This is a genomic window from Nocardia amikacinitolerans NBRC 108937, from assembly GCF_001612615.1.
Taxonomy (GTDB): Bacteria; Actinomycetota; Actinomycetes; order Mycobacteriales; family Mycobacteriaceae; genus Nocardia; species Nocardia amikacinitolerans.
Window position 1 is genome coordinate 56,143 of the sequence record NZ_BDAU01000025.1, and the last position, 52,481, is coordinate 108,623.

At 68.4% G+C, this 52,481-nt stretch carries 48 protein-coding genes and 2 pseudogenes (1 of these 50 running past the window's edge); 22 read left to right on the forward strand and 28 right to left on the reverse strand.

What is annotated here, in order from left to right:
• Nucleotides 1-31, forward strand: partial view of an SDR family oxidoreductase gene (locus NAM01S_RS19365; protein ID WP_253798986.1) — the end only. 566 nt of this gene lie to the left of the window's left edge; the window shows 31 of its 597 coding nt (coding positions 567-597); its start codon lies off the left edge, out of view; the stop codon is at nucleotides 29-31.
• Nucleotides 32-146: 115 nt separating this feature from the next.
• Here NAM01S_RS19365 and hemW read toward each other — a convergent pair whose 3' ends face one another.
• Both hemW and NAM01S_RS19375 read right to left on the reverse strand, forming a co-directional pair.
• A complete protein-coding gene (gene hemW, locus NAM01S_RS19370) occupies nucleotides 147-1,352 on the reverse strand; it encodes a radical SAM family heme chaperone HemW (protein WP_174554832.1) in 1,206 nt (401 codons plus the stop codon).
• A gap of 137 nt (nucleotides 1,353-1,489) precedes the next feature.
• A complete protein-coding gene (locus tag NAM01S_RS19375) occupies nucleotides 1,490-1,897 on the reverse strand; it encodes an SgcJ/EcaC family oxidoreductase (RefSeq protein WP_067787243.1) in 408 nt (135 codons plus the stop codon).
• Between the two features lie 213 nt (nucleotides 1,898-2,110).
• Between NAM01S_RS19375 and NAM01S_RS37345 the strand changes: the two genes are divergently transcribed.
• From NAM01S_RS37345 to NAM01S_RS34160, 6 genes are all read left to right on the forward strand, one after another.
• Nucleotides 2,111-2,203 (forward strand): Ms4527A family Cys-rich leader peptide, encoded by a 93-nt coding sequence (locus NAM01S_RS37345; RefSeq protein WP_355000761.1) that lies wholly within the window; start codon nucleotides 2,111-2,113, stop codon nucleotides 2,201-2,203.
• Nucleotides 2,204-2,371: 168 nt separating this feature from the next.
• Nucleotides 2,372-4,159 carry a nitrite/sulfite reductase gene (locus NAM01S_RS19380; protein WP_084483082.1) on the forward strand — a complete coding sequence of 596 codons (1,788 nt, stop codon included), beginning with the start codon at nucleotides 2,372-2,374 and terminating at the stop codon, nucleotides 4,157-4,159.
• 34 nt (nucleotides 4,160-4,193) lie between these two features.
• The gene (locus NAM01S_RS19385; protein ID WP_067787245.1) at nucleotides 4,194-4,913 is read left to right on the forward strand and encodes a phosphoadenylyl-sulfate reductase; all 720 of its coding nucleotides are present in this window, start codon (nucleotides 4,194-4,196) and stop codon (nucleotides 4,911-4,913) included.
• Nucleotides 4,892-5,839, forward strand: coding sequence for a sulfate adenylyltransferase subunit CysD (cysD, locus tag NAM01S_RS19390; protein WP_179830894.1), 948 nt, complete (start codon nucleotides 4,892-4,894; stop codon nucleotides 5,837-5,839). Before NAM01S_RS19385 ends, cysD begins: the two co-directional genes overlap by 22 nt.
• A gap of 117 nt (nucleotides 5,840-5,956) precedes the next feature.
• Nucleotides 5,957-7,252 (forward strand): sulfate adenylyltransferase subunit 1, encoded by a 1,296-nt coding sequence (locus tag NAM01S_RS19395; RefSeq protein ID WP_067787249.1) that lies wholly within the window; start codon nucleotides 5,957-5,959, stop codon nucleotides 7,250-7,252.
• A gap of 362 nt (nucleotides 7,253-7,614) precedes the next feature.
• Nucleotides 7,615-8,538 carry a sirohydrochlorin chelatase gene (locus tag NAM01S_RS34160; RefSeq protein ID WP_084483094.1) on the forward strand — a complete coding sequence of 308 codons (924 nt, stop codon included), beginning with the start codon at nucleotides 7,615-7,617 and terminating at the stop codon, nucleotides 8,536-8,538.
• Nucleotides 8,539-8,637: 99 nt separating this feature from the next.
• On the opposite strand, the gene NAM01S_RS19410 is transcribed toward NAM01S_RS34160, so the two are convergent.
• Both NAM01S_RS19410 and NAM01S_RS36665 read right to left on the reverse strand, forming a co-directional pair.
• Entirely contained in the window at nucleotides 8,638-9,237 is a 600-nt protein-coding gene (locus NAM01S_RS19410) for a TetR/AcrR family transcriptional regulator (RefSeq protein WP_067787251.1), read from the reverse strand.
• A 51-nt stretch (nucleotides 9,238-9,288) separates the two neighbouring features.
• Complete coding sequence (locus tag NAM01S_RS36665) at nucleotides 9,289-9,468, reverse strand: hypothetical protein (RefSeq protein ID WP_253798983.1); 180 nt, start codon at nucleotides 9,466-9,468, stop codon at nucleotides 9,289-9,291.
• 140 nt (nucleotides 9,469-9,608) lie between these two features.
• Here NAM01S_RS36665 and NAM01S_RS19415 point away from each other — a divergent pair.
• Both NAM01S_RS19415 and NAM01S_RS19420 read left to right on the forward strand, forming a co-directional pair.
• A pseudogene (locus NAM01S_RS19415) lies at nucleotides 9,609-10,760 on the forward strand (MFS transporter); the annotation flags it as partial.
• A gap of 8 nt (nucleotides 10,761-10,768) precedes the next feature.
• Complete coding sequence (locus tag NAM01S_RS19420; protein ID WP_067787253.1) at nucleotides 10,769-11,461, forward strand: SGNH/GDSL hydrolase family protein; 693 nt, start codon at nucleotides 10,769-10,771, stop codon at nucleotides 11,459-11,461.
• Between the two features lie 98 nt (nucleotides 11,462-11,559).
• Here NAM01S_RS19420 and NAM01S_RS19425 read toward each other — a convergent pair whose 3' ends face one another.
• From NAM01S_RS19425 to NAM01S_RS19440, 3 genes are all read right to left on the reverse strand, one after another.
• Nucleotides 11,560-12,006, reverse strand: a complete 447-nt coding sequence (locus NAM01S_RS19425) for a hypothetical protein (protein WP_067787254.1) — start codon at nucleotides 12,004-12,006, stop codon at nucleotides 11,560-11,562.
• Nucleotides 12,007-12,196: 190 nt separating this feature from the next.
• Nucleotides 12,197-12,898 (reverse strand): MspA family porin, encoded by a 702-nt coding sequence (locus NAM01S_RS19430; protein ID WP_067787256.1) that lies wholly within the window; start codon nucleotides 12,896-12,898, stop codon nucleotides 12,197-12,199.
• 296 nt (nucleotides 12,899-13,194) lie between these two features.
• A complete protein-coding gene (locus NAM01S_RS19440; RefSeq protein WP_067787259.1) occupies nucleotides 13,195-14,142 on the reverse strand; it encodes a helix-turn-helix transcriptional regulator in 948 nt (315 codons plus the stop codon).
• Nucleotides 14,143-14,245: 103 nt separating this feature from the next.
• Here NAM01S_RS19440 and NAM01S_RS19445 point away from each other — a divergent pair, with 103 nt between their 5' ends.
• Entirely contained in the window at nucleotides 14,246-14,659 is a 414-nt protein-coding gene (locus tag NAM01S_RS19445; RefSeq protein ID WP_067787261.1) for a VOC family protein, read from the forward strand.
• Nucleotide 14,660: 1 nt separating this feature from the next.
• Here the strand turns inward: NAM01S_RS19445 and NAM01S_RS19450 are convergent, their stop codons facing one another.
• Both NAM01S_RS19450 and NAM01S_RS19460 read right to left on the reverse strand, forming a co-directional pair.
• Complete coding sequence (locus tag NAM01S_RS19450) at nucleotides 14,661-15,458, reverse strand: HAD family hydrolase (RefSeq protein WP_067787332.1); 798 nt, start codon at nucleotides 15,456-15,458, stop codon at nucleotides 14,661-14,663.
• A gap of 954 nt (nucleotides 15,459-16,412) precedes the next feature.
• Complete coding sequence (locus NAM01S_RS19460) at nucleotides 16,413-18,662, reverse strand: Hsp70 family protein (protein WP_067787265.1); 2,250 nt, start codon at nucleotides 18,660-18,662, stop codon at nucleotides 16,413-16,415.
• A 565-nt stretch (nucleotides 18,663-19,227) separates the two neighbouring features.
• Between NAM01S_RS19460 and NAM01S_RS19465 the strand changes: the two genes are divergently transcribed.
• Nucleotides 19,228-19,989 (forward strand): SDR family NAD(P)-dependent oxidoreductase, encoded by a 762-nt coding sequence (locus tag NAM01S_RS19465; RefSeq protein ID WP_067787267.1) that lies wholly within the window; start codon nucleotides 19,228-19,230, stop codon nucleotides 19,987-19,989.
• A gap of 245 nt (nucleotides 19,990-20,234) precedes the next feature.
• Here NAM01S_RS19465 and NAM01S_RS19470 read toward each other — a convergent pair whose 3' ends face one another.
• From NAM01S_RS19470 to NAM01S_RS37350, 8 genes are all read right to left on the reverse strand, one after another.
• Nucleotides 20,235-21,821: an FAD-dependent oxidoreductase gene (locus NAM01S_RS19470; RefSeq protein WP_067787268.1), complete on the reverse strand. Its 1,587-nt coding sequence runs from the start codon at nucleotides 21,819-21,821 to the stop codon at nucleotides 20,235-20,237.
• A gap of 13 nt (nucleotides 21,822-21,834) precedes the next feature.
• Complete coding sequence (locus tag NAM01S_RS19475) at nucleotides 21,835-22,848, reverse strand: AurF N-oxygenase family protein (RefSeq protein ID WP_372509832.1); 1,014 nt, start codon at nucleotides 22,846-22,848, stop codon at nucleotides 21,835-21,837.
• Between the two features lie 142 nt (nucleotides 22,849-22,990).
• A complete protein-coding gene (locus tag NAM01S_RS19480; protein ID WP_067787271.1) occupies nucleotides 22,991-24,094 on the reverse strand; it encodes an Hsp70 family protein in 1,104 nt (367 codons plus the stop codon).
• 488 nt (nucleotides 24,095-24,582) lie between these two features.
• Nucleotides 24,583-25,578 carry a sulfate/molybdate ABC transporter ATP-binding protein gene (locus tag NAM01S_RS19485; protein WP_067787272.1) on the reverse strand — a complete coding sequence of 332 codons (996 nt, stop codon included), beginning with the start codon at nucleotides 25,576-25,578 and terminating at the stop codon, nucleotides 24,583-24,585.
• Nucleotides 25,575-26,381, reverse strand: coding sequence for a sulfate ABC transporter permease subunit CysW (gene cysW, locus NAM01S_RS19490; protein WP_067787274.1), 807 nt, complete (start codon nucleotides 26,379-26,381; stop codon nucleotides 25,575-25,577). The genes NAM01S_RS19485 and cysW overlap by 4 nt, the downstream gene beginning before the upstream one ends.
• Nucleotides 26,378-27,271, reverse strand: a complete 894-nt coding sequence (cysT, locus tag NAM01S_RS19495; RefSeq protein ID WP_084483086.1) for a sulfate ABC transporter permease subunit CysT — start codon at nucleotides 27,269-27,271, stop codon at nucleotides 26,378-26,380. The genes cysW and cysT overlap by 4 nt, the downstream gene beginning before the upstream one ends.
• Nucleotides 27,272-27,307: 36 nt before the next feature.
• The gene (locus NAM01S_RS19500) at nucleotides 27,308-28,354 is read right to left on the reverse strand and encodes a sulfate ABC transporter substrate-binding protein (protein WP_084483087.1); all 1,047 of its coding nucleotides are present in this window, start codon (nucleotides 28,352-28,354) and stop codon (nucleotides 27,308-27,310) included.
• A 210-nt stretch (nucleotides 28,355-28,564) separates the two neighbouring features.
• Nucleotides 28,565-28,654: an Ms4533A family Cys-rich leader peptide gene (locus NAM01S_RS37350; protein ID WP_309546086.1), complete on the reverse strand. Its 90-nt coding sequence runs from the start codon at nucleotides 28,652-28,654 to the stop codon at nucleotides 28,565-28,567.
• Nucleotides 28,655-28,726: 72 nt separating this feature from the next.
• On the opposite strand from NAM01S_RS37350, the gene NAM01S_RS19505 reads away from it, so the two are divergent.
• Nucleotides 28,727-29,788, forward strand: coding sequence for a M48 family metallopeptidase (locus tag NAM01S_RS19505; RefSeq protein WP_067787276.1), 1,062 nt, complete (start codon nucleotides 28,727-28,729; stop codon nucleotides 29,786-29,788).
• Between the two features lie 149 nt (nucleotides 29,789-29,937).
• On the opposite strand, the gene NAM01S_RS19510 is transcribed toward NAM01S_RS19505, so the two are convergent.
• Nucleotides 29,938-30,213 (reverse strand): hypothetical protein, encoded by a 276-nt coding sequence (locus NAM01S_RS19510; RefSeq protein WP_067787278.1) that lies wholly within the window; start codon nucleotides 30,211-30,213, stop codon nucleotides 29,938-29,940.
• Between the two features lie 83 nt (nucleotides 30,214-30,296).
• Here NAM01S_RS19510 and NAM01S_RS19515 point away from each other — a divergent pair, with 83 nt between their 5' ends.
• On the forward strand, nucleotides 30,297-32,285 hold the full coding sequence (locus NAM01S_RS19515; protein WP_084483088.1) for a glycoside hydrolase family 15 protein: 1,989 nt from the start codon (nucleotides 30,297-30,299) through the stop codon (nucleotides 32,283-32,285).
• A gap of 36 nt (nucleotides 32,286-32,321) precedes the next feature.
• Here the strand turns inward: NAM01S_RS19515 and NAM01S_RS19520 are convergent, their stop codons facing one another.
• The 3 genes from NAM01S_RS19520 to lepA form a co-directional block, all read right to left on the reverse strand.
• Nucleotides 32,322-34,112 carry a dynamin family protein gene (locus tag NAM01S_RS19520; RefSeq protein ID WP_067787280.1) on the reverse strand — a complete coding sequence of 597 codons (1,791 nt, stop codon included), beginning with the start codon at nucleotides 34,110-34,112 and terminating at the stop codon, nucleotides 32,322-32,324.
• A 70-nt stretch (nucleotides 34,113-34,182) separates the two neighbouring features.
• Nucleotides 34,183-36,393, reverse strand: coding sequence for a hypothetical protein (locus NAM01S_RS36030; RefSeq protein ID WP_067787282.1), 2,211 nt, complete (start codon nucleotides 36,391-36,393; stop codon nucleotides 34,183-34,185).
• 228 nt (nucleotides 36,394-36,621) lie between these two features.
• Nucleotides 36,622-38,472: a translation elongation factor 4 gene (lepA, locus tag NAM01S_RS19530; RefSeq protein ID WP_067787284.1), complete on the reverse strand. Its 1,851-nt coding sequence runs from the start codon at nucleotides 38,470-38,472 to the stop codon at nucleotides 36,622-36,624.
• A gap of 111 nt (nucleotides 38,473-38,583) precedes the next feature.
• Here lepA and NAM01S_RS19535 point away from each other — a divergent pair, with 111 nt between their 5' ends.
• Nucleotides 38,584-39,135: a type II toxin-antitoxin system PemK/MazF family toxin gene (locus tag NAM01S_RS19535; RefSeq protein ID WP_067787285.1), complete on the forward strand. Its 552-nt coding sequence runs from the start codon at nucleotides 38,584-38,586 to the stop codon at nucleotides 39,133-39,135.
• A gap of 94 nt (nucleotides 39,136-39,229) precedes the next feature.
• Here NAM01S_RS19535 and NAM01S_RS19540 read toward each other — a convergent pair whose 3' ends face one another.
• Nucleotides 39,230-40,018: an aquaporin gene (locus NAM01S_RS19540; RefSeq protein WP_067787287.1), complete on the reverse strand. Its 789-nt coding sequence runs from the start codon at nucleotides 40,016-40,018 to the stop codon at nucleotides 39,230-39,232.
• A gap of 410 nt (nucleotides 40,019-40,428) precedes the next feature.
• Here NAM01S_RS19540 and rpsT point away from each other — a divergent pair, with 410 nt between their 5' ends.
• On the forward strand, nucleotides 40,429-40,692 hold the full coding sequence (gene rpsT, locus NAM01S_RS19545; protein ID WP_067787340.1) for a 30S ribosomal protein S20: 264 nt from the start codon (nucleotides 40,429-40,431) through the stop codon (nucleotides 40,690-40,692).
• A 161-nt stretch (nucleotides 40,693-40,853) separates the two neighbouring features.
• The gene (locus NAM01S_RS19550) at nucleotides 40,854-41,102 is read left to right on the forward strand and encodes a hypothetical protein (protein WP_067787289.1); all 249 of its coding nucleotides are present in this window, start codon (nucleotides 40,854-40,856) and stop codon (nucleotides 41,100-41,102) included.
• 158 nt (nucleotides 41,103-41,260) lie between these two features.
• On the opposite strand, the gene NAM01S_RS19555 is transcribed toward NAM01S_RS19550, so the two are convergent.
• Nucleotides 41,261-41,653, reverse strand: a complete 393-nt coding sequence (locus tag NAM01S_RS19555) for an MmyB family transcriptional regulator (RefSeq protein ID WP_067787291.1) — start codon at nucleotides 41,651-41,653, stop codon at nucleotides 41,261-41,263.
• Nucleotides 41,654-41,988: 335 nt separating this feature from the next.
• Entirely contained in the window at nucleotides 41,989-42,867 is an 879-nt protein-coding gene (locus NAM01S_RS19560) for a LysR family transcriptional regulator (protein WP_067787293.1), read from the reverse strand.
• Nucleotides 42,868-42,977: 110 nt separating this feature from the next.
• On the opposite strand from NAM01S_RS19560, the gene NAM01S_RS19565 reads away from it, so the two are divergent.
• Nucleotides 42,978-43,439: an allene oxide cyclase barrel-like domain-containing protein gene (locus NAM01S_RS19565; RefSeq protein ID WP_253798980.1), complete on the forward strand. Its 462-nt coding sequence runs from the start codon at nucleotides 42,978-42,980 to the stop codon at nucleotides 43,437-43,439.
• A gap of 553 nt (nucleotides 43,440-43,992) precedes the next feature.
• On the opposite strand, the gene NAM01S_RS19570 is transcribed toward NAM01S_RS19565, so the two are convergent.
• Complete coding sequence (locus tag NAM01S_RS19570; RefSeq protein ID WP_157107801.1) at nucleotides 43,993-44,625, reverse strand: hypothetical protein; 633 nt, start codon at nucleotides 44,623-44,625, stop codon at nucleotides 43,993-43,995.
• Nucleotides 44,626-44,738: 113 nt separating this feature from the next.
• On the opposite strand from NAM01S_RS19570, the pseudogene NAM01S_RS37355 reads away from it, so the two are divergent.
• From NAM01S_RS37355 to NAM01S_RS19585, 4 genes and pseudogenes are all read left to right on the forward strand, one after another.
• Nucleotides 44,739-45,171, forward strand: a pseudogene (locus NAM01S_RS37355) (Tn3 family transposase); the annotation flags it as partial.
• Between the two features lie 401 nt (nucleotides 45,172-45,572).
• Entirely contained in the window at nucleotides 45,573-45,932 is a 360-nt protein-coding gene (locus NAM01S_RS19575) for a hypothetical protein (RefSeq protein WP_067787299.1), read from the forward strand.
• 591 nt (nucleotides 45,933-46,523) lie between these two features.
• Nucleotides 46,524-47,204 (forward strand): hypothetical protein, encoded by a 681-nt coding sequence (locus NAM01S_RS35130; protein WP_157107802.1) that lies wholly within the window; start codon nucleotides 46,524-46,526, stop codon nucleotides 47,202-47,204.
• Between the two features lie 549 nt (nucleotides 47,205-47,753).
• The gene (locus NAM01S_RS19585) at nucleotides 47,754-48,746 is read left to right on the forward strand and encodes a lipase family protein (protein WP_067787303.1); all 993 of its coding nucleotides are present in this window, start codon (nucleotides 47,754-47,756) and stop codon (nucleotides 48,744-48,746) included.
• A 14-nt stretch (nucleotides 48,747-48,760) separates the two neighbouring features.
• Here NAM01S_RS19585 and NAM01S_RS19590 read toward each other — a convergent pair whose 3' ends face one another.
• On the reverse strand, nucleotides 48,761-49,027 hold the full coding sequence (locus NAM01S_RS19590) for a hypothetical protein (RefSeq protein WP_067787305.1): 267 nt from the start codon (nucleotides 49,025-49,027) through the stop codon (nucleotides 48,761-48,763).
• Between the two features lie 426 nt (nucleotides 49,028-49,453).
• Between NAM01S_RS19590 and NAM01S_RS19600 the strand changes: the two genes are divergently transcribed.
• Entirely contained in the window at nucleotides 49,454-49,798 is a 345-nt protein-coding gene (locus NAM01S_RS19600; RefSeq protein WP_067787309.1) for an aldo/keto reductase, read from the forward strand.
• Nucleotides 49,799-49,879: 81 nt separating this feature from the next.
• Here NAM01S_RS19600 and NAM01S_RS19605 read toward each other — a convergent pair whose 3' ends face one another.
• Together NAM01S_RS19605 and holA are read right to left on the reverse strand one after the other, a co-directional pair.
• The gene (locus tag NAM01S_RS19605) at nucleotides 49,880-51,394 is read right to left on the reverse strand and encodes an LCP family protein (protein ID WP_067787341.1); all 1,515 of its coding nucleotides are present in this window, start codon (nucleotides 51,392-51,394) and stop codon (nucleotides 49,880-49,882) included.
• Nucleotides 51,395-51,521: 127 nt separating this feature from the next.
• Nucleotides 51,522-52,481: DNA polymerase III subunit delta (holA, locus tag NAM01S_RS19610; RefSeq protein WP_067787342.1), on the reverse strand; the 960-nt coding region annotated here is incomplete at its 5' end.

The following is a 52,481-nucleotide window of genomic DNA, read 5'->3' on the forward strand; positions in this document are numbered from 1 at the left end:
ATGGCTCGACCGCAAGTACCCGGCGCGTTAGTCGCCGCGAAAAGCACTGCGGCCTTTGATGTTCCGGTCTTCGACAGCCGCCCTTCGGCTCCCGGCTATTTCGTCGGCGCGCCGCGTGCGGCGAAAGATGTTGCGGACGTGTGGATTCAGCCGAGGAGGTCGCGCACCACACCGTCGGCGAGGAGGCGGCCGCGGTCGGTGAGGACCAGGTGGTCGTCGGACCGGAATGCCAGGCCGCCGGCGATGACGCGATCGACCGCGGGGGCGGCGGAGGGAGCGAGGTCGGCGAGAGGGAGGCCGGTGCGCAGGCGCATCGTCAACATGACGCGCTCGAAGTAGCGCTCGTCGTCGGTGAGCGATTCCCAGCCCGCGGCGGGCAGGCCGCCGCGGGCGACGCGCTCGGCGTACCTGGCCGGGTGCTTGATGTTCCACCACCGCACCCCGCCGAGGTGGCTGTGCGCGCCGGGGCCCGCGCCGAGCCAGTCGCCGCCGTCCCAGTAGCCGAGGTTGTGCCTGCACCGAGCGGAATCGTTTGCCGCCCAATTGGATACCTCGTACCAGCCGAGTCCGGCGGCGGTGAGGCGGGAGTCGATGCGTTCGTAGCGGACGGCGAGCACGTCCTCGTCGGGCGCGGGCAGTTCGCCCCTGCGCACCTTGCGCGCCAGCGCGGTGCCGTCCTCGACGATGAGCGAATACGCGGAGACGTGATCGACCCCGGCCTCCAGCACCGCGTCCAGGCTGGCGTCGAGATCGGCATCGCGCTCGCCGGGCGTTCCGTAGATCAGATCCAGGTTGACGTGCTCGAAGCCCGCGGCGCGCGCCTCGCGGGCGGCGGCGACCGCGCGGCCCGGCGTGTGGGTGCGGTCCAGCACGGCGAGCACGTGCCGCGCGGCCGACTGCATCCCCAGCGAGACGCGGGTGTACCCGGCCGCCCTGATGCGCGCGAAGAACTCCGGCGACGTGGATTCCGGATTCGATTCGGTGGTCACCTCGGCGTCGGGCGCGAGGGTGAACGCCGAGCGCACGGCGTCGAGTACCTCGGCGAGACCGTCGCCGCCGAGCAGCGACGGCGTGCCGCCGCCAACGAAGACGGTCGAGACCTCGGGCGTGGCCGATGGCAGCCTGCCGAACTGCTCGGCGGCTTCGGTCAGCTCACCGCGCAGCGCCGCGAGCCACGACTGCGGCGAGGCGGAACTGCCCAGCTCACCGGCGGTGTAGGTGTTGAAGTCGCAGTAGCCGCAGCGCGTCGCGCAGAACGGCACGTGCACGTACACGCCGAACGGGCCGCCGCCGAAGTCGCGCAGCACGGGCGCGTCGGCGTCGATCTCCGAGAAGGGTACGGCGGAACTCACCCATCCAGTGTGCCCGCCGAACCGCGACGCCCTCCGCCCGGGGACCGTCGGGCGCCCTGGACGTGCCGACGATCTCGACCGCCGTGCGGTCACCTCGATCGACGGCCGGATGCCGTCGGCCGCCCGGCCATCCTCGCTCAGTCCGCGACGATCGGCGTGTTTTGGTTCGCGGTGAGCAGCCAGCGGCCGTCCTCCTTGGCCATCACATACATCGGGGTGCCCTCGCTCTCCAGGACGCCCTCGTTGGTGAAGTACCGCTGGCGCACCTTGACCGCGGCCACGTCGGGGCGGATGAACAGCACGTACTCGACCTCGTAGGTCGCCTTGCCGTGCGCGGTCGCGCCGGGCAACACAGCGGCGGTGAACTCGGCGATGGCGTCGCGGCCGAACAGGCGCTTGCCGTGGCCGGTGGTCCAGATGGCGTCCTCACGGAACAGCGCGACGAATTCGTCGACGAGCTCGTGCTGCTGCACGTGCTCCACGGTGGCGACGATCTGGCGGATGGCGGCTACTTCGACTTCTGCGTCGACGGGTGCGGTACTCATGGGATGCACCCTCGTACCTCGAGATAACTCGAGGTCAATGCGGCGTGCCGCGGTTCACATCGGACACTTCGGACGAATCACCGGCCACATTCGCGCCGGGAAATATGACGACCATCACAAATAGACCCCGCGGTCCAGGGAATTTCCCCCTGTTTCGCGGGGAATCCGGAATGACGGTCGGAACGCCCTTTCTGACATGGCACAATAGGCCTCATGCGCGCATCGGGAGTACGACTTGTGGCACGTCGCCACGTCGACTACAAGCGCGTCTGTAGCGCCTGCTGTCTGCCCGGTTCTCACCGGTAGCTCAGCGGCGCCCTTCTTCCGGTCTCCCGGCGATCCCATTCGCATCGGTCCGCTGATACCGCGGACGCGAGTCAGCCAGCCCTCACCCACCCCGCCGGCTCCGCCGGCTGCCAACCCCGGTGCGCGCCCTCAGCACAGATGTACCACCCACCCAGCAGGAGCGACCTAATGACGTCGAGTACCGACGCCGGTCCCAGCGATCAGCCGACACAGCGTCCCGAACGCCCGGCCACCGAGCGCCGCGTACGGCCGGACCGCCCGCGTCCCGAGGCGTCGACGGCGCCGCGCGCCCGCACCGGCAAGCCCGTGCGCCGCAAGTCCGAAGGTCAGTGGGCCCTCGGCTACCGGGAACCGCTCAACCCGAACGAGCAGAGCAAGAAGGACGACAACCCGCTCAACGTCCGCGCCCGCATCGAGAACATCTACGCCAAGGGCGGATTCGACAGCATCGACAAGGCCGACCTGCGCGGCCGGTTCCGCTGGTGGGGCCTCTACACCCAGCGCGAGCAGGGCTACGACGGCACATTCACCGGCGACGAGAACATCGACCTGCTCGAGGCCAAGTACTTCATGATGCGGGTGCGCTGCGACGGCGGCGCGCTGAACGTCGCGCAGCTGCGCACGCTCGGCCAGATCTCCACCGAGTTCGGCCGCGACACCGCCGACCTGTCCGACCGCGAGAACGTCCAGTACCACTGGATCGAGATCGAGAACGTGCCGGAGATCTGGCGGCGGCTCGAAGAGGTCGGCCTGCAGACCACCGAGGCGTGCGGCGACTGCCCCCGCGTCGTGCTCGGCTCGCCGCTGGCCGGTGAATCGCTGGACGAGATCATCGACACCACGCCCGCGATCGAGGAGATCGTGCGCCGCTACATCGGCGACAAGAAGTACTCGAACCTGCCGCGCAAGTTCAAGACCGCGATCTCGGGTCAGCAGGACGTGGTGCACGAGATCAACGACGTCGCGTTCGTCGGCGTCGAGCACCCCGAGCACGGCCCCGGTCTCGACCTGTGGGTCGGCGGCGGCCTGTCCACCAATCCGATGCTCGCGCAGCGCGTCGGCGCCTGGGTCCCGCTGGACGAGGTGCCCGACGTGTGGGAAGCCGTCGTCTCCCTGTACCGCGACTACGGCTACCGCCGCCTGCGCACCAAGGCGCGGCTGAAGTTCCTGATCAAGGACTGGGGCATCGAGAAGTTCCGCCAGGTGCTCGAGGACGAGTACCTGAAGCGCAAGCTGATCGACGGCCCCGCGCCGGAGCAGCCCGCCAAGCCGATCGACCACGTCGGCGTGCAACGACTGCGCAACGGTCTCAACGCTGTCGGCTTCTCCCCCATCGCCGGTCGCGTCTCGGGCACCGTGCTGACCAAGGTGGCCGACGCGGTCGAGAAGATCGGCGCCGATCGGATTCGCTTCACCCCGTACCAGAAGCTGATCGTGCTCGACGTCGCCGACGACAAGGTCGAGCAGCTCATCACCGAGCTCGAACCGCTCGGCCTGCAGGCCCGTCCGTCCATCTGGCGGCGAAACCTGCTGGCCTGCAGTGGCATCGAGTTCTGCAAGCTCTCGTTCGTCGAGACACGCAAGCGCTCCCAGGTGCTCGCGCCGGAGCTCGAGCAGCGGCTCGCCGACGTCAACGCCCAGCTGGATGTGCCGATCACGGTGAACATCAACGGCTGCCCGAACTCCTGCGGCCGGTCCCAGATCGCCGACATCGGCTTCAAGGGCCAGCTGGTGGACGACGGCGAGGGGAATCAAGTCGAGGGCTTCCAGGTTCACCTCGGTGGCAGCCTCGGACTCGACAGCGGCTTCGGCCGAAAGCTGCGCCAGCACAAGGTGACCAGCGCCGAACTCGGCGACTACATCGAGCGCGTGGTGCGCAACTTCGTCAAAAACCGGAACGCGGACGAGCGGTTCGCCCAGTGGGCGGTCCGCGCCGACGAGGCCGACCTGCGATGAGCACGATCGTGACTCGGCTGACGGGAGATCAACTGTGACAACGAAACTCGCCGACAAGCTCGCCGAAGACGAGCTGCGGGCGATCGCCGAACGCGGCGCGGCCGAACTCGGCCCCGACGCCTCGGCGCTCGACCTGCTGCGCTGGACCGAGGAGACCTTCGGCTCCGGCTACATCGTCGCCTCCAACATGCAGGACGGCGTGCTCGTGCACCTCGCGGCGCAGGTCCGTTCCGGCGTCGACGTGCTGTTCCTGGACACGGGCTATCACTTCGCCGAGACCATCGGCACCCGGGACGCGGTCGAGGCCGTGTACGGGGTCAACGTGGTCAACGTCCGCCCGGAGCACACCGTCGCCGAGCAGGACGAGCTGCTGGGCAAGGACCTGTTCGCGCGCGACGCGGGCGAGTGCTGCCGCCTGCGCAAGGTTGTGCCGCTGAAGAAGTCGCTGACCGGTTACAACGCCTGGGTCACCGGTATCCGCCGGGTGGAGGCTCCCACCCGCGCCAACGCGCCGCTGATCTCCTACGACGAAGCCTTCGGCCTGGTGAAGATCAATCCGATCGCACCGTGGTCCGACGACGAGATGGATGCCTACATCGAACAGCACGGCATCCTCGTCAATCCCCTGGTGGAGGAGGGATATCCGTCCATCGGCTGCGCTCCGTGCACACGGAAGCCGGAGCCGGGATCCGATCCGCGAAGCGGCCGTTGGGCCGGCCTCGCCAAGACCGAATGCGGGTTGCATCAATCATGACCGAGACCATCAGTGAACGCTCCCTCGGCATTTCCGACTTCGACACCCTCGCGGCGTTGGAGTCGGAGGCCATCCACATCTTCCGCGAGGTAGCGGGCGAGTTCGAGCGGCCGGTGATCCTGTTCTCCGGCGGCAAGGACTCCACCGTGCTGCTGCACCTGGCGCTCAAGGCCTTCTGGCCCGCGCCGCTGCCCTTCGCGCTGCTGCACGTGGACACCGGCCACAACCTGCCCGAGGTGCTGGAGTTCCGCGACAAGGTGGTCGAGAAGTACGGGCTGCGCCTGCACGTCGCCAGCGTCGAGGACTACCTGGCCGACGGCAGGCTCACCGAGCGCCCGGACGGCATCCGCAACCCGCTGCAGACCGTGCCGCTGCTGGACGCCATCTCCGAGAACCGCTTCGACGCGGTGTTCGGCGGCGGCCGCCGCGACGAGGAGCGCTCCCGCGCCAAGGAGCGAATCTTCTCGCTGCGCAACGCCTTCGGCCAGTGGGACCCGAAGCGCCAGCGTCCCGAGCTGTGGAACCTGTACAACGGCAGGCACGCACCGGGCGAGCACGTGCGGGTGTTCCCGCTGAGCAACTGGACCGAGCTCGACATCTGGCGCTACATCGCCAGGGAGAACGTCGAACTCGCGACCATCTACTACGCGCACGAGCGCCCGGTGTACCAGCGCGACGGCATGTGGATGACGCCGGGCGTCTGGGGCGGCCCGCGCGAGGGCGAGGTGCTGGAGACCCGCTCGGTCCGGTACCGCACCGTCGGTGACGGATCCACCACCGGCGCCATCATTTCCGACGCTGCCGACAACGAGGCGATCCTCGCCGAGGTGGCCGCGTCCCGATTGACCGAACGTGGTGCGACCCGCGGCGACGACCGGGTTTCCGAGGCCGCGATGGAAGACCGCAAGCGCGAGGGCTACTTCTAATGCGTCTCGAGCTACTCACCAGACCGAACGTGGCGCGCGGTGCCCAATCCTGGGCGAGCGACGACCGAGTCTCCGAAGCCGCGATGGAAGACCGCAAGCGAGAGGGTTATTTCTGACATGTCCGACCTATTGAGGCTGGCCACCGCCGGTTCTGTCGACGACGGCAAGTCCACCTTGGTCGGACGGCTGCTCTACGACACGAAGTCCGTGCTCGCCGACCAGATCGACGCCGTCACCCGCGCGTCGGTGGACAAGGGTCTGGCCACCCCGGACCTCTCGCTGCTCGTGGACGGGCTGCGCGCCGAGCGGGAGCAGGGCATCACCATCGATGTCGCCTACCGCTACTTCGCAACGCCCAAGCGGTCTTTCGTGCTCGCGGACACCCCGGGGCACGTGCAGTACACCCGCAACACCGTCTCCGGCGCGTCCACCGCGCAGCTGGTGATCCTGCTCGTCGACGCGCGCAAGGGCGTCATCGAGCAGACCCGCAGGCACGCGGCGGTGCTCGCGCTGCTGGGCGTGCCGAAGCTGGTGCTCGCGGTGAACAAGATCGATCTCGTCGACGACGCCGCGAGCGTGTTCGCCGAGATCTCCGCCGAGTTCAACAAGCTCACCAGCACTTTGGGCTGGGCGGCCGAGGACGTGCTGGAGATCCCGGTCTCGGCGCTGCACGGCGACAACATCGCCAGCCGCTCCGAGAACACGCCGTACTACGACGGTCCTTCGCTCATCGAGCACCTGGAGTCGGTGCCGGTCGACGCCGACAACACCGGCGCGCACTCGCTGGGTCTGCGTTTTCCTGTGCAATACGTGATCCGCCCGCGCACCGCCGAATACCCCGACTACCGCGGCTACGCGGGTCAGATCGCGGCCGGTTCGGTGGCGCCCGGCGACGAGATCGTGGTGCTGCCCTCCGGCGTGCGCACGACCGTGGAGCGCATCGACACCCCGGACGGCGAGCTGGCCGTCGCGCAGGCCGGGCGCAGCGTGACGCTGATCCTGACCGACGAGGTCGACATCTCCCGCGGCGACATCATCGCCGCCGTCGACGACGCGCCGGAACCGATCGACAGCTTCGACGCGACGGTCTGCTGGCTGGGCGACAAGCCGCTGCGCCCCGGCGCCCGGCTGCTGCTCAAGCACGGCACCCGCACCACCCAGGCCATCGTCGGCGCGCTCATCGAACGCTTCGACGAGCAGCGGCTCGCCGCGGACCCGAACCCGGAAGCGTTGGAGCTCAACGACATCGGACGCATCTCGGTGCGGGTCGCCGAGCCGATCGCGGCCGACGACTACCGGGCCAACCGGCACACCGGTAGCTTCCTGCTGATCGACCCGGCGGGCGGCAACACGCTCGGCGCGGGCCTGGTCGGCGATGTGCTGACCGCGGTCGAGGTCGGCACCGGAGCCTGAGGATGATCGACGTGTTCGCCGCGCACGGCATCGGCGCGCCGGTGCCGGTGCGCGGTGACCGTCGATTCACCGCCGCCGCGCAGGTGGCCACTGCCCCTGCGCAATTCGGCACCACACCAACGGAAATCGGTACCGCGCCAACGCGAATCATCACCGCACCTGCGCGAATCGCCGCAGCGCCCGCGCAAATCGCCGCAGCGCTTGGACAAGTCTCCGCAGCGCCCGCGCGAATCACCGCAGCGCCCGCGCGAATCTCCACAGCGCCCGCGCAAATCGCCGCAGCGCTTGGACAAGTCTCCGCAGCGCCCGCGCGAATCGTCGCGGCGTCCGCACGTATCGCCACCTCGCCAACGCAAACTTCCATGGCCCCCGCGCTGATAGCGGTCGCCCACGGCAGCCGCGACCCGCGCTCGGCCGCCACCATGGCGGCGGTCGTCGCCGAGATCGCGGCCGCCCGGCCCGATCTCGATGTCCACCTCGCCTTCCTCGATCTGAGCGCACCCTCGGTCGAGCAGGTAGTGGACGTCGTTGCGGGACAAGGTCATACCCATGCGATCGTGGTCCCCTTGTTGCTGGGCAGCGCCTTTCACGCGCGGGTCGACCTGCCCGGCCTGCTGGATGAGTGCCGCGCCAGACACCCCCACCTCCGCCTGACTCAGGCTGAGGTGCTCGGCTCCGATCCACGGTTGATCGAAGCGCTGCGTGACCGCGTGCTGGACGCGCTCGGTGCGACGGCGGTGCCGGACGATCTCGTGGCGCCCGTGATCCCCGACGGCCTTCCGCAGGTCGCTGATCCGAACGACGGCGAATCGACCGCTGCTCCCCGCACGGCCGTGGCACCCGCCGACCCGTGGCCCCGCGTGGCGCCGCCCGCTCGCAGCGCCCACATGGCGCCCACCATCCCGGTTCCGAATGCCCCGGACGTCGGCGGCACTCGCCTCGGTGTCGCCGTGGCAGCCGTCGGCTCCTCCTCCGCCGCCGCCAACGTGCGCAGCGCGGAAGTCGCCCGACAGCTGTCCGCGATGACCAACTGGCCCACCGAGATCTGCTTCGCCACCACGGAACCCACTGTCCACGAGGCGGTTTCCCGCCTGCGCGCACGCGGCGTCGATCAGGTTCTGCTGGCCCCGTGGTTCCTCGCCCCCGGTCTGCTCACCGACCGCTTGGCGACCGCGGCCCCCGAACTCGTGCACGCGAACGTCATCGGGGCGCACCACGCCATGACCGAAATCGTCTGGGACCGCTACGACGCCGCGTGGGCCGACGCCCTGCCGCTGTCCGCCTGAGTCCTCCCTCGCACCGCACCTGGAACCGGCAAGCAACAGGTCTTGGCGTACGACCCGACGAGCCTGCGCTCTACCGAATTTCGTTGCCCGCGAACAGCTTCACGACAGCAGGCGGTCGACGATCGCGCGCGCGGTGTGCACTTTGGTCTCGTCGCCGAGTTGGCGTGCCGTGCTGACCGCGCTGATGACGGCGTCGAATTCGAAGGCGAGCGCGTCCGCGTCGCGGCCGGTGAGGTCGCCCTGTTCCTGAGCTTTGCGAATCTCGGTGGTCAGGAACGTCATCCAGTCGTCGTGGTCGGCGGCGACCGCGTCGCGCACCGGGCCCGGCCTGCTGTCGAATTCGACAAGCGTGGCGGTGCGGAAGCAGCCGCCGGGGAAGACCGGCTCGGTGACGTGCGCGAACCAGTTGTCGATCAGGGCGCGTAGCCGCGGTAGGCCGCGCGGCTCGGCGAGGCTCGGCTCGATCACCCGGCCGACGAACACCTCGCGCGCGGCCTCCACCGCGGCGAGCTGCAGGGATTCCTTCGACCCGAAGAGCGTGGCGATACCGCTCTTGCTGATGCCGAGGTCGGCGGCGAGTCGCCCGATGCTCACACCGTTGAGCCCTTCGACCGACGCCACATCGGCGGCGTGCCTGGCGATCGATGCACGGGAGCGGGCGCCCTTGACCAGGCGCTGATCGGTTGTCGTCTCGGCCATGGGCCCATTCTTCCACCGCGGTCTTGCAAATACGAACGGTCGGTCGTACTTTTATTGCACGAACGGTCGTACGTTTTGTTCCGCTTCCAGAAGGATCTCCATGACCGAGGTGTCCGCACGGATCGCCAGTCCACACGCGACGAGCGCCAAAGCCACGCTGCTGATCGCGTGCGGCGCGGCGTTCATCGCCTTTCTCGATCTCTCCGTGGTCAACATCGCCTTCCCCGCCATCGCGCGCGACTATTCCGGCACCGCCGCGACCACGCTGACATGGGTCGTCAGCGGTTACGCCGTCGCGTTCGCCGCGCTGCTCACCCCCCGGCGGCCGGTTCGCCGACGCGCTCGGGCGGCGCAGGCTCTTCCTCGTCGCGCTTGCCGGTTTCGCGCTCACCTCGCTGCTGTGCGGGTTGGCGCCGAACGCGGCGTGGCTCATCGCCGGACGTCTGCTCCAGGGCGCGACGGCCGCGCTCATGGTGCCCGCGGCGCTGGGTTTGGTTTTGAGCGTGACCCCGCGCGAGCGAATCGGCGCGGCCATCGGCGCGTGGTCGGCCGCGGGCGGATTCGCCGCGGTCGTCGGCCCGGCGATCGGCGGCGGCCTGGTGGAGGCGTTCGGCTGGCGCTCGGTCTTCGTGATCAACGTGCCTGTCGCCCTAGCGCTCGTTCTGGCGGGGCTGCGCATTCCGGTGTCCGATCCGCGGCCGGTCGGCAGCGCGCTGCCGGACCCCCTCGGCACCGTGGCCGTCGCGCTCGGATTCGGCGGACTGGTCGCCGGTGTCACCGAAGGTCAGCGGTGGGGCTGGACCTCGCCGGGCACGTTGGCCGCACTGGGCGTCGGTGCGGCGCTGCTCGCCGCCGCGCTGGTTCGTTCGGCGCGGCACCACAATCCGGCGATCGCGGTCGAACTCTGGCGGAGCAGGCCGTACGCGCTGGCCAATGCCGCGTCGTTCGTCTTCGGCGCGGCGATGTTCGCCTGGCTGCTGGCCGGACCGCTGTTCCTGGACGGGATCTGGGGCTATTCGGTACTCGGCTCGGCCGCCGCGCTGACCGTCGGCGCCGTCACGTCGATGGTCAGCGCCACGCTGGCCGGGCGGGTCACCGCGCCCGCCGCGCGCCGCTGGGTCGGGGTGCTCGGGGCGTTGATGTTCACCGCGAGCCTCGTCTGGATGAGTACCGACGCGTTCGGGTCCGCTCCCGCGCTGTGGTCGGCGTGGATCCCCGCCGGACTGCTCGGCGGCGGCGCGGTCGGCATCGTGGTGACGACGCTGGGCACCGCGGCCGCGAGTTCGCTTCCGCCGCAACAGTTCGCGGCGGGCATCGGCATGAACCTGACGGCGCGGCAGGTCGGCGGCGCGCTGGGCGTCGCCGTGCTCGCGGCGGTGTTCGCCGCCCATCCCGGTGACGCGCTCGCCGGGTTCCACACCCTCTTCGCGGTCTGCGCCGGCATCGCCCTTGTCGCGGCCTTCCTGTGCGCGGTACCGAGCAGGCAGCCCGATCCAACCGCCACAGCCGTCCCTGCCAACTAGGAGTCCTCATGACGCACAACGACATTCACACCGAAGCCGACGACCCGATGCTGCTGAGCCCCGACGCCGCACGCGAGCTGCTCGCGGACGTGCCGTGGCGCCGTTTCGCCGTACTCGGCGACTCCATCGCCCAAGGCGTCGGCGATCCGAGTCCCGGCTATGACGCCATGGGCTGGGCCGACCGCCTCGCCGCCCTGCTCACCTCCGTGCGGCCCGGTCTCGCCTACCTCAACACCGGACGCATCGGCGCGACGACGGCCCAGGTGCGCGACGAACAACTCCAGCGGGTCTTGGCTTTCGAGCCGGATCTGGTGCACGTGAGCTGCGGCGGCAACGATCTGTTCCTGCCCGGCGGTGATCTCGGCCAGGTGCGGGCGAACCTCGACGGGTTGTTCGCCGCCGTGAGCCGCGGCGGCGCGCAGGTCTCGACGTTCACTCTCGCCGATGTCTGGGATGTCGAGCGGATGGCGCCGATGCGGCCGATGCGGGAGCGGATGGCCGCGCTCAACGACGTCATCCGGGAGGTGGCCGACCGCTACGACGCGATACTCGTCGACTTCTGGGACCACCCGCTGCGGCTGCGACCGCAGCTGATGAGCGCCGACCTGATCCACTTCAGCACGAGCGGGCACGCGGTGGTCGCCACGGAAATGGTGCGTGCGCTGAGCGCACGCGTCCTCGCCGACGCCGCCGCGAACTGATCCCGGGACAACGAACTGGGCCGTGCCCCAGGGCTTTACGCCCCGGGACACGGCCCAGTGGTCTACCCGGTTCCGGTGGAACCGCCGTCAGCCCCGGATCAGGGCAGCACCTGCGGCACCGACTCCGGCGCGATGGCGCCGACGAGCAGGCCAACGACCGTGCCGATGATCGCACCGTTGATCGCACCCGCGATGCCGCACGGCACCGCGAGAACGAGGAAGCCCGGCAGGCACGACGCCGCGGCGAGCACACCCGAACCCGCCGCACCGGCGGCGGCGCCTGCGGCCGCGCCGTTGGCCAGCGGATCGGAGTTCTTCGCCTCCGGGTTGGTCGCGATCTCCTCGAGCGAAATGCCCGTACCCGCAGCGACGACCCGCACCGGCTCGGCAACCTGCTGCACGACCGGAGCGGGCGCCTGCACCGGAGCCGCCTGCGCGGGGGCGGCGACCCCGACGAGTGCGACGGCGGCCGCGAACGGCAGCACACCGGCGATCAGTTTGCGGCCTGCGTTCTTGAAGGTCCCACGGACCATATTGGTTCCCATCTCTCCCCGACCCCCGATATTCATCGAATGTCATTGCGGTACATGACCGCTCCACCTCGACGAGAGTCGAGGCGGAGCAAGATCATCCTTGTCGCTGTGATCTCGGGAGCGCAAAAACAGTGGTGCGGATCACAGTTGGGAGAGGTTTAGGGTTGGCCACTTTCGGTCAAGCGACACCCGCCGGCGCGGCTCAGAACACGAAGTGCGGGCCGTAGCCTGTCGTTTGCACGATGCCGTTGCGGGCGTCGGCGCGCACGGTGAGGAACGGTATGGCCGATGCCGGGGAGAGACACCCGTTCACATTCAGCGCGGTGTTGGAGTGCGCGAAGGTGAAGGGGAAGACCGAGTCGTCGTCCAGCTCCGCCTCGGCGACCACCACGACGGTCACGCTGCCCGGGTTCAGGCTCACGGTGATCTCACCGCCGACTTCACCGAAGACCCCGAAGACGACATCCCCACCGAGAACGATCCCGAGCGGCATTTCCAGATCCAGACCGAGCAGCCCTGGCGCGAATTCGATATCGGCGCCGGTGGCCGCGGCGATGCTGATATCGATGCCTTCGGAAATATCGACCGCGCAGCCGACCAGGTAGCCACCCACGATCAACCCGCCGCGCAGCGCCGAGGCTCCCTCGAGGGTGGCCGTGAAGTTTCCGGAGACCTTGGCCGAGTGCGCGAAAGGCACTCCAAGGGCGAGGTCGCCGGTGGACACGACGGCATTGGAATCCACCGACGCGACCAGCCGCATCCCGCTTCCGTTGACCTCCCCCGGTTCAGCGTGGGCCGCGCTGCCGGAAACAGCGAAGGCACCTGCGACGGCCATCATCACCGCGGTGATCCCGGCCAGGACATGTGAATGCTTGCGGTTCATCGTGCTCCAGTCGAACGTCATCGAAACGGAACTTTCACAAACGAACTCGCACAACGACCGCGGATCGTCTTCGGCGTGTGCGGAGGGCACGCAATCGATCGGTGCAGCGCTGGTAACCGTACAGCAACGGCGAGTCGCCGACGAAGGCGGCACGCGGTGTCGCGACGAACCGCACCGGGTCGGCGATCTGCCCCACGACCGGCGCGAGCGCCCGTACCTGCGCCGAGTTACCGATCGGCGGGGCCCGAGTGCGCCTCGGCGGGTTGCGCATCGCAGCGAGGCTTTGCCTGAAAGCACTCGGCTGCAAGCCGTTTCGGCTACCGCGTCGCCCCGTATCGTCGAACCAACTCCGCACCGATCAGCGCGAGCTCCTCGCACACCTCCGGCGGCCCGAGGACCTCGATGTCCGCACCCCACCCGGCCAGCTGCTGGGCGATCATTCGCGGCGTCGGCGCGGTGACCCGAACCCGGACCCGCCCGTCGGACACCGGACCGTCGACTTCGCAGTGCCTGCCCTGCTGATCACGCAGCACCGGGAGCAGCGCGGGCGCGATGAGGGCCGTCGCCGCGGTGGCCGCGCGCCGCTGCTCCATCTCCCCGACGACCTCCTCCCATGCACCGGACAGGTCGAAATCGGCTGGGCGGTCGAAGGTTTCGTCGGTGTGGGTCGCGTTCACGATCCGGTCGACCCGGAAGGTCCTGCTGCCCCGCTCGGTGCCCGCGATCAGGTACCAGATGGCGTCCTTGTCGACCAAACCCCACGGGTCGACCATCCGCGTGGTGCGCGTGCCCGCCCGCTCGTACTCCAGCCGCACCCGGCGCCGCTGAACGACCGCGCGCTGCAACAAATCCACCACGCCGGGCCGGTTCCGGTCGCGCTGCCCCCACCGCGCGGGATCGATGATCACCGCGTCGGCCGCCGCCTCGGCGTCGGCGCGGAAGGTCTGCGGGAGGGCCCGAACGAGCTTGCGCAGCGCGGATTTCACCTCAGGGTTCGCGCTCGCCGAAGCGCCCGCCAGCAGGAACAGCGCCCGCGCCTCGGGTTCGGACAGACCGCTGAGATCCGTGCGCGCACCGCCGATCAGCGACCAGCCGCCGCCCCGGCCCGGCTGCGGATAGACCGGGATGCCCGCCGCCGACAGCGCCTCGAGATCGCGCCGTGCCGTCGCCACCGAGACCTCCAACTCCTCGGCGACCTCGGCGGCGGTCACCCGGCCGCGGGCCTGCATGAGCAGCAAGGTGGCCACCAGACGATCCGCTCGCATACCGGAAATTCTGCCGCAAAAAGTGCTCAGTTGGTGAGCACTTTGCCCGCGAGAATGGTTTCACCAGCAAGAACAGAAACGTCCGAACCGAAGGAGCACCGACATGTTGCGCGGAATGGCCACCGTCACCTACTACGCCGACGACCTCGAGGCCGCCAAGGACTGGTACGCCGAATTCCTCGGCGTCGCGCCGTACTACCACGTGCCGAACGGGTACTACGAGTTCCGCATCGGCGATTACCAGGCCGAACTCGGCATCGTGAACCGCGCCTACGCGCCGCAGGGCGCGCGCAACGAGCCGGGCGGCGGCGGCATCCTGAACTGGCATGTCGACGATCTGGAAGCCACCTTCCAGCGGCTGCTCGAGCTCGGCGCCGAGGAGTACGACCCGATCACCCCGCGCGGCAACGGCGAAGGTTTCGTCACCGCCGCGGTGGTCGACCCGTTCGGCAACATCATCGGGATCATGTCGAACCCGCACTACCGCGAGGTCGTCGCGAAGACCGGCGGCGTGTAGGTCAGCGGAACCAGCGCTCCAGCACGGTGGCGACACCGTCTGCGGCGACGTCGCCGGTCACCTCGTCGGCCAGCGCGCGAACCTCGTCCGCCGCGTTGGCCATGGCGACGGAATACCCGGCCCAGCGCAGCATTTCGCGGTCGTTGTAGCCGTCGCCGATGGCCAGTGTCGCGGCGTGCGGAATGCCGAGGGACACGCGCAGTCGTTCCAGCGCCCAGCCTTTGGAGACCCCGCGACGCGAGACCGTCAGCCACGGACCGAACTCCCCGTGCACCCAACTCGCGTCGGGCACTCGGAAGGTCCGCAACAGCGCCAGCATCTCGTCCAGCGTTCCGTCCGGCCACCAGCCGTTGAGACGCGGCGTCGGCTCGCTGCTGAGCGCGCCGTGATCGACGAGAAGATATTCGCCGATGGAGAATTCGCCGGGGCTGTCACCGGTCGCCCAGGTGCCGACCCCGACCTTCTCCACGGCGAAGATCATCTCCGGGAACAGGGCGCGCAACGCGGCGACCGCGGGCGCCGGATCGAACGCCTGCACCGCCACCGGCACGCCTTTGGCCACATCGATGTGCACCGCGCCGTTGGAACACAGCGCGTGCCCCTCGACCAGCCCGAGTTCGGCGAGCACCGGACGCGTCGTCAGCAGCGTGCGTCCGGTCGTCACCACGACGTGCGCCCCGGCCGCGACGGCCGCCGCCACCGCCGCGGCCACTCGCGCACTGATCGGCTCTCCCGTCTCGAGCAGCGTGCCGTCCACATCCAACGCGATCAGCCGCGGCCCTCCCCCAAGCGCTTTCACCTGCTCATTGTGCCCCGTGGGCCGACCGCTCGTTCGCGGTTCGAGCACGGTCGGCCGCCCGCCGGTCCGCGATGCGACGCCGACAACCGTTGCCACGCACTGCCACACACGGTGGGAAACAGTCCCGTCGTTTCCGCCAACCAGTACTTCGGCCGATGGCGACGACAACGCCTCGCGGTGGCCGCCCCGGCTGATCGACGGCGCCAGCCAGCCCCATCGACACCGCCGCTCGGTATTTCGCCCGCTCACAACGACATCGGCTGGTCGTGGCGGCCGCGAGCTGCTCAGCGGCGCGCGCCCCCGCCGCCTGCGCCGCCACCGGCACCACCACCGCCACCTGCGCCGCCGCCGACCTTCGAGCCGCCGCCGACCTTGCAACCGCCGCCAGCACCGCCGGAAGTCGAACCACCGGAAGAGGTTCCGCCCGAGCGGCCGGAGGACGAGGCTCCTCCGGAGGAGGTGCTGCCGCCGGAGGAAGCGCCACCATGTGAAGACGCACCGCCGGACGGTCGGGCTTCGAGACCGCCCTGGCGATGCCGCCCGGACCTACCGGCGATTGGGCCACGGGAAGAGATTCCGTGCGAGAAGGATCGAGCCGAGACGGTGCCGCCGGAAGACGCCCCACCGCGCCACCGCCCCACGGTTTACCGCCGCCGGATGCAGCGCCACCGCCAGCGGACGAATCGCCGCCGAGCTTGGAACCGCGCCGCGCCAACGACCCCGTAGGTGGCCACGGACGGGTATTGCGCCCGCTCACAACGACATCGGCGGGTGGTAGCGGCCGCGAGCTGCTCAGCGGCGCGCGCCGCCGCGAGTTGATCAGCGGCACGCCCCGCCACGAGTTGCTCAGCCGCGCGCCCCGCCACGAGTTGCTCAGCCGCGCGCCCCGCCACGAGTTGATCAGCCGCGCGCCCCGCCACGAGTTGCTCAGCCGCGCGCCCCGCCACGAGTTGCTCAGCGGCGCGCGCCCCCGCCGCCTGCACCACCACCGCCGCCTGCGCCGCCGCCGACCTTCGAGCCACCGCCGACCTTCGAGCCACCGCCCGCTCCGCCGGAGCCACCGGAAGTCGAGCCGCCGGAGGAGGTTCCGCCCGAGCGGCCGGAGGACGAGGCTCCGCCGGAGGAGGTGCCGCCGCCCGAGGAAGCGCCACCATGTGAAGACGCACCGCCGGACGTGGTGCCACGGCCGGTGGAATTGCCGCCACCAGAGGAGGCACCGCCGGACGACGCACCACCACCGGAGGAGGCGCCGCCGCCCGAGGAAGCTCCACCGGACGCACCGCTACCGCCGGAAGACGCGCCGCCGCCGGACGAATCACCGCCGGACGAATCACCGCCTCCGCCGGCGGAAGCACCGCCACCCGAGGACGCGCCACCACCGGATGATGCGCCCCCGGAAGAATCACCACCGGAAGACGCACCGTCCACGCCAGAATCACCGCCGGACGATGCTCCCCCGCCACCGGACGCACCGCCGCCGGAAGAACCGCCGCCCGAATCACCGTCGGACGCGCCGTCACCGGACGACCCACCCGAGGATGAACCGCCGGAGCTACCGTCGGCACCGCCGCCCGCCGCACCGCCTGCGCCGTCCGACGCGCCACCGGTGCCGCCGGACGTTCCATCGGAAGGCGTCCCACCCGTGCCGCCGGACGCATCTCCGCCCGGTGTCGAATTTCCGCCCGTCCCATCGGAACCGGCACCGTCCGTCGGCGTATCGGTACCACCGGGTGTCGTCGCGCCACCGGTGTTCGAGCCGGGCGCGGATGGCGTACCCGAGCCGGGCTGAGTGTTGCCGGGGGCCGAGGGATCCACCGGCGCCGAAGGATTCGGAGCGGGCGGATTCGGGGCCGGGTTGGTGTTGGGTTCCGACGGCAGGCCGATGCCCGGGAGCGACGGGTTCAGCCGCTCCCACGACGGCAGGCTCACCCGCGGCACGCGCTTGGTGAAGGGCAGCGGGTTGGTGAACTGGGCGGGGTCGGCGTACTGAGTCCCCGCGTATCGTCCGTCGCCGCAGCAGGTTCGGGAGTCGTTGTGCGACCCGCCGCGTGATTCATCGATCGACGGTCCGAGCGGCGCGCTGCGGCCGACCGAAGAGACGAACCGGTCGTAACCACCGCCGGAGAAGGCGTACTGGGCCGCGGGCACCGGCAGCCCCTGCCGCACGGCTTGGTCGAAGGCGGTCCCGCCGTTGGGCTCGTAGAGCAGCGTGTCGCCGGGCAGCGGCGAGGCGACAGGGAAGCGGTCGAGCACCGGAAGCAGACCGGTGTCGCCGGAGCCGCCGAAGACTGTGGCCGCCGACATGGCGAGCGCCGAAGCCACTGCGGCGCTGGAGAATACGGCCACGCGCGGTGCGGGTCGTTCCCCGGTGCTCGCCGGGGCGAAGGTGCGGGCAGCGAACCGCGCGGCCCCGACGGCGATCACCTGGCCAGGATCGGCCGACCGCACCACCGGACGACCGAGTTCGGCCAGCGTCCCGGCCACCTCGCCGGGCCGGGACGCGCCACCGACGACGAGGACGCGTCCGATGTCGGAGAGGCTGAGACCGGTGGAACGCAAACAGGCGCGCACCACTTCGAAAGAGTCCCTGATGTGTTCGGCGCGAAGGCCGTCGACGTCGACGATGGACGTCATCGAGACCGTGGCGGCGGGTACGCGGGCGTACCGAGCGATCATGTCGCCGAGCGGGCGACCGCCGAAATCATAAGAGCGCTGGGGCTTTCCAACGATCGGATGGTTGACCCAGTCCGAACCGACGCGCACGACGGACACGTCGAGGCTGGTGCCGCCGAGGTCGTAGACGAGGACGAAACCGGTCTCCAGCGGGCCGTGCTCGTATTCGAGCCATTCGGCCGCGGCCACCGGCTCGGGTATCAGCATGACGTGTCGGGCGCCGTTGAGGTCGAGCGCCTGACGTAGTAGAGCGAGCTGTTTGTCGGTGTAGATCGCCGGGTAGGTGGCCACCACGCCGGCGCTGGGCTCGGCGGCCTCCAGCAGTCCGGTCACCACCGCGGCGACGAGGTTCGCCGGTGAGAAGATCCTGCCGCCGACGACCAGGGGTTCCGGGTCGCGCGCCAGGTCGGCGAAATCGGTGATGGCCGAGCTGAACTGGGGAATGCCGCCGATGCGGGCGCCGCCCGCGTTGTCGAACGTGAGTGCCGTGCGCCTGGTGCGCACCGTGGGTCGAATCAGACCTTCGGTCACGGAAGCCGCTATGGAGTTCACTGAACCGATGCTGAAGCCCAGACATGTAGTCATTTGCTATCCCGTCAACGCACCGTGACCACGTCCAGCACACAGTCGAGCCGTGTGGCCGCGGTCGTCTTCCAAACAGCCCCCACAGGTTAGCTGCTGCTAGAACTTTCCGGATGCCGAATTGATATGGAACGTTTGGATTTCGGCAACAATGCTTCGAATGACCTGGTAGATCGTGCCATAGGATGCGGTTCACCCCCCTCGACACGCCGGAGAACACCTGCGGGACACCCGCTTCCGCTACCGCTCAGCGATTTCACGCCCTTGTTGGCAGGCAGGCGAAACGAGCCATCGGGTGAGACCGGCATATCGGTCAGCACACACCGACTGGTCGGTAACCAATACTTAGCCAGCATCACGGATTCCACGAAACGCGCCACCGCGCCCGAATAGATGACACATCAAATGCCGCGTCCGATTACCGCCAGCGATGCCGTAGCGCACTCGGTTGACTGAATACGGCGGCAACGTCCGCCACACCGAAAAGGCAAGAACGGGAAGGAAAGTGGCACAGATGTCGACACGGTTCGCGGAGCAGGTCGCGGTGATCACGGGCGCAGGCTCGGGCATCGGCAAAGCGGTGGCGATGCGATTGGCCGCCGAGGGCGCCGCGGTGGTTCTGGGGTCGCGCGGCAAGGACGCCGGTGAGCGGGTCGCCGAGGAGATTCGCGAGGCGGGCGGGCGCGCGCTGTTCGTCCCGACCGACGTCACGGTGGAGGCCGACGTCGCAAGGCTCACCGAGGCCGCCGTCGGCGAATACGGCCGTCTGGACATGGCGTTCAACAACGCGGGCGCGGTCCGGGCGTTCGGTCCGGTGGCCGAGATCGATGAGGCGGGCTGGCGCGCGGACCTGGAACTCAACCTCACGGCCGTGTTCTACGGCCTACGCCACCAGGTTCCTGCGCTCGTCGCCTCGGGTGGCGGCGCAATCCTGAACAACGCGTCGAACCTGGGCGTGGTCGGCATGGCGTCGGTGGCGCCCTACGTGGCCGCCAAGCACGGCGTCGTCGGGCTGACCAAGGCCGTCGCGCTGGAGTCCGCCGAGCAGGGCGTTCGGGTGAACGCCCTGGTGTCCGGCGCGGTGGACACCCCGGCGTTTCGGAATTCGATGGGTGCCACGCCCGAAGGCGAGGCGGCCGTCGTGGCGCTACATCCGATCGGCCGGGTCGCCGCGCCGGACGAGATCGCTTCGTTCTGCGCGTACCTGCTCAGCAGGGAGGCGAGCTTCGTCACCGGCGCGGCGCTCGCGATCGACGGTGGTTTCACCGCACGCTGAACGCACGACGCGCAACGGGCAACGCGCAACGCCGAACGCGCAACGGACCACGGGCAACGCCGACGCCTAACGGCGACGCCGAACGCGACAACGGGCAAACCGAACGCCGAACGCCGAACGCCGAACGCCGAACGCCGAACGCCACGAGGATGCACTACGCATCTCCGTGGCGTTCGACGGAAGATCGACTCGGCCCCTACCGGCGTCTGCCGGACGTACTCTTCAGCGACCGAGACCGCGGACTCTCAGACCCGGGCGAGCAGCTTGCGCAACGGCTTCTGCTGCGGAACCACATTGCCACCCGCGACGACCTCGGGCCTGCGTCCACGCACCAGCCGATCGAAATCGGCGGCGCCACCCGCGGGTTCGGGCAGGCGACCCGCGTTGTAGTCGTCGGCCAGCTGCCGCACGGTCTCCTGCGCGCAGGACTTGTTGGTGCCGATGAAGCCGGTGGGACCGCGCTTGATCCAGCCGGTGACGTAGGCGCCGGGCAGCACCGCGCCACCCGCTTCGCCGAGCACCCTGCCGTTCTCGTTCGGGATCACACCCGCCCGCTCGTCGAAGGGCAGCCCGCGCAGCGGCACGCCGCGGTAGCCGACCGAGGTGAGCACGAGCCCGGCCTCCATCCGCTCGGTCTCGCCGGTGGCGACGGCCTTGGCGCGCCCGTCGGCGTCGGTGACGAGCTCGTTGCGGCCGATCTCCAGACCGGTCACCCGGTCGTCGCCGAGCACGGCGGTGGGTGCGGCCAGGTAGCGGAACACGATTCGCTTCCGCTCGCCGAACGGCCGATCGGCGACGCTGTGCAGCAGGCGCAGCTTCTGCTCGATCTTGTACGGCAGGTCCGCGGTGATCTCCGGCAACTCGCCCTCGACCGCGATGTCCACGTCGGAGCCGAGCAGACCCACGAATTCCGGGACGGTGAACGCGGATTCGGCCGGACCGCGGCGGCCGAGCACGACCACCTCTTCGATCTTGCTCTCGCGCAACGCCCGCAGCGCGTGCGGCGCGATGTCGGTGCCGACGAGCGTCTCCGGATCGCTGGCGAGAATGCGGGCCACGTCCAGCGCGACATTGCCGTTGCCGACGATCACCGCGCGCTTCTGCGACAGATCGAACCGGGCGTCGACGTGATCGGGATGACCGTTGTACCAGGCGACGAAGTCGGTGGCCGAGACGTTGCCCGCCAGGCCCTCACCGGGGATGCCGAGTTTGCGGTCCGAGGACGCGCCGACGGCGTAGACCACCGCGTGGAAGTGACCGAGCAGCTCCTCGTGCGTCACGTGCGAGCCGACCTCGACATTCAGGTACGAACCGAAGCCGGGCTGCGCCGAGATCACGTCGAACAGCTTGCTGACCTGCCTGGTCTTGGCGTGGTCCGGCGCGACGCCGTGCCGGGCAAGACCGTAGGGCACCGGCAGCCGATCGAACACGGTGACGGACACGTTCGGCTGGGTCAGCAGCTCGTCCGCGGCGTACATCGCCGACGGACCCGAACCGACGATCGCCACCCGCAGCGGCGCGCGCTCCGCGCGGATCTCCGCCGCGGGCACCGGCCGGGCAAGCAGCGGACGCGGCCGGGACTGCCGGTAGAAGTCGGCGTTGATCTCGATGAAGGGCTTCTGCTCCTCGGTCAGCTTCTTCGACGAGGTGATGGCGTCGACGGGGCAGGCCGTGGCGCACGCGCCGCAGTCCACGCAGGCCTTCGGGTCGACGTACAGCATCTCTGCCGTCAGGAAGTCCGGCTCGTCGGGCGTGGGATGGATGCAGTTGACCGGGCAGGCGTACACGCAAGACGCGTCGCTGCAACAGGATTGGGTGACGACGTAGGGCATGGTGGACCGCCGCTCAGCTCGCGTGCACGACGCGCAGCGGCTCCGAGCGGTAGCGGCTCATCGGACCGTCGATGCCGAGCAGCTTCCACACCCGCTTGGAGATCGGGTTGATCAGGCCGAGGTCCTTGGCCAGCGCCCGCACGTCCACGAAGTAGTCGGCGAAGACCTGCTTGGCCTCCTTGGAACCGTAGAACAGCTCCTTGCGGACCTTGTCCGGGATGTCGAACTCCTCGAAGAACGTCTTCGGCGGGGTCGCGATGGAACGGCCGAGGATCCACATGATGATCGGCATCGCGATCGACAGCACGAACCGGTTGAGCTTGCCCTGCTCGGGCACGTGGTTCTTCAGGAACTCGTGCGCGAAGGAGATGTGGCGCGCCTCCTCGGCGACGTGGATGGCCATCACGCCGAGCATGATCGGGTGGACCTCTTCGCCGGAGCGCAGGATCTCCTTCTGGATGTGGTCGATCGGCTCCTCGCCGGCGAGCACGGCCATGAAGAACAGGTTCGGCATCTTGGCGGCGACCGGCGCGGCGAGGTACTTGAACATGCTCACCAGCGGGCCCATGCCTGGCACGTCGATGCCGATCCGGTTCACCATCTCCTGGAACATCAGGGTGTGGTTGTGCTCCTCGATCATCTCGTGGGAGCAGTACCGGAACTCGGGCGAACCGTTGGGCAGGCCGAAGTTGTGGATGACCATGCCGCTGATCAGGATCGACTCGAACTGCAGACCGACCTTGGCCACGTTGGCCTGGCGGTACTTGCCGAGCTCGATCTGCTTGTGCTTCGGCAGGGCCAGGTACCAGGGGTGGCGGCCGAGCGGATCGGCCGACCGCGGCAGGATCCAGCGCTCTTCGCCCGCGTCGGCGGCGTAGTCGGGGTTGTCCCAGTCGATGTCCTCGAACGGGTCGAAGTGCTTGTTCACCGAGCCCTCGGACAGCAGCAGCAGCTTCGCGGCGTATTTCTGCGCCTGCTCGAGATCGGGATCGATAGCGTGCTTCTCGGCTGTCGACATCGTCGTCACTGCCTTCCTCGGGGGACGTATTACCTGTACCCCATAGTTACACCTACGACGAGTGACGTCAACTCGCACCCCCGGAAGTCGTCTCCGGAGACGAAACGGCGGCGGCCGGGTGACGTACCCGACCGCCGCCGTGGGACCAGGGCTAGAACAGCCCGAGGGGTGCCGAGCCCGCGACCGCACCGTCTGCGGTCGGCGCGAAAGCGAGCGCGACACCACCTGCGGACAATGCCGCAACGGACGCCACCCTGGTCAGCTTGCGCCGCGTGCGCAGCAGGCCCTTGTTCCTGCGCTGCGCGGACTCCGCCGCGAACGCCGCCGTCCGCGCGAGCAGCGCAGCGCCGTCGGCGGTCGTACGTTCCGGATCGGGCGCGACCACCACCGGTCGCGCCAATTGCGTGGCGAGCACGCCGGAGACCTCCGGCGGCCGGGCCGCACCGCCCACCACAAGCACGCAGTCGACGTCGGCCATGGTGACGTCGGCCGTGCGCAGGCAGCGGTAGACCAGTTCCAACGAGGCGCGTGCGTGCTCGGCGCGCGACTCGTCGGCGAGCACGTTCGCGCTTCCCGCCATCGGGGACGCGCCGCTCCCCCGCGCCGCGAGCAGCGCGCCGAACGCCCGTCCGCCGAAGTCCGCGGAGCGCAGCGGGACCCCGACGATCGGATCGCGCGGCCTGCCGGCGCCGACCCGGACCAGCGTGACATCCAGGCTCGCGCCGCCGAGGTCGTAGACCAAGGCGAGGCCGGGCATCAGCGGACCGCGTTCCTCCTCCAGCCAGGCCGCCGCCGCGACCGGCTCGGCGACCAGCGCGACGTGGTGCAGGCCGATCGCGTCCAGCGCGCCGCGCAGCTCGGCCAGCTCGTCCGGCCCGTAGTTCGCCGGGTGGGTCAGCGCGACCTCCGCGCCGACCGCCCTCCGGTCGCTCATCGCCTCGGTGATGAGGCAGTCGGTCACCACCGCGACGAGATCGGCGGGCCGGAGCGTGCGTTGTCCGACCCTCGCCGTGGTGCCGTCGCGGCGGCCGAGGTCAGCGAATTCGGTGATGGCTCGGCCGTGCCGGGGAATCAGGCCGACGCGCGCCGAACCGGTGCTGTCGAAGCTCAAGGTGGTGCGTCGGGTGACAGAGGGCGTTGGCCGCGCGTGCCGTCGGTGACCGAGCAGACCCGGCGGCGCCTTGGCCGATGCCGTGTCCGCCAGCGCGGTCACCGAATTGACCGTGCCGATGCTCAAACCAAGACCAACTGCCATCGCGATTCACCCGATCGACGAGCCGATGTGCTTCGAACACCGACCACGCAACCACCCCGCGACCGCCGTGCCAACCACCGGACAGCCGGTTGTCCGCACCCCGCCGCTCGCCACACGCTGCCCGCCGCCCCGGCCCCGATGGCATGCGACCTGCCCGATCTCCCCTAAGACACGCAGGAATGCCCGGCACCCCCGGGCGTGTCGCGATCCGCCGCTCGCCGGTCGGCGTTTGCCGGGCGACAGGCGACTCGACCAAGCCCTGATCGCGTCATCGCGCGTGCCGGCTACGCCAGCAAAACCCCAGCAGCCCACAGTAACTCACCCGCCCGGCCCCGAACCCGTTCCCGGACAACGTCTTCCGCACCGCACCAACCCGGTGTCCGCACCCAACGTACCTACGCATGCTTCGCAGGGCCTGTGCGGTCTGCGAAGCGTGTGGAAGGGCTGCGAGGACCTGAACGGACCGGTCGCGCTGGGAGGCGCCGGGTTCAGCTTTCGGGCAGCTCCGGGATCCGGGTGGCGCGGGCGTAGACCGTCTCGCCCTCGGACAACCTCAGCGCCTCGGCGTCACCACGGGTGACCTGCGCGGCGAAGTGGTCGCCGGTGGCCGCGTTGCGCATCTCCACCCGCACCTCGAAGCCAAGGTGCACGACCCGCTCGACGGTCGCGCGGGTGACGCCCGCCGATTCCGCGGTGCCCTCGTGCGCGGCGAGCGCCATGCTCGAGTCGCGGCCGACGCGAATGTCGTGCGGGCGCACCAGGTGTCCGTTCAGGCGCGCGACGTCACCGAGGAAGGACATGACGAACTCGTTGGACGGCCGGTCGTAGACGTCCTCGGGGGTGCCGATCTGTTCGATGCGGCCCTTGTTCATCACGGCGATGCGGTCGGCGACGTCGAGCGCCTCCTCTTGGTCGTGGGTCACCAGCACGGTGGTCACGTGGACCTCCTCGTGCAGGCGGCGCAGCCAGGTGCGCAGATCGGCGCGGACCTTGGCGTCCAGCGCGCCGAACGGCTCGTCGAGCAGCAGCACCTGCGGGTCCACCGCGAGCGCGCGGGCCAGGGCCATGCGCTGGCGCTGGCCGCCGGACAGCTGCGCCGGGTAGCGGTGCTGGAAACCGTCCAAGCCGACGATGCCGAGCAACTCGTCCACCCGCTTCGCGATCTCGGCCTTGGGGCGCTTGCGGATCTTCAGGCCGAAGGCCACGTTGTCGCGCACGGTCATGTGCTTGAACGCGGCGTAGTGCTGGAAGACGAAGCCGATGTCGCGCTTCTGCGGCGGCACCCGGGTGACGTCGTTGCCCGCGATGGTGACGATGCCGGAGTCGAGCGACTCCAGCCCGGCGATGGAGCGCAGCAGCGTCGACTTGCCGGAACCGGACGGACCGAGCAGCGCGGTCAGCTCGCCGGACGGGATGTCGATGGTGACGTCGTCCAGCGCGGCGAAGCTGCCGTAGTTCTTTCGAGCGTTGGTCACGGTGATCATTTGGCGTCCCGCTTGCGTTCGAGAAGGGTCATGAGCAGAAGAACGACGAGGGCCATGCCCATCAGCAGCGTCGCGGCGCAGTAGGCGCCGAAGCTGTTGTGGTCGTTGATGTAGCGGCCGTGCACAAGCAGCGTCAGCGTCAGCGACTGGCCGGGCAGCGCCGAGGACACCATGATGACCGCGCCGAACTCGCCGAGCGCACGCGCGACGGTGAGCACGACGCCGTAGGTCAGGCCCCAGCGGATCGCGGGCAGCGTGATCCGCCAGAAGGTCTGCCACCGCGACGCGCCCAGGGTTGCCGCCGCCTGTTCCTGGTCGTCGCCGATCTCGTGCAGCACCGGCTCCACCTCGCGCACCACGAACGGCAGCGTCACGAAGATGGTGGCGATGACCATGCCCGGCAGGTTGAAGATCACCTTCAGCCCCAAGTCCTCGAGACCGCCGAGCCAGCCGCCCGCGCCCCAGAACAGGATCAGCGCGACACCGACGACGACCGGCGAGACCGCGAACGGCAGGTCGACGATGCCCTGCACCAGATTGCGGCCGGGGAAGCGGCCGCGCACCAGCGCGATGGCGGTGACCACACCGAAGACCACGTTCACCGGCACCACGATCGCCACGATGAGCAGCGAGAGCTGGAAGGCCGAGATGGCCGCGGGCGTGGTGATCGAATCGATGAACGCGCCGATGCCGTTCTCGAAGGTGCGCCACAGAATGATGATCAGCGGAAGCAGCAGCAGGACGAACAGGTAGCCCAGTGCCACCGTCCGCAGCGAAATGCGGGTCAGGGCGGACGGTTTCATCGGCTCGCCTGCTCCTTACGCGCGCTGCGGTCCGCGAGCAGACGCAGCACGAGCAGCGTCACGAACGAGATCGCCAGCAGCGCCACCGACACGGCCGCGGCGTTCACCGGCCGGTCGATCTCGATCTGCTTCTGGATGTACTGCGAGGCCATCTCGGTCTTGCGCGGGATGGCGCCGCCGATCAGGACCACCGAGCCGTACTCGCCGATCGCGCGGGCGAAGGCGAGGCCGCCGCCGCTGATGATCGCGGGCGTCAGCGTCGGAAGGACGATCCGGCGAAACGTCGTCCAGTTGTCGGCGCCCAGCGAGAGCGCGGCCTGCTCGACCTCGCGGTCGGCCTCCATCAGCACCGGCTGCACCGAACGCACCACGAACGGCAGCGTGACGAACGCCAGCGCCACCACCAGACCGGGCTGGGTGGCGTTCAGGTGGATGTCGATCGGGCTCTGCGGGCCGTACAGCGACAGCAGCACGATGCTGGCGACAATGGTCGGCAGCGCGAACGGCAGGTCGATCAGCGCGTTGACGACGCCCTTGCCAGGGAAGTCGTCACGCACCAGCACCCACGCGATCAGGGTGCCCATCACCACGTTGATCAGCGCGACGACCACCGACACGAAGACGGTGATGCGCAGCGAGTCGAGCGCGGCGGGCGCGGTGATCGCGTCCCAGAAGCCGGACCAGCCCTCCTCGAAGGAGGTCACGGTCAGCGCGGCGAGCGGCAGCAGCACGATGATGCTGAGCCACAGCACCGTGGTCGCGATGCCGAGCGGGCCGACCGACCCGCTCACCCGCAGCCACGACCAGGGCGAACGCCCCGGACGTGCCGGTTTCTTGGTTACGCCGGGACCGGGGGCGGCCCCGGTCTCGGCGGTACTGCTGTCAGTCACAATCGTCCAGTATCCCGTGTGCTCTGGGTCACCCGGCTACTTGGTGGCGTTGTCGTAGATGACCGCGACGCTGCCCGAGTCGGGGGCGAACAATTCCTTGTCCACGGTCTTCCAGCCGCCGAGGTCGTCGATCGTCCACAACTTCTGCGGCGTCGGGAAGTCCTTGGCGAACTCACTGGCGACCTGCGGGTCGACCGGACGGAAACCGGCCTCGGCCCACGCCTTCTGACCGGCAGGGGTGAACAGGAAGTCGCGGAAGGCGACGGCCTTCTCCGGATTCTTGCTGTTCTTCAGCACCGCGACCGGGTTCTCGATCTTGAAGGTGGTCGGCGGGATGATGTGCTCGATCGCGTCGCCCTTGCGCTCGGAGAAGATCGCCTCGTTCTCGTAGCTGAGCAGCACGTCACCGGTGCCCTGCAGGAAGGTCTCGGTGGCTTCCCTGCCCGACTTCGGCTGCACCTTGATGTGCTCGGGGGAGATCAACTGGCTCAGGTAGTCCAGACCGGCCTGCGGGTTCTTGCCGCCGTCGGACTTCGCCGCGTAGGGCGCGAGCAGGTTCCACTTGGCCGAGCCGGAGCTGAACGGGTTGGGCGTGACCACCTCGACGCCCGGCTTCAGCAGGTCGTCCCAGTCCTTGATGCCCTTCGGGTTGCCGGGACGCACCACGATCGCGACCACGGAGCCGAACGGAATTCCCTTGTTGGCGTCGGCATTCCAGTTGGCGTCGACCAAGCCCGCGTCGACGAGGCGGGTGATGTCGGGCTCCACCGAGAAGTTCACGACGTCGGCCTCGGCGCCGTCCTTGACCTTGCGGGACTGGTCGCCCGAGGCGCCGTAGGACGGCTGGATCTGCACGCCCTTGCCCGCCTCGGTCTTGTTGAACTCGGGAACGACCTTGTCGAAACCGGGCTTCGGGACGGCGTAGGCGTACAGGTTCAGGGTGCCGCCGCTGCCGTCGGCCCCACCCCCGCCCACGACGTCGCTGGCTCCGCCGCCGCAGGCGGTGAGCACGACCGCCGCCGCCGCGGTGAGTGCGGCGGCGGCATAGCGTCGGCGCGAGGACAGCCAAGTGTTGCGAGACATCGGGGTGGGACCTTTCCTGCGGACCGCCACACGGATCGAAAGGAACCGTGGCGGTTGAGAATTCGTGTCGATCGGGTAGACCTGCCGCCGAACTACGCGGCAGTGGCGCGGCTACCGGCCGGGAACGGCCGACGGGAGGGTCGGGGACGTCTGCGAAAAAGTGCACGCCAGTCTACGGGGCAGGGACGCGCGGACGTGCCCGGTCACCGATCAACGACAGAGAATGTCCGCGACCGCGAGATTGCCGACAGCGATCAACGCCAATTCATGGCGGACCTGCGGGACGGCACTCGAAGACACGGGCAGACTGTAGCAGAGCTCAGCGCACGAGTTCGAATCGTAGATTTCCTGAACAGAGGGGGGTTTCATCCCATGACGATCAGCCCGGATCGGGTCCGCACGCGGCTGCCCGGCATCAGCACCCGCGCGTGGGAGCATCCCGCCGACCGCACCGCCCTGGTGGCGCTGCGCTCGCTGGCGGGATTCGACACCGTCTTGCGGACACTGTCCGGTTTGCTCCAAGAACGCCAGCACCGGTTGCTCTACCTGGCCACCGCGGTGCGGGTCGACGAGCGCCAGTTCCGCACGCTGCACGACCTGCGCACCGACTGCGTGGAGATCCTGGACGCGCGCACCACGCCGGAGATGTTCGTGCTGCAGAGCCCGCACGTCAACGCCTTCACCATCGGCATGGACCGCCCGTTCATCGTGTTGACCACGGCGCTGATCGACCTGATGGACACCGAGGAGCTGCGCTTCGTGGTCGGCCACGAACTCGGGCACGCGCTGTCCGGCCACGCGGTGTACCGCACCATGCTCATGCACCTGCTTCGCCTCAGCGCGAGCGTCGGCTGGATGCCGGTCGGCGGCTGGGCGTTGCGCGCCATCGTGGCCGCGCTGATGGAGTGGAGCCGCAAGTCGGAGTTGTCCGGCGATCGGGCTGGATTGCTGTGCGGTCAGGACGTCGAGGCGTCGGTGCGGGTGCACATGAAGACCGCGGGCGGCGCGTGGGTGCGGGAGATGAACCACGGCGCGTTCCTGGCCCAGGCCGACGACTACGAGCGTTCCGGCGACCTGCGCGACGGCGTGCTCAAGCTGCTGAACCTGGAACTCCAGTCGCATCCGTTCTCGGTGCTGCGCGCCGCCGAACTGCGCCGCTGGATCCAGAGCGGCGAGTACAACCGCGTGCTTGCCGGCGACTATCCGCGCCGCGAGCACGACAAGAACGCCAGCATCAGCGCGGAGATCAGGGAGGCGGCGCGCGCCTACCGGCAGAACTTCGATCAGTCCGAGGATGCGCTGGTTCGCACGGTGCGCAATCTCGGCCGCGATGTGGGCGCGGCGGTCGGGACGGTCGGCCAGGAGGTCGGCGAGACCGTGTCCAAGCTCGGTAAGCGCCTCACCGACTGGCGTAACGGCAACGGGCAGAACTGACCCGCGCCGTCGGCTTCGCCTTGCGACCCCGCAGCCTCTGCGCGGCGTCGCAAGGCGAGGCCGTCGAAAGTGTCAGCGCGTGAAGAACCAGGCGATGACGACGAGCACGAGCAGGGCGAGCAGGGCCAGCTGGACCCGGGAGCGCGGCATCAACGCGCTCCGCTCTGCACGGGCCTGCGGTCGGCGGTCGGCTCCTCGACCAGGATCGGGGCGGGCTCGGCGAGCACCGCGGCGTCGGCGAGTTCGGCGACCCGGCTGTCGCGCCCGAGCAGCTGAAGCGTGGCGCGCAGCGCGCGATCGAGCAGATACGCGATGGCGAAGCTCACCGGGACCATGCCCACGAGGACCACGAGGAACTGCGGGATGAACGGCAATCCCGCGACCCACAGCTCGAAACCGTCCCACCAACCTGCAACGCGATCCACGAATACCAGCCTACTGGCCCGAGCCGAGCAACCGACCGGCGCATTCGGTGGACGGCGGGCGCGCGTGGCACACATCATGGGGTATGGCGTCAACGGATGATCCGAGCATCGACGAGCCCGACGACCTTCCAGTGCTGAGTGCGCTGTCCCCGAGCAGGCACCGCGGCGCTCATCCGCCCATCGACGACTACGCCTTCCTCTCCGACTGCGAGACCAACTGCCTGGTCGCGAGCAACGGCGCGATCGAGTGGATGTGCGTGCCCCGCCCGGACTCCCCCAGCATCTTCGGCGCGATGCTCGATCGCAGCGCCGGGCATTTCCGGATCGGCCCGTACGGCGTCAACGTGCCCGCCGCGCGCCGCTACCTGCCCGGCGGCATGATCCTGGAGACCACGTGGCAGACCGAGACCGGCTGGCTCATCGTGCGCGACGCGCTGGTGCTCGGCCCGTGGCACAACAACGATCAACGCAGCAAGACCTACCGGCGCACGCCGATGGACTGGGACGCCGAGCACGTGCTGCTGCGCACGGTGAAATGCGTGAACGGCACCGCCGAGCTGGAGATGAGCTGCCAGCCTTCCTTCGACTACCACCGCGACACCGCACGCTGGGAGTACACCGGCAAGGTCTACGAAGAGGCCACCGCGGTGCGCACCATCGATCCGAGCGGCGGCCCGAGCCTGGTGCTCACCACCGATCTGCGCCTCGGCCTCGAGGGGCGCGAAGCACGCGCGCGCACCAGGATGAAGGAAGGCGATCAGATCTTCGTCGCGCTCACCTGGTCGGATCTGCCCGCCCCACGGACGTTCGAGGAAGCGGCGCAGAAGATGTGGGCCACCATCGAATGCTGGCGGCAGTGGATCACCCTCGGCAATTTCCCGGATCACCCGTGGCGCAACTACTTACAGCGCAGCGCGTTGACGCTCAAGGGCCTGACCTACGCACCGACCGGAGCGCTGATGGCCGCCGCCACCACGTCGCTGCCGGAAACCCCCGGCGGCGAACGCAATTGGGACTACCGCTACAGCTGGGTGCGCGACTCCAGCTTCGCGCTGTGGGGCCTGTACACGCTCGGACTCGACCGCGAGGCCGACGACTTCTTCTGCTTCCTCAACGACGCGACCACCGGTGCGCACGGCGAACCCGTCGAGCTGCAAGTGCTCTACGGCATCGGCGGGGAACGCGACATCGTGGAGAGCGAACTGGAGTACCTGAAGGGCTACGACGGCGCCCAGCCGGTCCGCATCGGCAACGCCGCCTTCAACCAGGACCAGCACGACATCTGGGGCACCATGCTCGACACGGTGTACCTGTACGTGAAGTCGCGCCAGCAGGTACCGGAAACGCTGTGGCCGCTGCTGGAGCGGCAGGTCAACGCCGCCATCACGCACTGGCGCGAGCCCGACCGGGGCATTTGGGAGGTGCGCGGCGAACCGCAGCACTTCACGTCCTCGAAGGTGATGTGCTGGGTGGCGCTGGATCGCGGCGCCAAACTCGCCGAGATGCACGGCCAGTTCCAGCGCGCCACCGAGTGGTACGCGATCGCCGAGGAGATCAGGGACGACGTTCTCGCCAACGGTGTGACCAGCGAAGGCGTCTTCACCCAGACCTACGGCGGGAACACCTTGGACGCCTCGCTGCTGCTGGTGGTGCTGACCCGATTCCTGCCGCCCGACGACCACCGCGTGCGGGCCACCGTGCTCGCCATCGCCGACCGGCTCACCGACCACGGCCTCGTGCTGCGCTATCGCACCGAGACCACCGACGACGGGCTGTCCGGCGCGGAGGGCACCTTCACGATCTGCTCGTTCTGGCTGGTCTCCGCGCTGGTCGAGATCGGCGAAGTGCAGCGGGCCAGGCACCTGTGCGAGCGCCTGCTCGGCTTCGCCAGCCCGCTGCGCCTCTACGCCGAGGAGATCGACCCGCGCAGCGGACGGCATCTGGGCAACTACCCGCAGGCGTTCACCCATCTGGCGCTGATCAACGCGGTCACGCACGTGATCAGGGCCGAGGAGCGGCGCGAGGCGGGACAGTTCCAGCCCGCCCATACCCCGCCGATCGGCCCGGTCTGAGCGGCTCTACCCGCCCGAGAGCGGCGGCGGACCGCGTCAGGCGGCGAGGGAGTCGGCGCGGTCGCGGACGGCCCGCAGCTTGCCGAGACTGCTGTCGAGTTCGGCGATGCGGTCCTCACGACGGTCGCCGTACTTGCCGTAGGCGTCCTCCGCGACGCGCAGCGCCTCGTCGGCCGTGCGCAGCGCGTCCGTGGCGATGTCGGTGAAGTGGTCGCGCAGCGTTCGCTGCATGGCGCGCAACCGGTTTCGCGATTCCTTGCTCACCTGGAAGATCACGTCGTCCATCAGCCTGGCCACCGCGACCTTGGCCTCGGCACGGCGGCGCAGCTTGCGGTTCTTGCGGTCGTCCCAGATCGCGTTGACGCCGAGCAGCACGCCCGCGCCCGCCGAATACCAGTTCACCAGCGACATGCCGAGCAGGCTTGTGGCGAGACCGACCATCAGGATACCGCCGTAGGAACCCCGCAGACCGGACAGAACCTGTTCGGTCACACCGCCTTTCGCGCTGTCCAGCGACTCAAGCGGGGCCACCTGCTCCAGCACCTCGCCCGGGTTGGTCAGGCGTAGGTCGGGCAGCGGTGGGGTGCGGTTGTCGGCGGGGAACTTCGCGGCCACCTGCTCGCACAGCTCCACGGACCGGTAGTGCGCCATGACGAAGTTCTCCTCGACGGCCTCACAGATGCGCGCGTCGAGATCGGCGCCGAACTCCTTCCAGCCGCGCGCCGGATCGGTCTGCGCGATCTCGGCCTCGGCGTCGCGCACCAGGCTGCGTAGCCGGTGACGTAGGTCGTGCTCGATATCGGCCATCAGCTCGGCGGCGCCGTCGGCAAGGGCGACCTGCCAGTTGGCGGTGCGCTGGCGCAGCTGATCGGCCTCGTCACGCGCCACCATCAGCTGCTCGGTGATCTGGGCGCGGCGGCGCGGATCGCGCAGCGCCTCGGCCTCGGTGTACAGGGTGACCGCGAGATGGTCGGCCACCAGCCGGATGTCGCGCAGCGCCGCGTCCCGCGCCACCGCGTCGGCGCGGGCCACCACGTAGTCGCGCAGGTGGTCGATCAGCTGCGGCACCCCGGACTCGATGTCGCGCTGGTAGTTGCCCGCCTGGCGGTGCAGCAGCGCGGAGACCGGCGCGACGGCGAAGCCGAGACCGGCCGCGTCGAGCAGATCGCGGTTGCGCTGCTGCACGTGCGACCACTGCGGGTGCACGTCGATCTTGTTGAGCACGCAGATGACCGTCGGACAGAGCTGCTGCACTCGCTGCAGATACTCGAGCTGCGCCGGGGTCAGCTCGGCGGAAGCCTCGGCGACGTAGAGCACCGCGTCGGCGGCCGCGATCATCGACCAGCGGGTGTGCTCGTCACCGGAGCCGGGCGCGTCCATCAGGACGATGCCGTCGGCGAGCAGCGAACTCGGCTCGGTGAATTCGGCCCGGATCACGCCGTGCGCGGCCAGGGCGGGGCCGGGATTCAGCGGGTCCACCGGCTGGCGCTCGGTGCGGCCCGACCCGGTCGACCTGACCAGCGTGGCGGTCGGCTCGGGGCCGTACTCCACGATCACCGGTGCGCTCAGCGCGGTCTCCGTCGCACTCACCTGCGCCCCGACCAAGCTGTTGACCAGCGTGCTCATGCCGTTCTTCGGATCGCCGACGACGACGAGACGGACCCGCGGGTCGCCGATCCTGGCGCGAACCATGCTCAGCCGACCGCCGAGGTCGTCGCGACCCGCGGAGCGAGCCATCTCCCGCAGTTCGTCAAGTACCCGGATGAGCGGTGCCATCGCGTCCGGGTGTTTCACCGTCGCGGACTCCAGTCCGGCTGCGGCAGACAAGCCTCCTCCTAACTCCTCGTTCTCGCGCTCGACGAATGCGGCGTGCGTGCTACCGGACCGCTGATCCGGGTCAGACCAGTGTCACGTCCGGACCCGTGAGCGGGTGGTGTGTCTCGGTCATGGTGGTCCCCGGCAGCAGTCCCGCGCCAAGTCCGCCGTGCTCGATCGGCATCTGCGCGACCACCTGGTGGTAGCTCGCGTGGTCGAGCTCGTCGCTGATCGGGCGCGTCTTCGGCGGCTCGACCAGTACCGGCGGCTTGACCGGCGTGACCGGCGTCGGCACGACGACCGACGGCGCGTCGACATCGACGGAAGGAACGGTAGGCGCCTGCGTCGGCGCGTCGTACGTCGGGGGCTGCGAAGGCACCGAAACTGTGGGGACATCGGGGGTGCTGTGGCCGCCGGTCGGGTAGGTCGTTCCCGGGTTGGTCGTGCCGCCGGTGTCGCTTCCGGTGCCGCCCGTCCCTGTCCCGCCGCCGGTGTTGCCGCCCGTGGTCCCCGTGCTGCCGCCGGTCGTTCCGGTGCTTCCGCCGGTGGTCCCGGTGCTTCCGCCGGTGGTTCCGGTGCCACCGCCCGGGGTGGTCACGTCGACGTCCGGCGTCGACGGCTTCGGGGTCACCGTGACGCCGGGCGTCTTGGTGATCACGTCGGTCCCGGTGCCCGGCGTCGGCACCACGGTCGCACCCGGGAGTTTGGTGACGCCCGGTTCCAGGGTCGGCACGGTGCCGGTGTCCGGCTTGGTCGGTTTCGGAACGCCCGGCGTCGGCACCGTGTCGGTGATCGTGGTCGGTGCGGTGGTTCCCGGGTAGGTGTCGGTCGGCTTCGGGAGGTCGGTCACCGGCGTCGCGCCGGTGGTCGGCCGCACCTGCTGATCGAACAGCGCGGGCACCGCGGCCGCGGGCGCGGTCAGCGGGGACGGACCCGCCGGCGTGCCGAAGACGTTCGCGATGGGCGTCGTCGCGGCCTCCGGCTGGATGGTGGTCTGCAGCGGCGTGGCCGCCACGGGAGCCGCGACGGCGGCGGGCGCGGCGACGGCCGCGGGCGCGGCCACCGCGGGAGCCACAGGCGCGGGCGCCGCGACATGAGCCACGGGCGCGACGGGAGCCGCGGCCACCGCCGGAGCAACCGGCTGGGGCGCCGCGAGTGCGGGAGCCGCGTGCGCGACCGGCGCGGGCGCGGCAGAAGTCGACAGACCGCTCGCGAGACCGGTGCCTCCGGCCGTCGCACCGGGCTGCTGCTGGTCGGCACCGCGCGCGGCGCCGCTCTCCGGGCGCGAACCCTCCAGCCAGTCCGAGAAGTTGTCGAGCTGGTCGCCGATGTTGGTGCCCGCCGCCGACTTCACGGTGAGTCCCGCGGACGCGTCGACCCGCAGATCGGTGGTCAGGTACACGCCTTCGGGGGTGACGCCGAAATCGACGTCCAGGTGGGTCCAGATCTCCGCGCTCGCGTCGACGCCCAGGTACACGCCGAAGTCCCCCGGCGCGGTCCCCACCCCGTCGAACATGTCGCCGGTGCGGAACAGGTTGTCGGCGGGCGAGGTGCTCGCATCGGCGGACGCGCTATCGCTCGCCTCCTTGGCGGAGGGCACCTTCGGCAGCGTGAACGGATTGGAACCCGGCGCGAGGAAGCCGTCACTACCCGGCATTCCGAAACCGTGCCCCGCCTGGCCGAGCCCATGTCCCGGCAGGCCGAAACCCTGTTGGTCCCACCACTCGTACGGCGACGCCGAACCGGGCGCGGACTCGGCGGGCGCGCTCGGGCTCTGGTTCCACTCCCCGTGCTCCGGAGTCTCGGAGAACCCCTGCGTCGGGGCGAAGCCCTGGCCGGGGGCGCCCTGACTGTCCCACCAGTCGTACGGCGACTCGGTCTCCGTTTCGCCGGGGCGGTTGTCGGTCCAGTAGTCCTCGGACGGCTTGGGCGCGGGCCCGAGGTCGAACCCGGGCGTGGACGGCAGGGGCGCGGTGACGGCGTTGGGCGGACCCGCGGTGAACGGCAGCGCGGGCGGCAGCGCGTCGGGGTCCGGATCCGGGAAGGTGACCACCGGGCTAGGCACATCGGGATCCGGGTCCGTGGTGTGTGCCCAGCCCGCGTTCCAGCTGTCCAGCCGCTGCCCGTCGGGTTGCGCGGGAACCCCGCCGCCGTTGGAGGCGATCAGCGCGCCACCGGTCACGTACGCTCCGGCCCGCGCGACGCGTGCGACGCCGGTCGCCACACGGTACGCGGTGTCCCCCTCGGGCTCGCCAACCTCGGTGTCGTCGTCGAAAGGCAGGTCACGCGTCATGCAAGCTCCACATCTCGGGTTTCCAGCAATCCTCACCACACCGGGAAGACCGAGTGAAGATCACACAACAGTATTTCCGGAAAACCCAGTTGTCACATTCTCCAGGACAGCGGAGCGCATGACGGTGACGAGCACAACAACCTTGCCATCCTGCCAACCGGAACGGAAGCCCCCTTTTCCCGGGCACAGCGGACTGGACATCCAGTCGGCTCGCGCCCGAGAAACCCCTTACTTCTTGTCTTTTGGCTTGTCCGACTGGGCATCCGAGGAGAGCGCCGCGACGAAGGCTTCCTGGGGGACGTCCACGCGACCGATGGTCTTCATGCGCTTCTTGCCCTCCTTCTGCTTCTCCAGCAGCTTGCGCTTACGGCTGATGTCACCGCCGTAGCACTTGGCGAGCACGTCCTTGCGGATGGCCCGAATGTTCTCGCGGGCAATGATCTTCGAACCGATCGCCGCCTGAATGGGCACCTCGAACTGCTGACGCGGGATCAGCTCGCGCAGCTTGGTGGTCATCTTGTTGCCGTAGGCCTGGGCCGCGTCCTTGTGCACGATGGCGCTGAACGCGTCCACGGCCTCACCCTGCAGCAGGATGTCCACCTTCACGAGCGCGGCCTCCTGCTCGCCCGCCTCTTCGTAATCGAGGCTGGCGTAGCCGCGGGTGCGCGACTTCAGCGAGTCGAAGAAGTCGAAGATGATCTCCGCCATCGGCAGCATGTAGCGCATCTCGACGCGGGTCTCGGACAGGTAGTCCATGCCGAGCAGCTCACCGCGCCGCGACTGGCACAGCTCCATGATGGTGCCGATGAACTCGCTCGGCGCGATGACGGTGCACTTGGTGACCGGCTCGAAGGCTTGGCGCACCTTGCCTTCCGGCCAGTACGAGGGGTTGGTGACGATGTGCTCGCGCCCGTCCTCCATGACCACGCGGTAGATCACGTTGGGCGCGGTGGAGATCAGGTCCAAGCCGAACTCGCGCTGCAAGCGCTCGCGGGTGATCTCCATGTGCAGCAGACCGAGGAAGCCGCAGCGGAAGCCGAAGCCAAGGGCGACCGAGGTCTCCGGGACGTAGGTCAGCGCGGCGTCGTTGAGCTGCAGCTTGTCCAAGGCGTCACGCAGATCCGGGTAGTCCGAGCCGTCGACGGGGTACAAACCGGAGTAGACCATCGGCCGCGGTTCGCGATAACCGGTCAGCGCCTCGGTCGCGCCCTCGCGCGCGGTGGTGACCGTGTCACCGACCTTGGACTGACGCACGTCCTTGACGCCGGTGATCAGATAACCCACCTCGCCGACACCGAGGCCCTGGGTGGGCTTGGGCTCGGGCGAGACGATGCCGATCTCGAGCAGCTCGTGGGTGGCGCCGGTGGACATCATCTTGATCTTCTGGCGCGGGGTCAGCTTGCCGTCGACCACACGCACGTAGGTGACCACGCCGCGGTAGGTGTCGTAGACCGAGTCGAAGATCAGGGCGCGCGCGGGCGCGTCGGCCTGTCCGACCGGAGGCGGGACCTGCTCGATCACCTTGTTCAGCAGCTCGGGAACGCCCACTCCGGTCTTGCCCGAGACGCGCAACACGTCCTCCGGCTCACAACCTACGATGTGGGCGAGCTCGGCGGCGTAGCGATCCGGATCGGCGGCGGGTAGGTCGATCTTGTTCAGCACCGGGATGATGGTCAGATCCCGTTCCATGGCCAGGTACAGGTTGGCCAAGGTCTGCGCCTCGATACCCTGCGCGGCGTCGACCAGCAGGATCGCGCCCTCACAGGCCTCCAACGCACGCGACACCTCGTAGGTGAAGTCGACGTGGCCCGGGGTGTCGATGAGGTGCAGCACGTACTCGGTGTCGTCGACCTGCCACGGCAGCCGCACGTTCTGCGCCTTGATGGTGATGCCGCGTTCGCGCTCGATGTCCATCCGGTCCAGGTACTGGGCGCGCATCGCCCGCTCCTCGACCACACCGGTGAGCTGCAGCATCCGATCGGCCAGCGTCGACTTGCCGTGGTCGATGTGCGCGATGATGCAGAAGTTCCGGATCCGGGACGGATCGGTGAACGTCGTGTCGGCGAAGCTGGCGGGCACTCCACTCCTCAGCTGGGTATCGGCAAACTGCCTTCTATCGTCCCATGGGTCCGCAGAGGCGCGGTCCACTGGTCCGATGAGAAGTCGTCACCACACCGTTATCCTCCAACGATGGCCCGAAGTTGGAACTCTCTCGGCAAGCAGTTGAGCCTGATCGCGAAGGAGCAGGGTCCCAAGATCGTCCGGCAGCAGGGACCTCGACTGGTGGATCGGCTGGTCGGCTCACTCGCGCAGCGCCGCAACGGGGGCGTCTCCGTGCGTCCCATCGCGTCGACGCCGGTGCCCACCGCGCAGCGGGCCAGGCAGATCGTCTACTGCCCGCACCTGGACGGACGTGCCGATCCCGGCGAGATCGTGTGGACCTGGGTGCCCTACGAGGAGGACCCGAGCAACGGCAAGGACCGTCCGGTGCTCGTGGTCGGCCGCGATCGCCGCACCCTGCTCGGGCTGATGCTCTCGTCGAATCCCGAACGCGCACACGACCGCAACTGGATCGGCATCGGAAGCGGGAGCTGGGACCCCGACGGCAGGCCGAGCTGGGTGCGCCTGGACCGGGTGCTCGACGTTCCCGAGGCGGGCATTCGCCGCGAGGGCGCCATCCTCGCCCGCAAGACCTTCGATCTGGTCGCCCACCGGCTCGTCGTCGAATACCACTGGAGCTGACACGAAGTGGCCCCGATGCCGGCACACGCCAGAATCGGGGCCACTCGTCCGATAGACCATCAGGCGTCCCGTCTCCGGGACGCAGGAGTCGAACTCAGCTGATCATTTCCCGGCTCCTGCCGTACAGCAGGCCGTAGATCAGCGCGCCGAGCACGCCGCCGATCAGCGGGAAGACGATGAACGCCCACACCTGCCCGGCCGCTCCCTCCTGATAGAACGCGACACCGAGGCTGCGCGCAGGGTTCACCGAGGTGTTGTCCACCGGGATGGAGATCAGGTGGATGACCGCGAGGGTGACGCCGATGGACAGACCGGCCAGCGGCACGTCGGAGATCTGGTCGGTGGAGGCGAGCACCACGAAGACCAGCAGCGCGGTCAGCATCACCTCGATGATGATCATCGCGGCCATGCCGTAGCCGTTCTGCACGACGACCTCGCCGAGCGGCCCGGTCTTGGCCGACGGGCTGTGCGCGCCCCAGCCGTTGGCGCCGAGCCCGTCTACCCTGCGGTCGTAGGAGGGCAGATTCTTCGCGATCGCGAACAGCACGAGGCCTGCGATGAACGCGCCGATCAGCTGGGCGACCACGTAGACGCCCGCGCTGAGCGGGGTCAGCCTGCCCATGATGAGCTGGCCGAGGGTGACCGCCGGGTTGACGTGGCAGCCCGAGATCGGCCCGATCGCGTAGACCAGGAACAACAGCGTGAGACCGAAGGCGAGCGCCACCCCGAGCGCGCCGACCCGCTCACCGGCCAGCACCGCGGTGCCGACACCGCCCATCACCAGAACGAACGTGCCGAGCGACTCGGCCGCCCATTTCTTCACGTCGGGAATCGGCCTTTCCTCGGCCAGTTCTTCGACGACTTCCTGCGCCGTGGGAGACATACAGAAACACCTTCCGCCATCTCGAGCTACCGGTAGACGAGGTATTGCCGCGAAATCAGACCATTCAAGATCAAACGGTGCTTGCAGTGGGGACGCTACGCCAGACGGCCTGTCTCTACAACGACTTCGCATCCGCGCGACTCGCAGGTCCTGGACGCTCAACGGGCGCTTCCGGCCGGACAGCGCGAAGGGATGCCCCTGGGTTGCTCGTCCGTGGTCGTCGACGCACCCCCCGCGGCCTGTTCGCGTTCGGTACCGTGAACCGACCCCCGACGCGGCGATTTCGTGTGCCGCGCGGCGGCTGGTACCCTCGATCTTCGGCGTCGCGATACCTGTTTACACCGGGCGTGTCGCACGCGCAAGACTTCTCAGTACACACCAATCAGCGACAGGAACACGAGGAAACAGGCGTGGCCAACATCAAGTCCCAGATGAAGCGGATCCGTACCAACGAGGCGGCGCGCAAGCGCAACCAGTCGGTCAAGTCCGCGCTGCGCACCGCGATCCGCAGCTTCCGGGAAGCCGCTGCCGCCGGTGACAAGGAGCAGGCCGGCGAGCGTCTCCAGTTCGCAAGCCGCAAGCTGGACAAGGCCGCCTCGAAGGGCGTCATCCACGCCAACCAGGCCGCCAACAAGAAGTCGGCGCTCGCGCTGGCCTACAACAAGCTCGGCTGATTCGCCGGTTCCCGGTATCCGGGACCGATTCTTCTGACGCCAGCCGCCGCGGCCTCGACGACCACGGCGGCTTTTGTCGTGTCCGCTTCGAATCCGAGCTTCGTCGACGAGTTCACCGGACCGTAGCCGAGATGTCGGTGTCGGGGGCTACGATTCCGCGCATGGTAACCGTGTACGCGAATCAGACCGTGGTCAGAGGCGAGGACCTGCCGGAGGTCATCCGCGCCGCCGAGGTGCTCGGGCTCGGCCTGAAGATCGAGAACGTCATGGTCCCCGACGACGACGGTGGTTACTCGCTGGAGTGGATCGTGACCCGGGAAGACGAAGTTCCCGTGTACGACGAATGGGAAGGCCGATTCGAGGAGTCGGACGAGGACGACGAAGAGCTGCTGCTCAGCTCGGCGGACTGAGCGTTCGTCCGTACGGACGGCGCTCGAGTTCTCTTCGTTTCCACAGGCTCAGCTCGGCGGGCTCAGTTCCGCCGCGCGCGGCTTCCTCGCCGCGATTCCGGCCGTCAGGCGGTTCAGCGCCACCTGCGAGTCGGCGTCGGCGGCCCGATAGATGATGATCAGCTGGTCGGATCCTGCACGGGCATCAGCACCTCGTAGGTGACGACCAGCGGCCCGACCTCGGGATGACACAGCGGCTTGTTCCCGCGTCCCTGCACCTTCACGTCGTGCCGGTCCCAGGCGCGCGCGAACTCCTCGCTGAGCGCCGTGAACTCGCCGATCAGGTCGGCCAGTCGCTGGTCCTCGGGATGCGCCGCCCATGCCGCCCGCAGGTCCGCGACGCCCTCCCGGATGACGCGCTCGCGCTCCGCGAAGAACTCGCGCAGCGCCGGATCCAGCAGGCACAGCCACATGGAATTGCGCCGGTGTTCCGGTAGTGCTTCGAAATCCGTGATGAGACAGGCCATTTCGCTATTCCAGGCCAGGATGTCGTAGCGGTGGTCGACCAGCATGGCGGGCACTGCAACGACACTCGGGTGAGTGGGTGGCCAGCGGCTGCGGGTTCAGACCGGCGAGCAGAAGCTCGCTGCGATCCGGCATTGTCACCAGCGGTGTGTCGGGAAGTTTGGTCGGCGGCGTGGTTCGAAGACAGGTCGCGTGTTTCGACTGGGCCGACTGGTAGGGGCATTGCTGATGCCTGGAGCTTCCGGTGCTGGACACGGGCAGGGTCGCTCATTGCACAGTGAACGACCCTGTCCGAGCCCTACCGTCCGGCTCACATGTCGAGGGGGCTGCGCGGGATTCGATCCCGGTAGGCCGTCGGCGAACAAACCACGGCGGGTAACTGCTACAGGCGGCGGAAGTATTCACTTGCGAAGTCGGTGAACCGCTCTGCCGCGGCGGAGAAGTACGTGTCCGCGCGCCACACGAGGGTCAGGACGCGGTGGCAGTCCGGTACGTCCAGGCGCATCCAGGAGCCCGGAAGATAGGCGCTGGTACTCAGGGAATACGCGGGCACTAGCCCTACGCCGAGGCCCGCGCTGATCAGGTAGCCGGTAGCTCCGGGCTCGTCGCTCTCGCAGACGTACACCGGGCGCAGTCCGGCCGCCGCGAACATCTGATCGGTCAGCTCGCGTGGCCAGTAGCCGGGGCGGGTGGTGACGAACGGTTCGCCCGCGAGTTCTTCGGGTCGCACGCATTCCCGTCCGGCGAGCCGATGTCCCGGCGGTACCCCAAGCAGCGCTTCCTCCCGCAACAGTTCTCGCGTCCGCAAGTTCGGTCCCGACAGCGGCTGGGAGGCGATACAGAGGTCGACCTCGCCTGTGTGCAGCTGTCTCGCCATGGTCGCGACATCGGACTGGTGGAGTCGGATATCGACACCCGGGTTCTCGGCGCGGAAATCGGTGACCATCCCGGTCACCGTGAGCAGGGTTTCCGCGGCGATTGCGATGCTGCCGTGGTCGAAGCCGGCGGCATCGCCGAGTTCGCGGCGAGCGTCGTCGAGTTCTCGCAGCGCCCGGTCGACGCGGCGGAGAAACGCGACGCCGAATCGGTTGAGTCGCAGCCCGCGCCCCACCCGGTCGAACAGCGGCACGCCGAGATCGTCCTCCAGGCGGGCAATCGCGCGGCTGAGCGAGGGCTGCGCGATGCGAAGCTCGGCGGCGACCTGACTGAGGTGCTCGCGGCGGGCCACCGCCTGGAAGTATCGGAGCTGCAACAGATCCATTTCATAGCCTGAGCGATATGAATACTTGCGAATTCTGGTCTTGGACAGCATAGAACGCAATCGGTGAAGCTGTGGACATGCGCAACAACATTCGCACCCAGGCCGCGTTCATGACGTTCGTCGGCGCACCGCTCATCGCTATCGCGGTCGGCGGCTGCGGCGCGAACACGAGCGAGACCGAAGCCCGGGCGGATGATCAGGTCGAGATCCTGGAACTCGGGGTCGAGAACGATCAGTACGCCAGTCTCGATCTCGGCCAGCCGGGAGTGAGCGTGGGCGACATGGACGTATACTCCGGCAACGCGATACAGGACGGCCGCACAGTCGGACGCGGGGGCGGCTCGTGCCAGACCCTTCATATCGAGGGCGAGAACATCACCATGCAGTGTTCGATCACCATGGAACTCCCGCAAGGTTCGGTAACCATGCAGTCGCAGTGGGTGAGAGGTGCGAGTCCGCTCGACATGGCCATCACCGGCGGGACGGGCGTGTACCGCGAAGCGCGGGGCACGGTCCGATTCTGGGACATCGGCACCCCGAACGAACGAGCACGTGCCGAGATCATCCGTTGATTCGTAGACGGTTACGCAACGTCGTGGCCCTCCCACCGCTTCGCCGCAACGCCCAGATCGGCCTCATCCGCAGCTGGACCCGCGAACCGGACCCTGAAGAACATAGTGAATACCGTTTGCCTCCGGCTTCATTCCGTTCGAACGCCACGGAGACCCGCCGCCTTGATAGCGCTCGTACTCACCCCGGCCCAAGCTGCAACCCATTTCTGGTCGTGGTCGCGCTACCGGCGACGCCGCCAGCATCAAGCCCGCCTCAGCCACTACAAACGGCGAGGACACCCGCTCACATGACCTCCCCATTCGCCATGCTGTTATCGGCCACACCGTGGGAGGGACGACGGGGTGGTCAGCATTCGACCGAAATGAGGAGTGTGTAACCGAAATGTCACCCGGCGAGCTGTGCCACCTATACATTCTGTCGCGTGGCCGCTCGCCGTACGGCGTGCAGTGGCAATCGGTCCTATTGCGGCGGCCATGTCGGTGACCAGGCGCATGCCGGACTCGTCATCAGATATAGCGACAAGCCAGCCCTCGCAGGTGCTTTCGAGCGCAGTCACTCGTCGAACAGCGCCCGCGTCGCGGTCAGCGCCGCGTGGTAGGAGGCAGAGTCACCGACTAGAAGTCCGCGTGCCACAAAATCCGCGGCGTGTTGTTCGTGTATGCCACGGAGGCGGGACAGATTCCGCAGCAGTGTCAGCGATTCTGCCTCGACGGCGTAGTGTGCGAGTTTGCGGGCCAGGGTGAGGCTGACGAACAGAGCTTCGGCGAGCGCGTCCAGCTCCGGTCGGGGGTAGAGCATGTCGGGGCGGGACTGGGTGCCGTAACGGAAGGCTTCACGGGTGTACCACCAGCGGATGGTCGCCACCCGATCGGCGCGGGTGTCGTCGAACAGTGTCGGGGACTGGGCGAGGCGGGTACGGACGCGCCGCAGGATCTGTTCGCACTGCGTGGAATCGGCAACCACGGTGGTCTCCGGCAGAGTTTCGGGCGTGAGCAAGCGTGCGCGAATGGCCGTCGCATCCAATTGCCAGCAGTTCGCCCATTCCGGGAGATCGTCCACCCCCCACCGGCGGGCGGCTGCCAGGTGGTCGAGGAGTAGACGGTCGAGGTAGAACTCGGGAAAGGCGCCGATTTCGCAGCGGCGGATCGGGGGCCGGTGGGCCAAGTCGGCCGGGGAGGTGATCATCGGGTGGGTGAGGGCGTGGCCAGTCGCGGAAACCTGTGCGCGGAGCCCGAATTCAGTGTTGGGCCACCGGGCGGTGTGGAGCACCCCGTTCCGGTGTAGGGGTTCGGCCTGGCGCAGCAGGGTTTCCGCGGTTCGAGGAGCTCGACGAGTTCCTGCTGGCGCGGGCGACGGAGCACGATTCGCCGACACTGCCGTTTCCGCTTGGCGTGTGAGTATCAAATTTTGGCGCGGGTGATCCGGCCTGGTCCGGACACGGTGGTTCGCCGTGTTGCCCACGCTCGCGAGCAAGCGTGACGCGAGACCTACGATCGGCGCGCGCACGAGCTGACCCCCGAGCGGTGCGCGGCGTTGGACGGGTTGCTGGAAGTGGATGCGTCGCTGGGGATGTCGCGGTTGCGATGGTTGTCGACCGGCCCGCCACAGCCCGACGACCGATCATGGCGCCCCGCAGTTCGCCGTGACCTCTGCCCGGTTCGGCGGATGTACGGAATCGGGACCGATCTCGACGCGAACCTGATTCAATTGATCCTGAGATTCGCCTTGGCAGACGACTACGAGATCAGCGTGGCGTGACCGGTGGTGGACATTCGGTGGCGCCCTGCTCAGACGGTGAGGACGCACCCATGGCTGAATTCGATGGCACATATCAGATCGTCACCGCCCGGCGGCGGTTCCGCGCTGAAGCACGCAGCCCCAATCCGAACCGTTGTGTGGATGAGCCTGCCTGACGAGACGTGATTCCCCCCGAGAGGTGAATCACGTCTCCTGGGGCTGCTGCTCACACTCTGCACCATGCGAACAGGAGCTTCTGTGTGCCGAAGCGCGGGTCGCTGCTCTCGGCGACCTGTCATCCGGCTTCCACTCGAACGGCGCGGGACCCAAGCGGTCTGGCCCGGCCCGCGTCACCGATTCCGCGTGACCAGCGCAACGAGCTACAGGAGAAGACAATGACCGTAACCGACACGCAGCTCAAACAAGTGACCGTGCCCTTATCTGAGATGCAGAAGCCTGCCGAGCGAAGCTCGGTCACCCCGTACACGGTGTACAACGACACCGATCGCCACGTCTCGGTCTTCCTGCAAGAGGGGGAAGCGGGCAACCCCGTAAGCATCATCACGCTAGCCCCCGGCGAAACCAGCAGCTCCTACGATCGCGGCACCTACGCAGCCATCATGGACGTAGGTTCCGGCCAGCAACAGCAAATCCTGTGGTGGCCGGACGACCGGTCCGAGTTCACCTACTGGTTCACCTGGAGTGGAGGCGTGGCGGGGGGCCGGCGGAACAGGGTGAGTGACTTCATCGGTTGATCGGGTTGCGGGATCGGCGAGAACCCCGTATTCGAGTGTTCGGTATTGTCGAGCCGATCCCGACTCCCCGACCGTCCTGCTCGTCTGAACGGCACGCGATCTCCGGTGCCGAAGAATCAGCCCCGGCCGCAGCAACGCCACCACCACTGCTGATCAAGCCATTGTCGTTGTTTTGACACGATCGGCGGTCTGCTGTGAGAATAGAAAAGCTCTTGTGAATCATGGGCCACTCTCCGTGACCTGGCAGGTGAGCTTCTCCGCCAAACGATGTGGTCATATGCGTTATTCGGCCGGGCTCGCGTTCTCGATTCTCTGTACGCCGAACGCCCCTGACGGGACCCGCGATTCGATCCATCGGGTGTGAGAGCCGGTTATCGGTGGATGCAGGCCGCAGCGTATCCGGCCGGGGTCTGCCCAGCGCGGAATGTCCTCGTCGGTGGTTCTATTCGTTCTTCCAGTCGCTGATCACGACGCGAACCTCGGTGAGTGACCCGAAGCTGCTGATGTTGAGGTATTTCGTCGGCAGGCAGCCGTTGAACGATTCGATGGAGCCGTTGCGCCAAGCGATCAAGAACTGAGGAGGATGCCAAAATGCACAAGCTCTGCATATCTGAGATGCCTTCCCGTGACGAGCTGCAAAACCCATCAGAGGCCATGACGAAGTACATCCCAGTCTCTGGCGGAGGCCGCGATGACACATCCGATCTATTCGGATTAGCGGTAATGCAGGCTGCTGCTGAGGCGGAAGAAAAAGGCTCAGGAGACGACGTGAAATGTTTCGACATATTCAGTAGCCAGTTGCCAACCTATGTGAGTCGATGGGGCTTGAAATTGAATGTGCACAGCTGTGGCGTCTACAATATTGCGGGCCAGCCCTTGAGTGTTGCCCATGGAGATACGTCTTCGATCTATTGGGTGATGCAGAAGTTCAGCGACAGGCCGCGCACCTACGACGCGATCGCCCTGCCGTCCGATGCACCTGAACCCGCCGATTCGCTTATCAATCAATACAATGACTGGTCCCAGTCTGCTGGTTGGACAGCAGACCAGGCAACAAGTGACTCGACGCGTTTCTCCGCGTTCGTAGAAAAGATGTCCGACACTTTGAATGCATCTGGTGACGCGCTTGGTGGAACCTCATTTGTTTACTACAACACAAATGGCGGAATGGTATATTCTGCACAGGAGGAGTGCGAGATGTTGTGGAGTATCGCGCCATTTGGTTCTGAAGATGGCCATTACTATGAATGCGTCACCGCGCTTCCGAAATGAGCGAGTCTCCTGGCACGGCTTCCACGGGATAGCAGACGGCTCGCGCCGACACGGATCAGGCAGGCGACGAAGGCTGTGACTGCCCAGGGCGGGCCCACCAGCCGAGCGAATCGGGCGGCCAGCGGTTCGACCGGATCCGGCCCATCAGATCCATGGTCAACCGCCCAATTCGGCGAAGCCGAACGCTGAGCCCGCATGCCTGATGGACCGAGGTCTCAACTCGCCTCCACGGCTACCGGTCCGGGATGATCTGTCCCCCGCTGCGGACGCGGCCCGTGAATCCGCGTCACCGCTTCACCCCTGTCTCTGTTCGGATGAAACTTCTATTCGACAAGGAGCGGCACATGACTGCACGATCCACGACGAGCAACGAGGCGACCCTGCAAGACAAGGTCACATTCCAGCTGTCGCTGTACGCGAACTTGATCAACGGCGAGGAAAACGACGGCAACCTGGAGGGCCTGCTCCAGCAGCGGATCCAGGACAATCTCGACATCAACCGGGGGGGTCATCGGGGGGTGGGAGATTGTCTGGGGTCCGGGGATCGAGGTGTTCCCCACCGACCTGTACGCGCTCAACGTCCTGTACATGGTGCGAAGCACCGACGACCCCTCCCGGTACGTGATCGCCGTGGCCGGCAGCACAGACGGACCGTTCGACTGGCTCGTCGAGAACTTCCTGATCGGCCAGATCCCGTGGCTCGCGCATCCCGTCGCCCGTTACACGACGGGCGCGGCCATCGGGGTGAACATCCTCACGAAGATCACCCCCTCCGGCGACCGCCCCGGTGCCGGTCGCACCCTGCACGCGTTTCTGGGCGCGCTCGATCACACCGATATCGACCTGACTGTCACCGGCCACAGCCTCGCTGGTGCATTGTCACCCACACTGGCCCTGTTGCTGCGCGACACCCAGCAGCTGTGGGACCCATCCGAGAAAGCCAGGGTCAGCGTGCTGTCCACCGCCGGACCGAGTTTCGGCAATCCCGAATTCGTCGCCTACACCACCCGACGCCTGCAGCGGGTGCGGCGCTACGCCAACAGCCTCGACGTCATCCCGAACGTCTGGAACCCGGACGACATCGATCGCGCCAAGACCTTCTACTCCGACAACAACCTGCCCGCTCCTTGGCCCGGACTGTTCGACCTGATCAAGCAGGCGTCCAGCTCGGGCCAGTATGCACACCTCGACTCCACCAACGGCGTATTCCAAGGAACGTTCAACCCCAAGGTGACGGACTACCTGAAACAGGTCGGATACCAGCACATAGGCGGCTACAGACAGTTCTTCGATATCCCAGGCGTGACCTGGCCGGTAGCCATCCCGGCGGACGTCGGCGACACCGGGATAGGCCGCATCGCGGCCTTGGCCGGTGTACCGCTCGGCGACGGTACTGGAAAGGCACCAGCGAATCGTCGGCCGCTAACCGCCCCGATCAACGGACAGTCCGTGGAGCTGCCCACCGACCCCGACAGCCGCGAGGCCGGGAAACTCGTGGAACTCGTCACCGCCGAGATCGACCCCACTGCCGACATGAACTGATGCCCCGGACCCTGTTACTGCGGCTCGTCATCCTGCGGGCCGCTGCCAGAGACGGAGTCACGGCTCCCTGTTTCTGGTCGGAGCGAGATATACTCGCGGAGTTTGCCTTTGACGTGTGGCTCGAGGTCGCCGGGCGTGAGGCCGATAGTGCCGAACCGCCGGGCGATCTGCTCCGGAAACCCTTGGTACATCTCGAACGGAGCGAGAGCTCGCGTGATCGCGGCCTCCACGTCATCGATCGCATCCGGCGGCAAGCAGACGGTCACCCGGTGTTGCGCCACAACGACCCCTCCTGCAGTTCCGAGCGTCCCAGGCTACCTCTCGGAATCGACCGACGCAGATTCCTGACCACTATGACCAGTCACCAGACGACTGCCCTGTCATCGCATTTCAGGATGCTTGTCGACTTGGTGGTAGCGATGTGGTCGAAGACCGATCTGGGGACATCCGTCCGCGCCTGTCCCGGGTCCGCGGACCGGCGGCAGCGGTTCCACCACCGCCTAACCGATCCATCAGGATTCGTGCTCTCGCCGCGCCGAATCACGGGGCTGCTGTAAGGAGAGGTGACACGTCGTCTCCCTCACCGTATGCGGGCATCCGAGGAGTGTGTAACCGACATCTCACCCCGGCCAGCTCGGCCACCTCCTCGCGGCGCAACCCGGGGTGCGGCGAACCTGCCGACGCACCGGCAAGCCCACGTCGTCGGGGTGCAAGCGCGCGCGGCGGCTGCGCAAGAAAGCCGCCAGTTCCTGGGTCGCGTTCACGGTGCGCGCAACACGGACCCTCGACACCTGCTCGGAAGGACACCGTCCCAGGTCGCCATCGCCTGGACGCTGCGCAACCCGGGCGTCACCTCGCCGATCGTCGGTGCGCGCACTGCCGCGCAACTGGAAGACAACCTCGGCGCGCTCGACATCGAGTTCGACGCCGAGCAGATCGACCGCCTGGAGCGCGCCACGGCCGTCGACCTCGGCTTCCCGCACGAGTTCCTGGCCCGGCCGATGGTCAGGAGCGTTACCTTCGGTGATGTGAAGATCGAGGAGCGGGTCTGAGGGTCTCCTTTCGCACCGCGATGCGTTCCGGTCGGCCGCGGCCGGCCGGACCGGCGGTAGCGAGAACTCCTGCGGCGGTGACTAATTCACGCAGGGGATGTCGTTGCCGGTGATCGTGGCATCGAGTGGTTTGCCGACGTCCGGCGTCGAGGTCGGAGCCTGGGTGGTCGGGGTGAGCCTGGTGGTCGGCGGGGCCGTGCCGGTTGTCGACGCGCCGGTCAGGGCCGGGGGCATAGTGAAGTCCGAGCCGAGGACGACCCTGATGCGGCCCTCGGGCACGGTCACGGACTCGATGGCGGGGAGGCCGAGGGTGTCGGCGAGGAGGGCGGCTTCGGTCTCGTCGCCGGGGCCGTAGTACACGGCCGAGGTCCAGCCGTCCGAGGAGGCGGCGTGGCCGACCGTCCCCTTGCGGTAGCCGCGGCTCGCCAGCGCGGTGGAAACCCTTGCGGTGTAACCGTCTTCGCTTCCGGCGTCGAACACGTCGACCGTGCTGGACGGCCGCTGCGGCGTGGTCGGCTCGGGCTCGCCGAAGGCGCGGCGCACCTCGCGGCGGATGGCGGCCGGGTCGATGATGTTCACGTCCTGCCCGTTGATGACGTCGTAGCGCAGCACCGGCAGGGTGCGGAACTCGACGCTGGGGCTGGCGGCGGAGCCGACGGTGCGCAGGAAGTCGACGAGGTTCCAGCCGTCGGACAGCACGATATTGCGGTGCGCGACGTCCATCAGAGCCGAGAGCTTGCCGACGTCGGTGAACGTCCCCGCGTTGCGCAGCTCCTTGGCGACAGAGGTCAGGAAGGCCTGCTGGCGATGGGTGCGGTCCAGATCGCCGTTCTCCAAGCCGTGACGCTGCCGGACGAACGCCAGCGACTGAGCCGGATCCAAGCGCTGGCGACCGGCAGGGAAATCGGCGCCGGAGTATTCGAGATCTTGGACCGGCTTGCGCAGGCACACGTCGACGCCGTTGAGCGCCTTGGCCAGATCGTAGAAACCGGCGAGAGTGATTTCGGCGAACCGGTCGATCGGGACACCGGTCAGATTGCGCACGGCCTGCACGATGGCGGCGCGGCCCGCCTCCCGGCCCGCGCGTTCCAGCTTCGCGCGATCGGTCACGCCCCTGGCCTCCAGTCGCTCCTGAACCACGGCCTTCTTCAGGCCGTACGCCTCCTTGATCTTCATGTGGGTGTAGCCCGGGATGCCGGAGACGGCCACGTAGTTGTCGCGCGGGATGGAGACCGCGGTGATCTTCTTCAGGTCGGCGGGGATGTGCACCAGGATCAGCGTGTTGGCGTTGTAGCCGCCCTGATCGCTGTCGCCCGCGTGCAGCTGATCGAGAATTTCTTGCGGGAGGTCGTCGCCGTTCTGGTCTTTCCGGGTGTCGAGGCCGATCAGCAGGATGTTCAGCGCGCCGTCCAACGATCGCGGTGCGTCGTCACCCAGCGCGTGGGAGCGGCCGAAGCCGTCGTCGAAGCCGTTCTCGGCGGTCCAGCCCGCCGCGGTGCCCGCGAGGACGAGCGCCGACAGTCCGCCAGCGACCACCTTCGCCACGGTGCGGCCGATGTCGCGGCGCGGTGTCGGTAGCCGGTGCGCGCCACCGATCGCACGACGTCGTCCGGAGCGTCCGGAAACATCGGTGCGGGGAACTCGCGCCGTTGGCTCGTCCACCCAATCCAGTTTGACACGGATCGGGCAACTAGCTATTTGCCTGGAATGGGTCCAGTCATGATCAGCCCGCGCCGTGCAGGTCGAGAATGCTCATGAGAGCGTGCTCCAGGGCGTAGCTGGAGTCCGCCGCACCGCCCTTCACGTCGGCGTTCAAGGTCGCGACCACTTGCATGGCCGAGCCGATGGTGGCCGGGGTCCAGCCGCGCGCCTGGGCCTGCGCCTTCTTCACCTTCCACGGCGGCATGCCCAACTGCTGGGCGAGCTTGAACGGGTCACCGCGCCCCGCCGAACCGACCCGCGCGATGGTGTGCACCGAATCGGCCAGCGCGTCGGCGAGCAGCACGTGCGGAACACCGCGGTCGTTCGCCCACCGCAGCGCCTCCATCGCGCCGGGCCGGTCGCCCGCGACGGCGAGCTCCGCCACGTCGAATCCCGACACCTCCGCCTTGCCCGAGTAGTACTGCCGCACCGCGGCGACATCGATCTTGCCGCCGGTGTCGGCCGCCAATTGCGAACAGGCGGCGGCCAATTCGCGCAGGTCCGAGCCGACCGCCTCCAACACCACCTGCACGACGTCCCCCGCGACCCGCACCCCAGCGGCACGGAACTCGCCGCGCACGAACTCCACCCGCTCGGCGGCCTTGGTCAGCTTCGCGCAGTTGTGCACCGTCGCCCCGGCCTTCTGCAACGCGGGCGCCAGTGCCTTGGCCCGTCCGCCACCAGAGTGCAGGACCACCAGCACCACGCCGTCGGGCGGATCCGCGGCGGCCTCCGTGATCACCGCGACGGCGTCCTTCCCCGCCTCCGCCGCCGACTCCAGCACGATCACCCGGTCCTCCGCGAACAGCGACGGACTCAACAGCTCCGCCAACTCCGCGGTACTCGCGTCCCCCGCCCGCATCCGATCCACCGGCACCGCCTCCGGGTCCGGCGCCCCCGCCCTGACCTGCGCGGTAATCCCCGCCACCGCGCGCTCGATCAACAACTCTTCCTCCCCGAGGACGAGATGCACCGCCGCGGA

Bases quoted from the DNA above. Each gene is read 5' to 3' on its own strand.
- NAM01S_RS19375 (WP_067787243.1), bottom strand. From the start codon at position 1,897: ATGAGTACCGCACCCGTCGACGCAGAAGTCGAAGTAGCCGCCATCCGC.
- NAM01S_RS37345 (WP_355000761.1), top strand. From the start codon at position 2,111: ATGCGCGCATCGGGAGTACGACTTGTGGCACGTCGCCACGTCGACTAC.
- NAM01S_RS19380 (WP_084483082.1), top strand. From the start codon at position 2,372: ATGACGTCGAGTACCGACGCCGGTCCCAGCGATCAGCCGACACAGCGT.
- cysD (WP_179830894.1), top strand. From the start codon at position 4,892: ATGCGGGTTGCATCAATCATGACCGAGACCATCAGTGAACGCTCCCTC.
- NAM01S_RS19395 (WP_067787249.1), top strand. From the start codon at position 5,957: ATGTCCGACCTATTGAGGCTGGCCACCGCCGGTTCTGTCGACGACGGC.
- NAM01S_RS34160 (WP_084483094.1), top strand. From the start codon at position 7,615: ATGGCCCCCGCGCTGATAGCGGTCGCCCACGGCAGCCGCGACCCGCGC.
- NAM01S_RS19410 (WP_067787251.1), bottom strand. From the start codon at position 9,237: ATGGCCGAGACGACAACCGATCAGCGCCTGGTCAAGGGCGCCCGCTCC.
- NAM01S_RS36665 (WP_253798983.1), bottom strand. From the start codon at position 9,468: ATGGCGGGGAAGGCGATGTTGACCACGGAGAGATCGAGAAAGGCGATG.
- NAM01S_RS19420 (WP_067787253.1), top strand. From the start codon at position 10,769: ATGACGCACAACGACATTCACACCGAAGCCGACGACCCGATGCTGCTG.
- NAM01S_RS19425 (WP_067787254.1), bottom strand. From the start codon at position 12,006: ATGGGAACCAATATGGTCCGTGGGACCTTCAAGAACGCAGGCCGCAAA.
- NAM01S_RS19430 (WP_067787256.1), bottom strand. From the start codon at position 12,898: ATGACGTTCGACTGGAGCACGATGAACCGCAAGCATTCACATGTCCTG.
- NAM01S_RS19440 (WP_067787259.1), bottom strand. From the start codon at position 14,142: ATGCGAGCGGATCGTCTGGTGGCCACCTTGCTGCTCATGCAGGCCCGC.
- NAM01S_RS19445 (WP_067787261.1), top strand. From the start codon at position 14,246: ATGTTGCGCGGAATGGCCACCGTCACCTACTACGCCGACGACCTCGAG.
- NAM01S_RS19465 (WP_067787267.1), top strand. From the start codon at position 19,228: ATGTCGACACGGTTCGCGGAGCAGGTCGCGGTGATCACGGGCGCAGGC.
- NAM01S_RS19470 (WP_067787268.1), bottom strand. From the start codon at position 21,821: ATGCCCTACGTCGTCACCCAATCCTGTTGCAGCGACGCGTCTTGCGTG.
- NAM01S_RS19480 (WP_067787271.1), bottom strand. From the start codon at position 24,094: ATGGCAGTTGGTCTTGGTTTGAGCATCGGCACGGTCAATTCGGTGACC.
- NAM01S_RS19485 (WP_067787272.1), bottom strand. From the start codon at position 25,578: ATGATCACCGTGACCAACGCTCGAAAGAACTACGGCAGCTTCGCCGCG.
- cysW (WP_067787274.1), bottom strand. From the start codon at position 26,381: ATGAAACCGTCCGCCCTGACCCGCATTTCGCTGCGGACGGTGGCACTG.
- NAM01S_RS19500 (WP_084483087.1), bottom strand. From the start codon at position 28,354: ATGTCTCGCAACACTTGGCTGTCCTCGCGCCGACGCTATGCCGCCGCC.
- NAM01S_RS19505 (WP_067787276.1), top strand. From the start codon at position 28,727: ATGACGATCAGCCCGGATCGGGTCCGCACGCGGCTGCCCGGCATCAGC.
- NAM01S_RS19515 (WP_084483088.1), top strand. From the start codon at position 30,297: ATGGCGTCAACGGATGATCCGAGCATCGACGAGCCCGACGACCTTCCA.
- NAM01S_RS36030 (WP_067787282.1), bottom strand. From the start codon at position 36,393: ATGACGCGTGACCTGCCTTTCGACGACGACACCGAGGTTGGCGAGCCC.
- NAM01S_RS19535 (WP_067787285.1), top strand. From the start codon at position 38,584: ATGGCCCGAAGTTGGAACTCTCTCGGCAAGCAGTTGAGCCTGATCGCG.
- NAM01S_RS19540 (WP_067787287.1), bottom strand. From the start codon at position 40,018: ATGTCTCCCACGGCGCAGGAAGTCGTCGAAGAACTGGCCGAGGAAAGG.
- NAM01S_RS19550 (WP_067787289.1), top strand. From the start codon at position 40,854: ATGGTAACCGTGTACGCGAATCAGACCGTGGTCAGAGGCGAGGACCTG.
- NAM01S_RS19555 (WP_067787291.1), bottom strand. From the start codon at position 41,653: ATGCTGGTCGACCACCGCTACGACATCCTGGCCTGGAATAGCGAAATG.
- NAM01S_RS19560 (WP_067787293.1), bottom strand. From the start codon at position 42,867: ATGGATCTGTTGCAGCTCCGATACTTCCAGGCGGTGGCCCGCCGCGAG.
- NAM01S_RS19565 (WP_253798980.1), top strand. From the start codon at position 42,978: ATGACGTTCGTCGGCGCACCGCTCATCGCTATCGCGGTCGGCGGCTGC.
- NAM01S_RS19570 (WP_157107801.1), bottom strand. From the start codon at position 44,625: ATGATCACCTCCCCGGCCGACTTGGCCCACCGGCCCCCGATCCGCCGC.
- NAM01S_RS19575 (WP_067787299.1), top strand. From the start codon at position 45,573: ATGACCGTAACCGACACGCAGCTCAAACAAGTGACCGTGCCCTTATCT.
- NAM01S_RS35130 (WP_157107802.1), top strand. From the start codon at position 46,524: ATGCACAAGCTCTGCATATCTGAGATGCCTTCCCGTGACGAGCTGCAA.